At 72.7% G+C, this 55,281-nt stretch carries 51 protein-coding genes and 2 pseudogenes; 17 read left to right on the forward strand and 36 right to left on the reverse strand.

Annotated features, from left to right (window positions below; translation table 11 throughout):
- From DY240_RS09945 to DY240_RS09955, 3 genes are all read left to right on the forward strand, one after another.
- Positions 1 to 1,660, forward strand: a 1,660-nt coding sequence (locus DY240_RS09945; protein ID WP_119659765.1) for a DUF4185 domain-containing protein, incomplete at its 5' end; no start/stop codon positions are given.
- Positions 1,661 to 1,732: 72 nt separating this feature from the next.
- Positions 1,733 to 2,734: a LacI family DNA-binding transcriptional regulator gene (locus DY240_RS09950; protein ID WP_119659766.1), complete on the forward strand. Its 1,002-nt coding sequence runs from the start codon at positions 1,733 to 1,735 to the stop codon at positions 2,732 to 2,734.
- A gap of 141 nt (positions 2,735 to 2,875) precedes the next feature.
- Positions 2,876 to 3,964, forward strand: a complete 1,089-nt coding sequence (locus DY240_RS09955) for a DUF4185 domain-containing protein (protein ID WP_119659767.1) — start codon at positions 2,876 to 2,878, stop codon at positions 3,962 to 3,964.
- 9 nt (positions 3,965 to 3,973) lie between these two features.
- Here DY240_RS09955 and DY240_RS09960 read toward each other — a convergent pair whose 3' ends face one another.
- From DY240_RS09960 to DY240_RS10010, 11 genes are all read right to left on the reverse strand, one after another.
- On the reverse strand, positions 3,974 to 5,785 hold the full coding sequence (locus DY240_RS09960; RefSeq protein ID WP_147375266.1) for a hypothetical protein: 1,812 nt from the start codon (positions 5,783 to 5,785) through the stop codon (positions 3,974 to 3,976).
- A 34-nt stretch (positions 5,786 to 5,819) separates the two neighbouring features.
- Entirely contained in the window at positions 5,820 to 6,530 is a 711-nt protein-coding gene (locus tag DY240_RS09965) for a hypothetical protein (RefSeq protein ID WP_119659769.1), read from the reverse strand.
- Positions 6,531 to 6,582: 52 nt separating this feature from the next.
- Positions 6,583 to 7,800 (reverse strand): NADP-dependent isocitrate dehydrogenase, encoded by a 1,218-nt coding sequence (locus DY240_RS09970; protein WP_119659770.1) that lies wholly within the window; start codon positions 7,798 to 7,800, stop codon positions 6,583 to 6,585.
- A gap of 55 nt (positions 7,801 to 7,855) precedes the next feature.
- The gene (locus tag DY240_RS09975) at positions 7,856 to 8,842 is read right to left on the reverse strand and encodes a malate dehydrogenase (RefSeq protein WP_119659771.1); all 987 of its coding nucleotides are present in this window, start codon (positions 8,840 to 8,842) and stop codon (positions 7,856 to 7,858) included.
- Positions 8,843 to 8,882: 40 nt separating this feature from the next.
- The gene (locus DY240_RS09980) at positions 8,883 to 9,236 is read right to left on the reverse strand and encodes a DUF3017 domain-containing protein (protein ID WP_199701216.1); all 354 of its coding nucleotides are present in this window, start codon (positions 9,234 to 9,236) and stop codon (positions 8,883 to 8,885) included.
- Positions 9,233 to 10,360, reverse strand: a complete 1,128-nt coding sequence (locus tag DY240_RS09985; protein ID WP_119659773.1) for a citrate/2-methylcitrate synthase — start codon at positions 10,358 to 10,360, stop codon at positions 9,233 to 9,235. The genes DY240_RS09980 and DY240_RS09985 overlap by 4 nt, the downstream gene beginning before the upstream one ends.
- 74 nt (positions 10,361 to 10,434) lie before the next feature.
- Positions 10,435 to 11,304 carry a bifunctional methylenetetrahydrofolate dehydrogenase/methenyltetrahydrofolate cyclohydrolase gene (locus DY240_RS09990; protein WP_119659774.1) on the reverse strand — a complete coding sequence of 290 codons (870 nt, stop codon included), beginning with the start codon at positions 11,302 to 11,304 and terminating at the stop codon, positions 10,435 to 10,437.
- Positions 11,305 to 11,347: 43 nt separating this feature from the next.
- Positions 11,348 to 11,521, reverse strand: a complete 174-nt coding sequence (locus DY240_RS31830) for a DUF5302 domain-containing protein (RefSeq protein WP_158602804.1) — start codon at positions 11,519 to 11,521, stop codon at positions 11,348 to 11,350.
- A gap of 599 nt (positions 11,522 to 12,120) precedes the next feature.
- Positions 12,121 to 13,683: a bifunctional phosphoribosylaminoimidazolecarboxamide formyltransferase/IMP cyclohydrolase gene (gene purH / locus DY240_RS10000; protein ID WP_119659776.1), complete on the reverse strand. Its 1,563-nt coding sequence runs from the start codon at positions 13,681 to 13,683 to the stop codon at positions 12,121 to 12,123.
- Positions 13,680 to 14,285 carry a phosphoribosylglycinamide formyltransferase gene (gene purN, locus DY240_RS10005; RefSeq protein ID WP_119659777.1) on the reverse strand — a complete coding sequence of 202 codons (606 nt, stop codon included), beginning with the start codon at positions 14,283 to 14,285 and terminating at the stop codon, positions 13,680 to 13,682. Before purN ends, purH begins: the two co-directional genes overlap by 4 nt.
- 125 nt (positions 14,286 to 14,410) lie before the next feature.
- Positions 14,411 to 15,763, reverse strand: a complete 1,353-nt coding sequence (locus DY240_RS10010) for a cell division protein PerM (protein ID WP_119659778.1) — start codon at positions 15,761 to 15,763, stop codon at positions 14,411 to 14,413.
- Positions 15,764 to 15,954: 191 nt separating this feature from the next.
- On the opposite strand from DY240_RS10010, the gene DY240_RS10015 reads away from it, so the two are divergent.
- The 5 genes from DY240_RS10015 to kynU are packed head-to-tail and all read left to right on the forward strand — an operon-like array spanning position 15,955 to position 21,104.
- The gene (locus DY240_RS10015) at positions 15,955 to 16,440 is read left to right on the forward strand and encodes a sigma factor-like helix-turn-helix DNA-binding protein (protein WP_119659779.1); all 486 of its coding nucleotides are present in this window, start codon (positions 15,955 to 15,957) and stop codon (positions 16,438 to 16,440) included.
- Positions 16,433 to 17,866 (forward strand): hypothetical protein, encoded by a 1,434-nt coding sequence (locus DY240_RS10020; protein WP_147375267.1) that lies wholly within the window; start codon positions 16,433 to 16,435, stop codon positions 17,864 to 17,866. The genes DY240_RS10015 and DY240_RS10020 overlap by 8 nt, the downstream gene beginning before the upstream one ends.
- A gap of 5 nt (positions 17,867 to 17,871) precedes the next feature.
- Complete coding sequence (locus tag DY240_RS10025; protein ID WP_119659809.1) at positions 17,872 to 18,393, forward strand: RNA polymerase sigma factor; 522 nt, start codon at positions 17,872 to 17,874, stop codon at positions 18,391 to 18,393.
- Positions 18,390 to 19,850, forward strand: coding sequence for a hypothetical protein (locus tag DY240_RS10030; protein WP_119659781.1), 1,461 nt, complete (start codon positions 18,390 to 18,392; stop codon positions 19,848 to 19,850). Before DY240_RS10025 ends, DY240_RS10030 begins: the two co-directional genes overlap by 4 nt.
- Before the next feature lie 21 nt (positions 19,851 to 19,871).
- A complete protein-coding gene (gene kynU / locus DY240_RS10035) occupies positions 19,872 to 21,104 on the forward strand; it encodes a kynureninase (protein WP_119659782.1) in 1,233 nt (410 codons plus the stop codon).
- Positions 21,105 to 21,110: 6 nt separating this feature from the next.
- Here the strand turns inward: kynU and DY240_RS10040 are convergent, their stop codons facing one another.
- On the reverse strand, positions 21,111 to 21,698 hold the full coding sequence (locus DY240_RS10040; RefSeq protein ID WP_119659783.1) for a dihydrofolate reductase family protein: 588 nt from the start codon (positions 21,696 to 21,698) through the stop codon (positions 21,111 to 21,113).
- A 51-nt stretch (positions 21,699 to 21,749) separates the two neighbouring features.
- Between DY240_RS10040 and DY240_RS10045 the strand changes: the two genes are divergently transcribed.
- Positions 21,750 to 22,388, forward strand: a complete 639-nt coding sequence (locus DY240_RS10045) for a TetR/AcrR family transcriptional regulator (RefSeq protein WP_119659784.1) — start codon at positions 21,750 to 21,752, stop codon at positions 22,386 to 22,388.
- Between the two features lie 91 nt (positions 22,389 to 22,479).
- Here the strand turns inward: DY240_RS10045 and sucD are convergent, their stop codons facing one another.
- The 4 genes from sucD to DY240_RS10065 all read right to left on the reverse strand — a co-directional run bounded on the left by sucD (position 22,480) and on the right by DY240_RS10065 (position 28,511).
- Positions 22,480 to 23,379, reverse strand: a complete 900-nt coding sequence (gene sucD, locus DY240_RS10050; protein ID WP_119659785.1) for a succinate--CoA ligase subunit alpha — start codon at positions 23,377 to 23,379, stop codon at positions 22,480 to 22,482.
- Positions 23,380 to 23,393: 14 nt separating this feature from the next.
- The gene (gene sucC / locus DY240_RS10055; RefSeq protein ID WP_119659786.1) at positions 23,394 to 24,593 is read right to left on the reverse strand and encodes an ADP-forming succinate--CoA ligase subunit beta; all 1,200 of its coding nucleotides are present in this window, start codon (positions 24,591 to 24,593) and stop codon (positions 23,394 to 23,396) included.
- Positions 24,594 to 24,633: 40 nt separating this feature from the next.
- Entirely contained in the window at positions 24,634 to 27,963 is a 3,330-nt protein-coding gene (locus DY240_RS10060) for a phosphodiester glycosidase family protein (protein WP_147375268.1), read from the reverse strand.
- 134 nt (positions 27,964 to 28,097) lie between these two features.
- Positions 28,098 to 28,511, reverse strand: coding sequence for a cobalamin B12-binding domain-containing protein (locus tag DY240_RS10065; RefSeq protein ID WP_119659788.1), 414 nt, complete (start codon positions 28,509 to 28,511; stop codon positions 28,098 to 28,100).
- Between the two features lie 452 nt (positions 28,512 to 28,963).
- Here DY240_RS10065 and DY240_RS10070 point away from each other — a divergent pair, with 452 nt between their 5' ends.
- Positions 28,964 to 29,587: a M23 family metallopeptidase gene (locus DY240_RS10070; RefSeq protein ID WP_199701219.1), complete on the forward strand. Its 624-nt coding sequence runs from the start codon at positions 28,964 to 28,966 to the stop codon at positions 29,585 to 29,587.
- A 276-nt stretch (positions 29,588 to 29,863) separates the two neighbouring features.
- Here the strand turns inward: DY240_RS10070 and DY240_RS10075 are convergent, their stop codons facing one another.
- Positions 29,864 to 31,621, reverse strand: a complete 1,758-nt coding sequence (locus DY240_RS10075; protein ID WP_119659790.1) for an ABC-F family ATP-binding cassette domain-containing protein — start codon at positions 31,619 to 31,621, stop codon at positions 29,864 to 29,866.
- Positions 31,622 to 31,694: 73 nt separating this feature from the next.
- Positions 31,695 to 31,895 carry a hypothetical protein gene (locus tag DY240_RS10080; protein WP_119659791.1) on the reverse strand — a complete coding sequence of 67 codons (201 nt, stop codon included), beginning with the start codon at positions 31,893 to 31,895 and terminating at the stop codon, positions 31,695 to 31,697.
- A 48-nt stretch (positions 31,896 to 31,943) separates the two neighbouring features.
- Here DY240_RS10080 and DY240_RS10085 point away from each other — a divergent pair, with 48 nt between their 5' ends.
- Positions 31,944 to 32,393, forward strand: a complete 450-nt coding sequence (locus tag DY240_RS10085; protein ID WP_119659810.1) for a MarR family winged helix-turn-helix transcriptional regulator — start codon at positions 31,944 to 31,946, stop codon at positions 32,391 to 32,393.
- Here the strand turns inward: DY240_RS10085 and DY240_RS10090 are convergent.
- Positions 32,368 to 32,964, reverse strand: a complete 597-nt coding sequence (locus DY240_RS10090) for a helix-turn-helix domain-containing protein (protein WP_119659792.1) — start codon at positions 32,962 to 32,964, stop codon at positions 32,368 to 32,370. The two genes, DY240_RS10085 and DY240_RS10090, sit on opposite strands and share 26 nt — an antisense overlap.
- Positions 32,965 to 33,012: 48 nt before the next feature.
- On the opposite strand from DY240_RS10090, the gene DY240_RS10095 reads away from it, so the two are divergent.
- Positions 33,013 to 33,846: a class I SAM-dependent methyltransferase gene (locus DY240_RS10095; RefSeq protein ID WP_158602805.1), complete on the forward strand. Its 834-nt coding sequence runs from the start codon at positions 33,013 to 33,015 to the stop codon at positions 33,844 to 33,846.
- 91 nt (positions 33,847 to 33,937) lie between these two features.
- Here the strand turns inward: DY240_RS10095 and DY240_RS10100 are convergent, their stop codons facing one another.
- From DY240_RS10100 to uvrA, 10 genes and pseudogenes are all read right to left on the reverse strand, one after another.
- Complete coding sequence (locus DY240_RS10100) at positions 33,938 to 34,570, reverse strand: nucleotidyltransferase domain-containing protein (protein ID WP_199701221.1); 633 nt, start codon at positions 34,568 to 34,570, stop codon at positions 33,938 to 33,940.
- Positions 34,567 to 35,454: a 4-(cytidine 5'-diphospho)-2-C-methyl-D-erythritol kinase gene (locus DY240_RS10105; RefSeq protein WP_119659812.1), complete on the reverse strand. Its 888-nt coding sequence runs from the start codon at positions 35,452 to 35,454 to the stop codon at positions 34,567 to 34,569. Before DY240_RS10105 ends, DY240_RS10100 begins: the two co-directional genes overlap by 4 nt.
- 30 nt (positions 35,455 to 35,484) lie before the next feature.
- A complete protein-coding gene (rsmA, locus tag DY240_RS10110) occupies positions 35,485 to 36,384 on the reverse strand; it encodes a 16S rRNA (adenine(1518)-N(6)/adenine(1519)-N(6))-dimethyltransferase RsmA (protein ID WP_119659794.1) in 900 nt (299 codons plus the stop codon).
- 45 nt (positions 36,385 to 36,429) lie between these two features.
- Positions 36,430 to 36,666 (reverse strand): annotated as a pseudogene (locus DY240_RS34040) (transglycosylase family protein); the annotation flags it as partial.
- Between the two features lie 84 nt (positions 36,667 to 36,750).
- A pseudogene (locus tag DY240_RS10115) lies at positions 36,751 to 37,620 on the reverse strand (ubiquitin-like domain-containing protein); the annotation flags it as partial.
- A 280-nt stretch (positions 37,621 to 37,900) separates the two neighbouring features.
- Positions 37,901 to 38,794, reverse strand: coding sequence for a TatD family hydrolase (locus DY240_RS10120; RefSeq protein ID WP_119659796.1), 894 nt, complete (start codon positions 38,792 to 38,794; stop codon positions 37,901 to 37,903).
- On the reverse strand, positions 38,791 to 40,374 hold the full coding sequence (metG, locus tag DY240_RS10125; protein ID WP_119659797.1) for a methionine--tRNA ligase: 1,584 nt from the start codon (positions 40,372 to 40,374) through the stop codon (positions 38,791 to 38,793). Before metG ends, DY240_RS10120 begins: the two co-directional genes overlap by 4 nt.
- Before the next feature lie 75 nt (positions 40,375 to 40,449).
- Positions 40,450 to 41,397: a hypothetical protein gene (locus DY240_RS31835; protein WP_158602807.1), complete on the reverse strand. Its 948-nt coding sequence runs from the start codon at positions 41,395 to 41,397 to the stop codon at positions 40,450 to 40,452.
- A 135-nt stretch (positions 41,398 to 41,532) separates the two neighbouring features.
- Entirely contained in the window at positions 41,533 to 42,399 is an 867-nt protein-coding gene (locus tag DY240_RS10135; RefSeq protein WP_119659798.1) for an LLM class flavin-dependent oxidoreductase, read from the reverse strand.
- A 70-nt stretch (positions 42,400 to 42,469) separates the two neighbouring features.
- Positions 42,470 to 45,022, reverse strand: coding sequence for an excinuclease ABC subunit UvrA (gene uvrA / locus DY240_RS10140; RefSeq protein ID WP_119659799.1), 2,553 nt, complete (start codon positions 45,020 to 45,022; stop codon positions 42,470 to 42,472).
- Positions 45,023 to 45,129: 107 nt separating this feature from the next.
- Here uvrA and DY240_RS10145 point away from each other — a divergent pair, with 107 nt between their 5' ends.
- Positions 45,130 to 45,834 (forward strand): MerR family transcriptional regulator, encoded by a 705-nt coding sequence (locus DY240_RS10145; RefSeq protein ID WP_119659813.1) that lies wholly within the window; start codon positions 45,130 to 45,132, stop codon positions 45,832 to 45,834.
- A 36-nt stretch (positions 45,835 to 45,870) separates the two neighbouring features.
- Here the strand turns inward: DY240_RS10145 and ligD are convergent, their stop codons facing one another.
- Complete coding sequence (gene ligD, locus DY240_RS10150; RefSeq protein WP_119659800.1) at positions 45,871 to 47,142, reverse strand: non-homologous end-joining DNA ligase; 1,272 nt, start codon at positions 47,140 to 47,142, stop codon at positions 45,871 to 45,873.
- Between the two features lie 36 nt (positions 47,143 to 47,178).
- Entirely contained in the window at positions 47,179 to 47,448 is a 270-nt protein-coding gene (locus tag DY240_RS10155) for a hypothetical protein (RefSeq protein ID WP_119659801.1), read from the reverse strand.
- Between the two features lie 72 nt (positions 47,449 to 47,520).
- On the opposite strand from DY240_RS10155, the gene DY240_RS10160 reads away from it, so the two are divergent.
- Positions 47,521 to 47,973, forward strand: a complete 453-nt coding sequence (locus DY240_RS10160; RefSeq protein ID WP_119659802.1) for a glycosyltransferase family 2 protein — start codon at positions 47,521 to 47,523, stop codon at positions 47,971 to 47,973.
- A 4-nt stretch (positions 47,974 to 47,977) separates the two neighbouring features.
- On the opposite strand, the gene DY240_RS10165 is transcribed toward DY240_RS10160, so the two are convergent.
- A complete protein-coding gene (locus DY240_RS10165) occupies positions 47,978 to 48,931 on the reverse strand; it encodes a sigma-70 family RNA polymerase sigma factor (RefSeq protein ID WP_119659803.1) in 954 nt (317 codons plus the stop codon).
- 2 nt (positions 48,932 to 48,933) lie between these two features.
- Complete coding sequence (locus DY240_RS10170) at positions 48,934 to 49,275, reverse strand: DUF3140 domain-containing protein (RefSeq protein WP_199701225.1); 342 nt, start codon at positions 49,273 to 49,275, stop codon at positions 48,934 to 48,936.
- Between the two features lie 125 nt (positions 49,276 to 49,400).
- On the opposite strand from DY240_RS10170, the gene DY240_RS10175 reads away from it, so the two are divergent.
- Positions 49,401 to 49,814, forward strand: coding sequence for a PRC-barrel domain-containing protein (locus tag DY240_RS10175; RefSeq protein ID WP_119659804.1), 414 nt, complete (start codon positions 49,401 to 49,403; stop codon positions 49,812 to 49,814).
- Between the two features lie 16 nt (positions 49,815 to 49,830).
- Here DY240_RS10175 and DY240_RS10180 read toward each other — a convergent pair whose 3' ends face one another.
- The 3 genes from DY240_RS10180 to DY240_RS10190 all read right to left on the reverse strand — a co-directional run bounded on the left by DY240_RS10180 (position 49,831) and on the right by DY240_RS10190 (position 54,081).
- Entirely contained in the window at positions 49,831 to 51,468 is a 1,638-nt protein-coding gene (locus DY240_RS10180; RefSeq protein ID WP_119659805.1) for a Na+/H+ antiporter, read from the reverse strand.
- Between the two features lie 150 nt (positions 51,469 to 51,618).
- Positions 51,619 to 52,617, reverse strand: a complete 999-nt coding sequence (cydB, locus tag DY240_RS10185; protein WP_119659806.1) for a cytochrome d ubiquinol oxidase subunit II — start codon at positions 52,615 to 52,617, stop codon at positions 51,619 to 51,621.
- A gap of 12 nt (positions 52,618 to 52,629) precedes the next feature.
- Entirely contained in the window at positions 52,630 to 54,081 is a 1,452-nt protein-coding gene (locus tag DY240_RS10190; protein WP_119659807.1) for a cytochrome ubiquinol oxidase subunit I, read from the reverse strand.
- Between the two features lie 87 nt (positions 54,082 to 54,168).
- On the opposite strand from DY240_RS10190, the gene DY240_RS10195 reads away from it, so the two are divergent.
- Entirely contained in the window at positions 54,169 to 54,558 is a 390-nt protein-coding gene (locus DY240_RS10195) for a BlaI/MecI/CopY family transcriptional regulator (protein WP_119659808.1), read from the forward strand.
- Positions 54,555 to 55,281 (forward strand): M56 family metallopeptidase (locus DY240_RS10200; protein WP_147375269.1); only part of this gene is annotated, 727 nt, incomplete at its 3' end. The genes DY240_RS10195 and DY240_RS10200, both read left to right, overlap by 4 nt.

Below are 55,281 nucleotides of genomic sequence, written 5' to 3' on the forward strand. Positions count from 1 at the left end.
GGCCGCGGTCCCGCGGCCGGCGCCGCCGGGGCGGGGCTGGCCGGGGCGGGCGCTGCCGCCGCTCACCAGCACGTTCTTCGCCACCGCGGCGATCCCCTACCACCGCGAGGTGGCCACCGCCAGCGACGGCGACCTGTGGCCGGCGGCGTGGGCCGACGACGGCGCGCTCTACGCCGCCAACGGCGACGGCCGCGGCTTCTCCGACCAGCCGTGGTCCGACATCGTCGTCAACCGCGTCGACGGGACCCCCGCCACCGGCATCACCGGCGTCCGGCTGGCCGCGGGCGACCAGGTCGCGCCGATCTGGGGCGACCCCGCGCGGTTCAACCGCAAGCCCACCGGCATGGTGGCCGTCGACGGCGACGGCGACGGCCGCGACGAGCTGTACCTCGCCGTCCAGGACCTCCGCCACGGCGAAGGAGCGTTCGACGAAGCGCCGGCGGCGACCATCGTGCGCTCCACCGACTACGGCCGCACCTGGCAGTGGGGCGCCGCGCCGATGTTCACCGGCCACGTGTTCACGACGGTGTTCTTCCTCGACTTCGGTCAGAGCAACAGCGGCGCCGCGGTGCTGGGGCCGGAGAACGCCGGGTACGTCTACGCGTACGCGCTGGACCGCAACTGGCGCGACTCGTTCAGCGGCGTCGTCGCCGACCCGCTGGACCTCTGGCTGGCCCGGGTGCCGGTCAGCGCGGTCACCGACCGCTCGGCCTGGAGGTTCTTCGCCGGCCTCGACGGCGACCGGCCGGTGTGGAGCGACGACCTCGACGCCCGGGTCGCGGTGCTGCACGACGAGCGACGCGTGTATCCCGGCGTCGTCACGCCGGACGGCAACTCGGTCCTGTCGCAGGGCTGCGTCGTGTACAACCCGGCGCTGGCGCGCTATCTGTACCTGTCCTGGACCGAGCACACCTTCGAGTTCTACGAGGCCCCGGCGCCGTGGGGGCCGTGGAGGCTGTTCCTGCACAAGGACTTCGGCCCCTACCCGTGGTGGGGCGAGGACCCCGGCTCGCCCGGCCCGAAGAGCGGCGGATACGCCACCGTCGCGCCGTCGAAGTTCATGAGCGCCGACGGCCGGGAGCTGTGGGTGCAGGCCAACTGGTTCGTCGGCGTCGGCCACCCGCCCAACACGTACCAGTTCTCGCTGCGCCGGCTCCGCCTCGAGCCGTACACGCCGACCGAGCCGGCCAACCCGCGTGACCCCGGGCGCAACCTCGCCCGCGCCGAGCCGGGCGCCGTCGTCACCGACACGACATCGCACTACGGGCACGACCACTACCTGGCCGACGGCCGCACCGACCTGAGCGAGGACAGCTGGAACGGCGCGGCCAAGGACGTCGACCGGTGGGGCTACACCTGGCCGCACGCCGTCCACCTCAACCGGCTCGTCTACACCACCGGGCAGATGTTCCCGGACGGCGGCTGGTTCGACGCCGCCGGCGGCGGCCCGCGCGTCCAGGTGCGCCGCGAGCACACGTGGCACGATGTCACCGGCCTCGCCGTCGACCCGCCCTATCCGCACGACGACACCGCCGGCCCGTTCCGGACGTTCACGTTCTCGTTCGACGACACCTGGGGCGACGGCGTCCGGCTGATCGGGCGGCCAGGCGGCTCGGCGCGGTTCACGTCCGTGGCCGAGCTGGAGGTGTACTACGGATAAAACGGGTCGGAAATCGATTCCACCCTGGACTAGGATCTGAGGACGCTGGTCGTTCGGCGAGGGAGGCTCGGGGTGGTCACGATCTACGACGTCGCACGCCATGCCGGCGTCTCGGCGGCGACGGTCTCGCGGGTGCTCAACGGGCACACGCAGGTCGATCCCGCGCTCGCGGAGCGGGTCACGTCCTCCGTCGCCGAGCTGGGCTACCGCCGCAACGCCGTGGCCCGCAACCTGCGGCGCAGCCGCACCACGCTGTGGGCGGTCATCATCTCCGACGTCGAGAACCCGTTCTTCACCGCCATGGTCCGTGGTGTCGAGGACATCGCGCTGACCGCCGGCTACTCCGTCGTGCTCTGCAACAGCGACGAGAACCCGGAGAAGGAGTCGAACTACATCGCCGCGGCGCTCACCGAGCAGATGGCCGGCGTCATCATCTCGCCGTCGTCCAACCGCGTCGACGACGTCAAGCTGCTGCTCGACGCCGGCTGCCCCGTCGTCGTCATCGACCGCGAGCTGCAGGGGCCCCGCACCGACACCGTCCTCGTCGACAACGAGCACGGCGCCGAGCTGGCCACCACGCACCTGGTCGAGCAGGGCTACCGCCGCATCGCCTGCATCGGCGGGCCGCGCTGGCTCAGCACCGCCACGTCGCGCTACGAGGGCTACCGCCGGGCGCTGTCGACGGCCGGCCTGCCGCTCGATCCCGCGCTGGTGCGCTACGCCGACTTCCGCGAGCGCGGCGGGTTCGAGGCCATGGCGTCGCTGCTCGACGACGGCGCGGAACCCGACGCGCTGTTCGCGGCGAACAACCTCATGACGGTCGGCGCGCTGGAGTGCCTGGTCCAGCGCGAGCGCACCATCCCGTCCGACATCGCCGTCGTGGGCTTCGACTCCATCCCGTGGGCCGACCTCATCCGGCCCACGCTCACGACCGTGGCGCAGCCCGCCTACGAGGTGGGCCGGCAGGCGGGCCAGCTGCTGACCCGGCGGCTCGCCAAGCCCGACGCCGACGTCACCCGCATCGTCCTGCCCACCGAGCTGCAGGTGCGCGCCAGCTCGATCCGGCAGGCCTGACCTCTCGGGCCCGGCCCCCATCACCTCAGCCCACCCCACCCCACCCCTTTCACGAAGTGGCGTCGGCCTTGACCGTCGAGGTCGGCGTTCCGTAGGGTAGAAATCGATTTCTCCGCTGCCGCCGACGTCGAAGGAGATCTCGTGCGACCGCTTCTGCCCACCCTGACCGGCGCGGGCCTGCTGCTCGCCAGCGCCCTCGTCGCCTCCGCGGGCGAGCCTTCGCCGGCACCGTCAGACGGAGTGACCGTCACCCGCGGCGAGCCGGTGGCGCTGCTGACGGGCGCGGGCTCGATCAACGCGACCGACGTGCGCTACCAGGTGCACGGCACCGACCTCGGGATCATGTGGGACAACGGCGCCGGCGAGGTGCTGATGGCCTTCGGCGACACCTACGGCGAGGGCTGGGGCGGCAACGGCGCCGGGCCGCGCGAGGCCGACTGGCGGTGCAACGTGCTGGCGAAGTCCTCCGACCGCGACCTCGCCGACGGCATGACGTTCGACACCATGGTGCAGGACCGCCCCGGCCACGCCGGCCAGCTCCTGGACTGCCTGCAGCAGAACGGCGTCGAGGAGACGGTCATCCCGACCGCCGGCATCGCGGTCGGCGGCCGCAGCTTCATCCACTACATGTCGGTGAACCACTGGGGTCCGCCCGGGCAGTGGTTCACCAACCACTCCGGCATCGCGTGGTCCGACGACGACGGCGAGACGTGGACGAAGGACCCGGACGCCGTCTGGCCGAACACGCCGGAATGGGACTCGAAGTTCCAGATGACCGCGTTCGTCCGGCACCGCGGCCACGTCTACCTGTTCGGCACCCCCAACGGCCGCTGGGGCGACGCGCACCTGGCCCGCGTCCCGGCCGGCAAGGTACTCGACAAGGACGCCTACCGGTACTGGGACGGCTCCGACTGGTCGCCGTCCGAGGCCGCCGCCGTGCCCGTCGCCGACGGCCCGATTGGCGAGCTGTCCGTGCAGTACAACGAGTACACCGGCCGCTGGCTGATGACCTACCTGGACGAGTCGCGGGCGCAGATCGTGCTGCGCGACGCGCCCGGCCCGACCGGCCCGTGGGGCGACGAGCAGGTCATCGTCGACGGCGCGGAGTATCCGGCGCTGTACGGCGGGTTCCTGCACCCGTGGTCCTGCGGACCGGACCTCTACTTCGCGCTGACCCAGTGGGGCCCGTACAACGTGACGCTGATGCGCTCGACGCTCACACGGGAATGACCGCGGCGCTCACCGGCTGCGCGCCTTGAACGCGGCCTTCCGTGCCGCCTTCGCCGTCTGCTTGTCGGTGGCCAGCCGCGACAACGCCTCGAGGACGTCGCCGGCGCGTGGATGGCCGCTGCGGACCAGATCGTCGTACAGCCGGATCGCGTCGACGTCCGGCATGGCCGGCAGCACCGCCCGCAGCGGCTCGACGTCGTCGCCCAGCTCCTCGACCGTCGGCGCGAGCTGGTCGGCCAGCAGCCAGGCGCGATCGGCCCCGGACAGCGGCCGCGGGCCGTCCTGTCCCCGCTGCTCGTACCAGGCCGCGGCGTAGCGCCACCACGGGGTGTCGACGAGTCTGGCGACGGCCGGACCGGCGGCCTCGCCGAGGCGCGTCAGCAGGTCGAACAGCGCCGGCCGGAGCCACGGCTCCACCGTGCCGATCGCCTCGGCGAGGTCGCCGGCCAGCGTCGCGTGGTCGGCAGTGCCGAGCCACGCCGCGATCTCCTCGGCCGCGTCGGCGTCGGACAGCGACGACAGCCCGGCGAGCCGGGTGACGGTGTCGGCGCCGGAGAGGTCGCCCACGCTCGGCGCGTCCCAGCCGAACGACGTGTACAAGGTGTTGAGCTTCCACACCCCGAGCGGCGTGAGACGGATCGCGTCGCCGTCGATCGTCACCGCGCCCAGTCGCTCCAGCCGGCTCAGGCCGTTGTCGAGGGCCTTCCTCACCTCGGTCTTCGGGTCGAAGCTCGGCAGGGCGAACATCCGGTGACCGGCGATCTCTTCGGCATGGCTCTCGACCACGCGGTCCCGCGAGATCTCGCCGTCGACGTAGGCGGAGAACAACACCGGGGGCAGGTCGGCGTGCACGTCGGCCTGGTATGCCGTGATGGCGTAGTCGCCCTCGACCACGGCGGTGAGGACGGCGTCGAACAGCCGGCCCCACGCCGACAGCACGGCATCGGCGTCGCCGCTGCGCCAGTCGTCCATGGCCTCGCCCGGATAGGCCCGGCTGGCGGTGAGGCGGACGACGCCCGACCCGACCGCGGTGAGCCACAGCTCGTCCAGACCGGCGAGGTCCGCGCTGCTGCGAATGCCGAAGAACGCCTCGCGCCGCGCGAGCTCCTCGGGATCGACGAGCCCGAGCGCGACGGCGGCCTCCTTGCCGTCCTTGACCCGAAGCGCACCGGTCGTGGTGACCTCGCGTCTGTTGCCGAGCCAGTGCACCAGCGCGAGAACGTCCGCGACCAGCGGCGCCGACCGCGCGGCTGCGGCCAGCTCGTCGACGGGCGCCAACCGCACGGCCGGCAACGGTACCGGCGGCTCGGCCGGCGGACCCGCGGACGGCATGGCGCCGAGGATGCGGTCGCGCTCCTCGAACGGCAGCGCGTTGAACTGCGCCATCAGCTCGTCCAGCGCGGCCTGATCCGGTATGCCTTCCGCGCCCATGGCGGACAGCAGCCGCTTGCCGACGCCCCACCGCTCGGAGTCGTTCACGGCCGCGGCGAAGGCCGGCAGCGCGGCCTCGGCCTCCGCCCGGAGCCGGCGAATCGCGTAGGGCCGCTTCTGGTCGGCCAAGAACTCGATGAACAGCGGGACCGTGCGGATCAGCGCGTCGTTCCACTCCTGATCGGCGACGACCTTGCGCGGGACGATGTCGGTCAGGATCTCCGTCAGCTCGCCCGCCCGCCACGATGCCGGGTCGGCGGAGTCGAAGTAGTTCGCCTTGAACTCGAGGATCGTCTCGACGACATCGGGCTCGACGTCCACGCTCGGATGGTTGGCGCGTGCCCAGGAGACGAACTCGGAGGCGGTCTGTTCGTATGCTCGCGCGGCCACCGGCACACCGTACGCCCTCAGCCGCCGGCCGCGCTCACACGGGAGTGACCGCGGCGATGCTGACGTCGAAGCCGGCGCCGTCGTCGTCGCCGCCGATCTCGCGCAGACGGACGCAGATGCCGGTCTCGACGTCGAGGGCGACGGCGAACTCGTCGGCGAACGCGCGGTCCTCGGGCTCGGGTCCGCCCTCGGCGTGCAGCAGCTCGGCCGCGACCTCGCCGAACAACAGCGCGCAGCAGGTGCAGCGCGGGTCGTAGCCGGCCGTGGGCCGGACGACCGCCTCGACGGTGTCGCGGCCCTCGAGGACCGTCGCGCGCACCGACAGCACGTCGACGCCGCCGGACAGCTCCACCGGGTCGAGCATGGCGACCCACAGGTAGTTCTCGTACATCGGGTCGTCGTAGGCGACGGTGACGTCGGACGGCCGCTGGGCGACCAGCCCGTCGGGCCGCAGCACCGGCCGCGGGGCGGCGGGGTCGAGCGGGACGGTGACGACCGGCGGCTCGACCGGGGACCCGTCCGAGCTCGCGACGACTACCAGTCCGCGCTCGGCGGGGGTCTCGTCGACCAGGTGCTCGGTGCCGTCGGGCTCGACCACCCGCATGCGGCCGGGCCGGTCGATCCACGCCCGCACGGCGTGGTCGGCCGTGATCGCATCGCCCACCAGCGTGCGGGTCAGCTCCACCGAGCGCCACCGCCATGGCGACGAGCGCGCCAGCGCCCGGAAGGTCTCGTCGTCCACCATGCGGCCGAGCCTAGGCGCAGCCCGGCCGCACGGCGGACGTCGGGGCCGGAACTCAGACCAGCCGCTTGGCGAGGTTCTCGTCGAGCGCGCCGAGGAAGTCCTCGGTGGTCTTCCACTCCTGGTCGGGGCCGACCAGCAGGGCGAGGTCCTTCGTCATGACGCCGGACTCGACGGTCTTGACGATGACGTCCTCGAGCGTCTCGGCGAAGCCGGTGACCTCGGGCGTGTTGTCGAGCTTGCCGCGGTGCTTGAGGCCGCCGGTCCACGCGAAGATCGAGGCGATCGGGTTGGTGGAGGTCGGCTTGCCGGCCTGGTGCTGGCGGTAGTGCCGGGTGACCGTGCCGTGTGCGGCCTCGGCCTCGACGGTCTTGCCGTCGGGCGTCATGAGCACCGACGTCATGAGGCCCAGCGAGCCGAAGCCCTGCGCCACGGTGTCGGACTGGACGTCGCCGTCGTAGTTCTTGCAGGCCCAGACGTAGCCGCCCTCCCACTTCAGGGACGCGGCGACCATGTCGTCGATGAGGCGGTGCTCGTAGGTGAGCCCGGCCTTCTCGAACTCGGCCTTGAACTCACGCTCGTAGACGTCGGCGAAGATGTCCTTGAAGGCGCCGTCGTAGGCCTTGAGGATGGTGTTCTTCGTCGACAGGTACACCGGGTAGCCGCGCTGCAGGCCGTACGACATCGACGCCCGGGCGAAGTCCTCGATGGACTTGTTGAAGTTGTACATGCCCATGACGACGCCGCCGTCCTCGGGCAGCTGGGCGATCTCGTGCTGGATCGGCTCGGAGCCGTCGGCCGGGGTGTAGGTGATGGTGACGGTGCCCGCGCCCGGCACCTTGAAGTCCGTCGCCTTGTACTGGTCGCCGTGGGCGTGGCGGCCGACGATGATCGGCTTGGTCCAGCCCGGCACCAGTCGCGGGATGTTGCTGATGACGATCGGCTCTCGGAAGATCACGCCGCCGAGGATGTTGCGGATGGTGCCGTTGGGCGAGCGCCACATCTTCTTCAGGCCGAACTCCTCGACCCGGGCCTCGTCGGGGGTGATGGTGGCGCACTTGACGCCGACGCCGTGCTCCTTGATGGCGTGGGCGGCGTCGACGGTCACCTGGTCGTCGGTGGCGTCGCGGTTCTGGATCGACAGGTCGTAGTAGCGCAGGTCGATGTCGAGGTACGGATGGATGAGGCGGTCCTTGATGAACGCCCAGATGATCCGCGTCATCTCGTCGCCGTCGAGCTCGACGACGGGCCCGGCTACCTTGATCTTCGCCATGATGTCAGCAACTCCCGGATGAGAATGTTTGTCTCGACGTCAAGATAACAGACGCTCAGATGAGCCCCAGCGCCCCCACCGCGTCGCGCTCCTCGGTCAGCTCCCGCACCGACGCGTCGATGCGCTGCCGCGAGAAATCGCTGATCTCCAGGCCCTGGACGATCTCCCAGGCGCCACCGCGCGAGACCACCGGGAACGACGAGATCAGCCCCTCCGGAACCCCGTACGAGCCGTCGGACACGATGGCGGCCGACGTCCAGTCGCCCTCCGGCGTGCCGTTGACCCAGTCGTAGACGTGGTCGATGGCCGCGTTGGCCGCCGACGCCGCGGACGACGCGCCGCGGGCCTCGATGATCGCGGCGCCGCGCTTGGCCACCGTCGGGATGAAGTCGTCGGTCAGCCACGCCTCGTCGACCAGCTCCGACGCCGGCTTCCCGGCGACCTCGGCGTGGAAGATGTCGGGGTACTGGGTGGCGGAGTGGTTGCCCCAGATGGTCAGCTTGCTGATGTCGGAGACGCCGACGCCCAGCTTCGCCGACAGCTGCGACAGCGCGCGGTTGTGGTCGAGGCGGGTCATCGCGGTGAACCGCTCGGCCGGGACGTCCGGCGCGTGCGACTGCGCGATCAGCGCGTTGGTGTTGGCCGGGTTGCCCACGACCAGCACGCGCACGTCGTCGGCGGCCCCGGCGTTGATGGCCCCGCCCTGCGGCTTGAAGATGCCGCCGTTGGCCTCGAGCAGGTCGCCGCGCTCCATGCCCTTCGTCCGCGGCCGCGCCCCGACCAGCAGGGCGACGTTGACGCCGTCGAACGCCTGACGCGGGTCGTCGTAGATGTCGATGCCGCTGAGCAGCGGGAACGCGCAGTCGTCCAGCTCCATGGCGGTGCCCTCGGCCGCCTTCACGGCCTGCGGGATCTCCAGCAGCTTCAGCCGCACCGGGGTGTCGGCGCCCAGCAGCTGGCCGGACGCCACCCGGAACAGCAGGGCGTAGCCGATCTGACCGGCCGCACCGGTGACGGTGACGTTGACGGGCGCCTGGGCCATGGTGAATCTCTCCTCGGTGAGCTGCGACGGAAACAGGGGGTCAGGACGGGGGCGGGACGATGAGCGACGCGATCAGGGTCCCCGCCCCCAGGAACCCCAGCGTCAGCAGGTCGAGCGCGCGCGAGCGCACCTTCAGCAGGCCGGCGACGCCGCTGGGCAGCACCGCCCGCAGGACCGCCGCCAGGCACACGCCGCCGGCGATGATGAACGTGCCGCGGCGGAAGTGGTTGTCCGCGACGATGAACGTGCCGACGGCGACGACGGCGAGCACCAGCAGCAGCGGCCACTGCCGGAACACCGCGCGCACCCAGCTCGCGGGCATGAGCCGCCGCTCGGCGGCCTGTGCCCAGCGGCTCCTGGCCGCCGCGCGATGGGTACCGGCGCGTGTGGTCACCGCTTCGAGATCTCCACCCACTGCTGGTCGTGCGGCCCGGTGTAGTCGCTGTCGGGCCGGATGAGTCGATTGTCCTCGTGCTGCTCGATGACGTGCGCCGTCCAGCCGCTCATCCGCGAGATGGCGAACACCGGCGTGAACAGGTCGGTCGGGATGCCCAGCGCGTGGTAGACGCTGGCGGCGAAGAAGTCGACGTTCGGGTACAGGCCCTTCTCGTCGAGCACCACCTGCTCCATGCGGCGGGAGAACTCGTAGTAGCGGCGGTTGCCGGTGAGGTCGGCCAGCTCCTCGCTCATCTTGCGCAGGTGCGTGGCGCGCGGGTCCTCGGTCTTGTAGACGCGGTGGCCGAACCCCATGATCTTGCGGCCGGCGGCGAGCTCGTCGCGGACGAACTGGTCGACGGCGTCGGCGTCGCCGTCGATGGAGGTGAGGGTCTTCATGACCGCCTCGTTGGCGCCGCCGTGCAGCGGGCCGCGCAGCGCGCCCATGGCGCCGGTGATGGCCGAGTGCATGTCGGACAGCGTGGCGGCGATGACGCGCGCGGTGAACGTCGACGCGTTCATCGTGTGGTCGGCGTGCAGCACCAGGCACTCGTCGAAGATCTCCGCGGCCCGCGGCGCCGGCCGCTCACCGGTGATCTGCAGCAGGAAGTTGCCGGCGATGCCCAGCTCGGGGTCGGCCTCGGGAAGCTCGCGGCCGGACCGCTGCGCCTCGTACGACGCCACCAGCACCGGCATCTGCGCGACCAGCCGCGTCGCCTTGCGGCGGTCGGCCTCGATCGACGCGTCGGCGGCGTCGGGGTCGTCGATGGCCAGCGACGACACCAGCGTGCGCAGGGCCTCCATCGGGGTGCCGCTCTGCACGACGTACGGCAGCAGCGTGGTGGCCACCGAGCCGTAGCGGCGGCCGTCGGCCAGTTCGGCCGTCAGGCCGTCGAGCTCGGCCTGGGTGGGCAGCGTGCCTCGCTGCAGCAGATGGACGCACTCCTCGAAGGAGATGCGCCCGGCGATGTCGTGGATGTCGTAGCCGCGGTAGGAGAGCCGACCCGCTCGCCCGTCGATGTCGGAGATCGACGTGGACGCGGCCACGACGTCGGCGAGGCCGCGCGGAGACTTCTCGGCCATGAAATGAGTCCTCCTCAAGGGGAAGAACGAACCGGCGTGAGGCCGCCGATCCGCTCGCCAGGCGTGGGTCCGGCCTACGCGGTGACGGCGGCCTCGGCCGCCTCCACGACGTTGGCCAACAGCATTGCACGAGTCATGGGGCCGATGCCGCCGGGCATCGGTGCGAGATAGCCGGCGACCTCGCGCACCTCGGGCGCGACATCGCCGGTGTAGCGGCCCTTGCCGTCGGCCCCGACGACCCGGGTGATGCCGACGTCGAGGACGGCCGCCCCCGGCTTGATCATGTCGGCGGTGACGAGCCCCGGCACACCGGCCGCGGCGATGACGATGTCGGCGCGCCGCACCGTGCCGGCGAGGTCGCGGGTGCCGGTGTGGCAGATCGTGACGGTGGCGTTCTCGCTGCGGCGCGAGAACAGCAGGCCCATGGGGCGGCCCGCGGTGACTCCACGCCCGACGACCACCAGCTCGGCGCCGTCGGTGGGGACGTCGTAGCGGCGCAACAGTTCGAGACAGCCGCGCGGCGTGCACGGCAGCGGCGCCGGCTGCATGAGCACCAGCTTGCCGAGGTTCTGCGGATGCAGGCCGTCGGCGTCCTTGTCTGGGTCGATGGCTGACAGCACCCGCTCCTCGTCCAGGCCCTTCGGCAACGGCAGCTGGACGATGAAGCCGTGACAGGCGGGGTTCTCGTTGAGCCGGGCGACAGCGGCCTCGACCTCGGCCTGCGTGGCCGTGGCGGGCAGCTCGACCTGCAACGACTCGATGCCGACCTCGGCGCAGTCGCGATGCTTCCCGGCGACGTACGCGTGACTGCCGGGGTCGTCGCCGACCAGCACCGTGCCCAGCCCCGGGACCACACCCCGCTCGCCCAGGGCCTTCACCCGGGCGGTGAGCTCGGAACGGATGGTGGCCGCGGTGTTCTTGCCGTCGAGAATCTTCGCGCTCACGTACCTGATTCTCGCATGGCCCGAACCCGCGGCCGACCGGTGCTCAGCCGCTCTTGCGGCGGAACATCCGCTGGGTCTTCGCCGCGTCCTCGTGCGAGGGGCCGGTGCCGGCCGCCTCGTCGTGCGGGTGGTCGTGGTCGGCGGACTTCTTCCGCTCCAGGGCCTCCCGGAACTTGGCCTTGAGATCGTCGTTGCCCCCGGACTTCTTGGCTGCCATGGTCGTCACCCTACCCTCACCTCCCGGCTGGTCATCATCGTTTCCCGGCCGCCGGGGGGGTGCGGCGTTGGCCCGCGTCGTGACGTGGGCCCGTCCCCCCTGCTGCCCGATTGTCTTGGCCGCGTCCGCGCGCCTCAAGCGGACCGATGGAGGCGCTTCGCGCTGATGCGGACCGCTTGACCCGCGCGCCCGCGGCTCAGAACGGGCAGCTATCAGGGGGACGGGGGGAGTGTGGCGACGGCGCCAGGCCTCTGCGCCCGTTTCGGTGTGAGTTTGGTGTCGTGGAGCGTCCACGTGGTGAGATTTCGCCGCGATTCGCGGGCCATCACGAGGATTACCCCAGCATCACCACGGCTGTAGGGGTGTTGATGCTCAGACAATCCTCGTGATGTAGGCGATCGCCGATGATCATCGCTGTCCACAGCCCGACAAAGCGCGCGAAACGGGCACGCCGACNAGCCCGACAAAGCGCGCGAAACGGGCACGCCGACGCCGAGGCGTGCCCACATCCTCCCCGTCCCCCTGATAGCTGCCCGTTCTTGGCCGAAAATGGGCAGCAGGGGGACGGGGAGCCCCCACACACCCGGCGCCGACGAACGTCAGTGGAAGAAGTGCCGCGTGCCGGTGAAGTACATCGTCATGCCGGCCTCGCGAGCAGCGGCCACGACCTCCTCGTCGCGCACCGAGCCGCCCGGCTGGACGACGGCGCGGACGCCGGCCTCGGCGAGCACCTGGAGGCCGTCGGGGAACGGGAAGAACGCGTCGGAGGCGCCGACGGAGCCGGCGGCGCGGTCGCCGGCGCGGGTGACCGCCAGTCGCGCGGAGTCGACGCGGTTCACCTGGCCCATGCCGACGCCGACCGCGGCACCGCCACTGGCCAGCAGGATCGCGTTGCTCTTCACCGACCGCACCGCCCGCCAGGCGAACGCGAGGTCGGCCAGCGTCGCGTCGTCGACCGGCGAGCCGGCGGCCAGCGTCCACGTCGCGGGATCGTCGCCGGGGGCGTCGACGCGGTCGACCTGCTGCATGAGCAGGCCGCCGGAGATCGCCCGGGTCTCGACCGGACGGGTGTCGGTGCCGGCGACCCGCAGCAGCCGCACGTTCTTCTTCTGCGTCAGCAGGTCCAGCGCGCCGGGCTCGAAGTCGGGCGCGACGACGACCTCGGTGAAGATGGTCGCGATCAGCTCCGCCGCCTCGGCCGTCACCGGCCGGTTCGCCGCGATGACGCCGCCGTACGCCGACACCGGGTCGGTCGCGTTGGCCTTGCGGTGGGCGTCGGCGATGTCGGTGCCGACGGCGATGCCGCACGGGTTCGCGTGCTTGATGATGGCGACGGCCGGCTCGTCGAAGTCGTGCGCCGAGCGCCAGGCCGCGTCGGCGTCGACGTAGTTGTTGTACGACATCTCCTTGCCGTGCAGCTGCTCCGCTCCGGCCAGCCCGGGCGCGCCGAAGCCGCTGCGATAGAGCGCCGCGGCCTGGTGCGGGTTCTCGCCGTAGCGCAGGACGGCGCTGCGGTCCCAGGTGCCGCCGACCCACTCGGGGAAGACGGTGCCGTCGGCCGGCGGCGCGACGGCGCTGCCCAGCCAGGACGCGACATGCACGTCGTAGGTGGCGGTGTGGGTGAACGCCTGCAGCGCCAGCCGCTGCCGCTCGCCCAGGGTGAATCCGCCGGCCTCGACGGCGGCCAGCACCTCGCCGTAGCGGGCGGGGTCGACGACGACGGCGACGTTGGCGTGGTTCTTCGCCGCGCCGCGGACCATCGACGGCCCGCCGATGTCGATCTGCTCGATCACCTCGTCCGGCCCGGCGCCCGACGCGACCGTCTGGGCGAACGGGTAGAGGTTGCTGACCAGCAGCTGGAACGGTTCGATGCCGAGCTCCGCGAGCTGCGTGCGGTGGCTCTCGTGGCGGACGTCGGCGAGCAGGCCCGCGTGCACGTTGGGGTGCAGCGTCTTGACCCGGCCGTCGAGGCACTCGGGGAAGCCGGTGAGCTCCTCGACCGCCGTCACCGGCACCCCGGCGTCGGCGATGCGGGCCGCCGTCGACCCCGTCGAGACGATGGCGACGCCGGCCGCGTGCAGGCCGCGAGCCAGCTCTTCCAGCCCCGTCTTGTCGTAGACGCTGATCAGCGCGCGCCGGATCGGCGTACGGGCCTCGCTCACGGGATGGTGACCTTTCTCTCGGTGATGGTCCAGCCCTCGCGGGCCAGCCGGCCGACGTACTCCACCAGCTGGGCGCGTTCGGCGACCTTGATCCGCTCGGTGAGGGTGTCCTCGGTGTCGTCGTCGAGCACCGGGACGGCGACCTGGGCGACGATCGGGCCGGTGTCGACGCCCTCGTCGACGAAGAACAGCGTGGCGCCGGTGACCTTGACGCCGTAGGCGAGCGCGTCGCGGGGGCCGTGGATGCCCGGGAACGACGGCAGCAGCGCGTTGTGGGTGTTGAGGTAGCGGTCGCCGAACCGGCTGAGGAAGGCGGGGCCGACGAGCTTGAGGAATCCCGCCGAGACGACGAGGTCGGGCGCGTGCTCGGCGGTCCTCTCGGCCAGCGCGCGGTCCCAGTCGGCGCGGTCGGGGTGGTCCTTCACCCGCTCGACGAACGTCGGCACCCCGGCCTCGGCGGCCAGCTCGAGCGCGCGGATGCCGTCGCGGTCGGCGCCGACGGCCACCACCGTCGCGCCGTAGGAGGGGTCGGCGCAGGCGTCGAGCAGGACGGCGAGGTTGCTGCCGGTACCCGACACCAGCACCACGATCCGGCAGGTCACCCGGCGACAATACCGTCGGCCCGCCGCCCGGTCGGCCCGTGCCCCACCTCCAACCCGCGTTGATCTTGGAGTTGTTCGGCGATCCCGGTCCGATTCGCCCGATAGATGGCCGAAGAACTCCAAGATCAACTCGTGGTGGGCGGGGGCGGGGGCGGTGCGTCGGCGGCCGGGTCGGTGCCGGAGTCGACGGCGTCGGCGGCGGGGTCGTCGTCCGCCGCGTCGTCGTCGGGCTCGGGGTCGGTGGCCGGCCTGCGGCGGAAGCGCAGGATCAGGACGACCACCGTGGCGGGCACCGTCACCAGGCCGAACGTCGCCGCGGCGACCTCCCACGGCACCGGGCCGAGCACCGTCAGCCGCTCCGCGCCGGCCGAGCCGCCGGACAGCAGGGCCAGCACGGCCATCGCGACCGCCGCGATCGCTCCGGCGCCGGCCGCCACGCCGAGCGCCGGCCCCAGCGGCACCCCGTCGCCACCCTCCTCGTCGGGTTCGTCGATCTCGTCGTCGCCGGGCGCGGGAACCGGGCCGAGCCGCCGGTGCACCATCAGCCCGGCGAGCAGGCCGGCCAGCACCGGGCCGGCCACCACCAGCCACGTGAGTGAGCCGGGCAGGCGCTCGGGCAGCGCGCCGAACACCGGGACCGCGGGCACCAGGCCGAGCGTGACCCCGTCGGGCGCCACCGAGGTCGCCGTCCCGACCGCGAAGCCGGGTCCGAGCGCGAACGCGGCGGACCAGACGATCAGGTTCGGAACGATCAGCGCGCAGCCCACCACGAGCAACGTCGTGCCGAGCAGACCGGCGTCCAGGGCGGTGGCGAGGTCCCCGGTGCGGCCCGCGTGGGCGACGAGGCTGACCCCCATCAGCACCGCGCCCACGCAGACCAGCCCCGCCACCGCCGCGGCCGCGCCGGCCAGTGCCGCGCGCAGGAGAGGTGGCACCCGCCACCACCAGTCGGCCAGCAGTCCGGACTCGTGCGCCACCCCGGTCGTCACCGCGGCGCCGGACCACAGCGCCGCCCACAGCATCGCCTCGAGCGGATCGCCCGCGACGCCCGGAGTGGCCGAGAGCGCCGCGACGATCCCGGCGCCCGCGACGTACGTGACCACGGCCGGCACGACGACGGCGACCGCGCCGCGCGTCGTCGCCACCCCGGCCGAGTGCGCCGCCCACCGGGCCGACCGGTGCAGCAGCAGCACGAACAGCAGCGTGAGGCCCAGCGGGGCGAGCGTGAACGACCCCTCGCCGAGCTCGAGACCGGCCCGGTGCGCGGCGAGCCAGACCCGGGAGGCGAACCGCAGCGGGTCGCCCAGCGGGCCGACCGCGCCCTCGGCGATCCACACCGCCACCCCCGGCAGCACGCACAGCGCGAACCCGGCCAGCAGTGCCCACGCGGTCGCCACGATGGCCGCCAGCCACGGGACCCGCGACCCCCACGCCGGCTCTTCGCGCCGGAGCAGCGGTCGGGTCAGCAGGTCGGCCACGTCTCCATCGTCACCGCAGAAGGCGCGATAATCGGCGGCACCACGCCGGGCATGCCCTGATCAGCTGGCATTTCCGTGATCGGAATACGCGGAAACGCGCCCGTTCGCCGAATACGCCGTGCAACCGTGGACCGCACTCACGGGTCCTTCTGGGTGACAGCGGAAGCGATGGGCACAGGGGAGGTTTCGGCATGCGCGAACCCGCGGACTTCGACGCGTTCTACGACGCCACGAGCCGGCGAGTGCTGCACCAGCTGTACGCGCTGACCGGAGACCTCGGCCGGGCCCGCGACTGCACCCAGGAGGCGTACGCGCGAGCCTGGCGTCAGTGGGCCGCCGTCAGCGCCGCCACCAGCCCGGAAGCGTGGGTCCGCGGCACCGCCTGGCGGCTGGCATCGCGCCGGTGGCGCGGCGGGCCGGGCGGACGGGCGCGGTGGTCGACCGCTCCGCCCGGCACCGGGTCCGCGGATCTCGTCGCGGCGCTGCTGCGACTGCCGGAGCGGCAGCGGTACGCGGTCGTCGTCCGGTATCTCGCGGGTGCGGCCGTCGCGGAGATCGCGGCGGAGACGGGAACGTCGGCCGCGACCGTCGAGAACCGCCTCGCGAAGGCGTGTGCCACCCTGGCTCGCATTCTTCCCGGCGACATCGCCGTCCTCACCGGAGGCCACCGTGTCTGACAACCTCGACGACAGCCTTTCCCGGCGCTTGTCGTCGCTCGAATCGGACGTTGCGGGCATCTCGCTGCCCGGTCCGGCCGCCGCCCGGCGCCGCGCCGCGCAGCGGACCCGGCACCAGCTCACCGGCGGGGTGCTGGCCGGCGTGGCGGCGGTCGCCCTGGGCGTGTTCGCCGTCAGCCCGCCCGACTTCGTCGCGTCGCCCGACCCGGCCGGCTCACCGTCCGACTCCCCCACCCCGACCGCCGTTCCCACGACGCCGACGCAGTCGCCGTCGCCCTCGACACCCCCGGTCGAGCCCAGCCCCGACCCGTCCAGCGGCGAGAGCCCCGGCGGAGGCGAGGACGGCGGCAGCGACTCGCCGACGGTTCCCGCGGGCGCCCTGCTGACGGTCGACGACGTCGAGAACGACACCAGCGAGGCGTGGGCCGAGGTGGACGCCGGCGCCAGCGGTCTGCCCTGCGTGCCCGACATCCCCGGCGACGCCGCGGCCGTCGCGTACGAGTCCCCGTACGACTCGCACATCGAGCAGTTCGTCGACCCGGCCGACGGCGCCGCCGAGGCCCGGCTGGAGGAGCTGCGCGACGAGCTGACCGGCTGCGCGGAGTCCGGCGGCGACTTCCACCTCATCCAGGTGTGGTCGCTGTCCGGCGTCGGCGACGCCGGCTATCTGCTGGTGTGGAACGGTCCGCCCACGACGCCGGACACCCAGACGTACGTCACCGCCAGCCTGGTGCGCACCGGTGACTTCGTCTCCGCCGTCTTCCACGGCGGTCCCGGCCAGGACTACAACGCCCCGGCGCAGCCGCGGCTGGCCGTGCTGGCGATCGAGCGGCTCTGCGGCGCGCTCGGCACCGAGTGCCCGACCACGCCGGAGCAGGAACGGCTCTTCCCGGAACCGACCGGCGACCTCGACGGCTGGCTCACCACCGATGACCTCGCCGAAGCCGGGCTGGAGGCCCTCACCGACGGCGGCCAGGTCCTCGACAGCGGCGACGAAGGCGGGCCCACCGGCTACGGCTACGTCGCCTTCACCCGCGACCCGCTCGCCGACGGGGCCGAGCTCCTGGAGCAGCGTCAGTACGGCGACCCGATGGACCCGGGGGGACCGATCCTCATCCAGGAACGGGCGACGTTCGCCGACGCGGAGGGCGCACGGGCGCACTACGCGGAGCTGGTGTTCGAGGCGAACCAGTTCAGCCAGCCCGGCGACGTGATCGAGAGCACCGGAGACGTCTCCGTCCCCGGGTACGAGGCCGCCACGTGGCGCGCGGAGGGCAGCGGCGAGTTCGCGTCGGTGTTCGTCTACGGCGCCGCGGTCAGCGAGAACGTCGTCACCGTCGTCTACTACGGGGTCGATCAGGTCGACGTCCCGCCCGAGCAGATGCAGCAGCTGCTCGAGCGGGCCGCGCAGCGGATCGGGGGGTGACGACGATGGCCGCGAACACCGCCGACTTCGACGAGTTCTACAACGCCACCCACCGCCGCGTGCTGCACCAGATGTACGCGATGACCGGCAACCTCGCCGACGCGCAGGAGTGCACGCAGGAGGCGTACGCCCGCGCCTGGCAGCGCTGGAAGACGGTCAGCCAGGCCAGCAGCCCGGAGGCCTGGATCCGCACCGTCGCCTGGCGCATCGCCGCCAGCCGCTGGCGCAAGGCCAAGAACGGCGTCACCGCGCTGGTCAAGCACGGTGTGCCCGACCACTCACCGTCGCCGGACCCCGACCACGTCGCGCTGGTCACCGCGCTCAAGCAGATCCCCGAGAGCCAGCGGCAGGCGATCGTCCTGCACCACCTGGTCGGGATGAGCGTCGACGACATCGCCCGGGAGACGGGGGCGCCGACCGGCACCATCAAGGCGCGCCTGTCGCGGGGGCGGGCGGCGCTGGCGCAGCTGCTCACCGACACCGGCGACACCGCCGGGCTCCCGGCCGCGGGAGGTGAGCTGTCGTGACGGACCGGTTCGACGACGAGCTGAGCCACCGGCTCGCGGGCCTCTCGGCCGACCTCGACGGCATCGCGCTGCCGGGACCGTCGGCGGCCCGGGAGCGCGCCGCGCGGCGGACCCGGCACCAGGTGACCGGCGGCGTGCTGGCCGGTGTGGCGGTGGTCGCGGGCGGCGTCTTCATGGTCACGCCGTCCGATCTGTCGACGACGCCCGAGCCGGCGCCGCCGGCCAGCCAGTCCACCCTCGCGCCCGACCCCACGACGGCGGCGGCCGACCTCAGCGCCGCGCTGCTCACCCCCGAGGACGTCGCCGGCGACACGGGAGTCGCGTGGGCCGCGACCGGCGAGCCCGGCCCGGAGGTCGCCTGCGACCCCGGCCGCACCGTCGAGGCGATGAGTTCGGTCCTGGACCAGGCGCGGGCCGGCTTCGGCTCCGCGGCGGGCGAGGTCCGCCAGGATCTCGCCCGGTTCGCCGACGGCGGCAGCGCCGCCGGGCTGGCCGAGGAGCTGATCGGGTGCCTCGACGAGGAGGGCGCCGACGGGCTGCCCGCGGTCGTCGACAGGGTGCGACTCACCGGTGTCGGCGACGAGGGCTGGATGACCCGCTACTACATGGATCCGGAGGACCCGGAGGCCACGGCCGCCGTCGTCGCCATCGTCCGCAGCCGCGACGTCGTCAGCGTCACCGTCCAGACCGAGCCGACCGCGGGCACCGTCGGCGAGCGCGAGCTGGACCTCGCGGTGCCGGTCGCGGCGGCCCGGCGGATGTGCGACGTGCTGTTCGGCGAGTCCTGCGTGAGCGACCCGGGCACCGAGGACATCACCGGGTCCGACGTCGCCGCGGATCCCCCCACGGACACGCCGACGATCGACGCCGAGGAGGCGCCGGCCGGCGACCCGACGACGCCGGCGGACGAGCTGCTCGAGCTCGCCGACGACCCGTTCCTCACCGAGGCGGACGTCGCCGAGGTCGGGACGGCCACCGGGTTCGTGCGCCAGCCGGAGATGGACCTCGACGGGGTCACGGCGCCGTGTCTCCAGGACCCCATGAGCGCCGGCGCGATCACCACCCTCGGCCTCGGTTACAACCACGACCTCGACGCGACCCTCGTCGAGTGGGTGGCACAGCTGCCGGACGCCGGCTCGGCGGCCCAGCTGGTCGAGGCCCACACCTCCCTGCCGGACGTCTGCGGCGAGGTGGGCGAGGACCGCGAGCAGACGGTGGGCGAGCCGGTCGCCGTCGACGTCGAGGGCGCCGACGCCGCCGTCGTCTGGACCGTCTCGAGCGCGCCGACCGCGGACAACCCCGGCTCGTCGACCTCGTTCTCCGGCGTCGGGATCGCCCACGTCGCCAACCTCGTCGTCGCGGTGGAGTTCCGTGCCATGGACGACCCGTCCGGCGGCGACTGGCCCGGCGTCGTGACCCCGCTGCTGGCGACGGCGCTGGAGCGGGCCGTGGGCTGAGGCCGTCGTACGCTGCCGGTCATGGAGCGCACCGACGCCGAGGCCCTCGACCGCGCCGACCCGCTGGCGCACCTGCGCGACCGGTTCGACCTGCCGGACGGGCTGATCTACCTGGACGGCAACTCGCTCGGCCCGCTGCCGCGCGGCGTGGCGGAGCGGGTCGCGCGGCTGGTCGGCAGCGAGTGGCGCGACGACCTCATCACGTCGTGGAACGCGCACGGCTGGTACGACCTGCCGGCGACGGTCGGCGCGAAGCTGGAGCCGCTGCTGGGCGCCGAGCCGGGCACCGTCACCGTCGGCGACTCCACCAGCGTGCAGCTGTTCAAGCTCCTGGTGGCCGGCGCACGGCTGCGCCCGGACCGGCGGGTCGTCGTCACCGAGCCGGGCAACTTCCCCACCGACTCCTACGTGATCGACGGGGTCGCGCGGCTGCTCGGCCTGTCCGTGCGCTGGTGGGACGCCTCGTCGCAGCCGCTGGCCGACGTCCTGGACGACGACGTCGCGGTGGTGTCGCTGTGCCACGTCGACTACCGGCTCGGGCGCATGCACGACGGCGCCGCCGTCACCCGCGCGGTGCACGACACCGGCGCCGTCGTGCTCTGGGACCTGTGCCACTCCGCCGGCGCCGTCGCCGTCGACCTCGCGGGCTGGGACGCCGACCTCGCCGTGGGCTGCGGTTACAAGTACCTCAACGGCGGCCCCGGCGCGCCGGCGTTCGGTTACGTCGCGCCGCGCTGGCTGGGCGTCGTCGACCAGCCGATCACCGGCTGGTTCGGGCACGCGACGCCGTTCGCGCTGGAGCGCGACTACCGGCCGGCCGACGGCGTACGGCGGCTGCTCAGCGGCACCACGCCGGTCGTCGGGACGGCGGTGCTGGACGCCGCCCTGGACGCGTTCGACGGCGTGTCCATGGCCGACGTGCGGCGCAAGTCGCTGGCGCTCACCGACCTGTTCCTGGCGCTGGCGTCCGAGCGGCTCGGCGTGCACGGCGTCGAGGCCGAGGTGCCGCGTGACCACGCCGCCCGCGGCTCGCAGCTGTGCCTGCGGCTGCCCGAGGCGTACGGGTTCGTGCAGGCGCTGATCGCCCGCCGCGTCGTCGGCGACTTCCGCGAGCCCGACCTCGCCCGCTTCGGCGTCGCGCCGCTCTACACCCGCTTCACCGACGTGTACGACGCGGTCGAGCACATGGCCGCCGTCCTCGCCGCCGGCGAACACCGCCGCCCCGAGAACGTCGTCCGCGCCGCCGTCACCTGACGCGCCTCAGCGGTCGCGGTCGTAGGTGGCGATGATCACGCCGGTGGTGGTCGGGACGGACTTCACCAGCCGGAACGCCGCCAGCTGCGCGCCGTCGCGGAACAGCCGGGCGCCCTCGCCGAGCACCAGCGGATGGATCGACAGCACGAACTGGTCGACGAGGTCGTGCCGCAGCAGCGTCTGCACCAGCTCGCCGCTGCCCAGCACGCCGATGTCGCCGGGCTCGCGCTCCTTGACGGCGGCGATCTCGTCCCCGCCGATGAGGACGGAGTTCTCCCAGGTCAGCGGCTCGGTCAGGGTGGTCGAGACGACGTACTTGCGGGCGGCGTCGAGCACCGGCGTGAACGGGTTGCCGTCGGTCTGCTTCGGCCAGAACGCCTCGAACTGCTGGTACGTGACCCGGCCTAACAGCAGCGGCCCGCCCTGCTCGCCCTTCGCCATCCCCTCGCCCATCTCGCGCATGGCGACCTCGTCGCTGTAGGGCGCGGCCCATCCGCCGTGCCGGAAGCCGCCGCGGGTGTCCTCCTCCGGCCCGGCCGGCGCCTGCATGACGCCGTCGAGGCTGATGTTCTCGATGACGACGATCCTGCCCATGACGCTCCTCCTGCCAGATCTAAACTAAACGGTGTAGTAAACTCTACGCCCATGAGCCCACCCGATGACAAGACCGAGAGCAGGTCGGCCCGCAAGCACCGGGCGATCCTCGAGGCCGCCACCCGGGTGTTCCTGGCGCAGGGCTACGCCGGCACCACCATCGACCAGATCGCGGCCGAGGCCGCCGTGTCCAAGCCGACCGTCTACAAGCACTTCTCCGACAAGCAGGCGCTGTTCACCGAGATCGTGACGCGCACTGTCGACGAGGCGGCAGAACCGGTGCACGCCGAGGTCGCGAGCCTGCGCGACACCGGTGACGTCGCGGCCGACCTGCGCGACCTCGCCCGCCGGCAGCTGGCCATGGTGATGCGGCCGCGGCTGCTGCAGCTGCGCCGGCTGGTGATCGGCGAGGCCGGCCGCTTCCCCGAGCTGGGCCGGCTGTTCGCCGAGCGCGGCCCGGCCCGGACGATGGCCGACCTCGCGGCGGCGTTCCGCGGCCTGACCGAGCGCGGCCTGCTCGCCGCCGACGACGCCGAGCTCGCCGCCGCGCACTTCAACTGGCTGGTGATGTCCGTCCCGTTGAACCGGGCCATGCTCACCGGCGACGACGCTCCGCCGCCGGCCGCGGAGCTGCGTCGCTACGCCGACGAGGGCGTGCGGGTCTTCCTCGCCGCCTACGGCCGGCGCTGAGCCGGCGCAGCAGCCCTGACTCCCCCGGGACGCGAATCGGCCGGGCCGCCCAGGGGACGGCCCGGCCGAGTCTCTCCCGATCCTTCGTGGCTCAGAGCTTCTGGTAGATCTCGCGCATCAGCCGCGCGGTCTCGCTCGGGGTCTTGCCGACGGCGACCCCGGCGGCCTCGAGCGCCTCCTTCTTGGCCTGCGCCGTGCCCGACGAGCCGGACACGATGGCGCCGGCGTGGCCCATGGTCTTCCCCTCGGGCGCGGTGAAGCCCGCGACGTAGCCGACGACCGGCTTCGTGACGTGCTCCTTGATGTAGGCGGCCGCCCGCTCCTCGGCGTCGCCGCCGATCTCGCCGATCATGACGATCGCCTTGGTCTCGGGGTCGGCCTCGAACGCCTCGAGCGCGTCGATGTGCGTGGTGCCGATGACCGGGTCGCCGCCGATGCCGACGGCGGTGGAGAAGCCGATGTCGCGCAGCTCGTACATCATCTGGTAGGTCAGCGTGCCGGACTTGCTGACCAGGCCGATCGGGCCGGGGCCGGTGATGTCGGCCGGGATGATGCCGGCGTTGGACTTGCCGGGGCTGATGACGCCGGGGCAGTTCGGGCCGACGATGCGGGTCTTGTTGCCCTTGGACTGCGCGTAGGCCCAGAACTCCGCGGTGTCGTGCACCGGGATGCCCTCGGTGATGACGACCAGCAGCTCGATGCCGGCGTCGACGGCCTCGATGACGGCGTCCTTGGTGAACTTCGGCGGCACGAACGCGACCGACACGTTGGCGCCGGTCTTGTCCATCGCCTCGGCCACGGTGCCGAACACCGTGAGGACGGCCTCGGGGCTGAACTCGGTGAAGTCGAGCTCCTGGCCGGCCTTGCGGGCGTTGACCCCGCCGACGATCTTGGCGCCGGCCTTGAGCATCCGCTGCGTGTGCTTGGTGCCCTCGGCGCCGGTGATGCCCTGGACGATGATCCTGCTGTTCTCGTCGAGGAAGATTGCCATGACTCTCGTCGCCCCTACTTCGCTGCCGCGAGCTCGGCCGCGCGTCGCGCGGCACCGTCCATGGTGTCGACCTGCTCGATGAGGCCCTCGGGCGCCTTGGCGGCGAACTCCGACAGGATGCGCCGGCCCTCCTCGGCGTTGTTGCCGTCGAGACGGACGACCAGCGGCTTGGTGACCTGGTCGCCGCGGCTCTCGAGCAGCTCGAACGCGTGCACGATGCCGTTGGCGACGGCGTCGCAGGCGGTGATGCCGCCGAACACGTTGACGAAGACGCTCTTGACCTCGGCGTCGGACAGGATGATCTCGAGGCCGTTGGCCATGACCTCGGCCGACGCACCGCCGCCGATGTCCAGGAAATTCGCCGGCTTCACACTGTGCCCATCGACGGCGAACTCCTCGCCGGCGTAGGCGACCACGTCGAGCGTCGACATGACCAGGCCGGCGCCGTTGCCGATGATGCCGACCTCACCGGACAGCTTGACGTAGTTGAGGTCCTTCTCCTTGGCCCGCGCCTCCAGCGGGTCGGCGGCGGCCTTGTCCTCGAACTGCGCGTGCTCCTCGTGGCGGAACTCGGCGTTGTCGTCGAGGCTGACCTTGCCGTCGAGCGCGACGACCTTGCCGTCGGGCGTCTTCACCAGCGGGTTGACCTCGACCAGCGTGGCGTCCTCGCTGGTGAACACCGTCCACAGCTTCTGCAGGATGTCGACGACCTGGTCGCGGACGTCGGCGGGGAAGCCCGCGGCGTCGGCGATCTCGGCGGCCTTCGCGGCGTCGACACCGGCGATGGCGTCGACCGGGATGCGGGCCAGCGCCTCGGGCCGCTCGACCGCCAGCTGCTCGATCTCCATGCCGCCCTCGACGCTGGCCATGGCCAAGTACGTGCGGTTGGCGCGGTCGAGCAGGTAGGAGACGTAGTACTCCTGGTCGATGTCGCTGGCCTGGGTGACGAGCACCCGGTGGACCGTGTGGCCCTTGATGTCCATGCCGAGGATCGCCCCGGCCTTCTCGGCGGCCTCGTCGGGGTTCTCGGCCAGCTTGACGCCACCGGCCTTGCCGCGGCCGCCCGTCTTCACCTGCGCCTTGACGACCACCTGGCCGCCGATCTCGGCCGCCGCGGCACGTGCGGCGTCGGCCGTCTCGACCACGGACCCCGGCAGCACCGGGACCTCGTGCTTGGCGAAGAGCTCCTTCGCCTGGTACTCCATCAGGTCCACGCGAATCCATCCCTTGTGTCGGCCGCGATTCGAGGGCAGCCTATCCGCCGACGACGATCTCCCGGATCGCGGTCTCCCCGTTGACCGTGATCGTGACGGTGGCGGTGCCGGCCCGCAGCCCCTGGATCGTGCCGGCCACGGGGTCGACGGCGACGACGGCCCAGCGCGGCGCCTCGGCGGCCGGGCCGACGTGGACGCCGGTGCCGCCCCACTGCGCCGACACGGGCCACCGCACCGGAACCGTCCGTGCGCCGTCCTGGGCGACGCTGGCCGAGACCTCGCCGGTCGCGCCGGCGACCAGGGTCGCCGGGGCCTGCAACGCGATGGCGTCGACCCGGGCCCGCACCTCGGCCCGCAGCCACAGGTCGTCGTCGCCCTGGTCGCCGCGCGACGGCTCGAGGCCGAGCAGGGTCCAGCCGGTGAAGCCGCCGTTGTCCGGGGTCGAGGCCGGGCCCTTGCCGGAGTTGCCGTTGACGAGGAACGGCACGCCGTCGACCGAGCCGGCGTCGAAGACACCCGCGTGCGCGCCGACGAACGCCGCGGACTTCCCGCTCGCGGCCTCGAAGCCGGCGAGCCAGGTCTCCAGCATCGCCGCCTCGCGCCGGTCGGCGAGCTGGCTGTTCGCGGTCGGCAGCGGGTCGTTGGGCGGGTGGTGGGCGAACACCAGTACCCCGGTGACCTCCGGGTCGGCCGCCGCCTCGTCGAGAGCTCTGCGCAGCTCGGCGATCTGCGCGAACCCGCCGCCGCGCAGCGAGCCGAACGCGGAGTTCAGCGTGATGATCCGGGTGGCGCCGTCGTCCGTCGGCAGGTCGACGGTGTGCTGGGTGGCGCCGAACTCCTCGATGAAGTTGCCGATCGGGCCGCCCTGCACCTCGTGGTTGCCCGGCACGTAGTACCAGGGGAAGTCGACGCCGGCCAGCTCCTCGTCCAGCACCCGGCGGGCGAGGTCGAAGTCGATCGGCGCCGCCTCGTCGACCAGGTCGCCGTTGATGACCAGCGCGTCCGGGTCCTCGGCGACGATCTCGCGCAGCGTCCGGCGGGCGGCGGCGACGATGTCGCTGTCCGGGTTGCGCCCGACGAACTGCGAGTCGCTCATGACGGCGATCCGCTGGCCGGCCTCGTCGGCGGTGCCGTTCGTGACGATGACCGGGTCGGCGAAGCGTTCGGCGGCCGGCAGCTCGACCTCGGGGGCGATCTCGACCGTGATGTCGCTGAACGACGTCTCGCCGTGGTAGCTGCGGGCGCCGGAGGCCTCGACGGCGTAGATGTCGCGGAACCGCAGCGGGTACTCGGTGCCGGCCGGGACCGGGAACGTCAGCTGCTGCCAGCCGGTGAACGTCGTGTAGCCGCCGTTCAGCGTGAGCAGCGTGCCGTTGGGGTCGTAGACGCGCATCCGGATCCAGGTGCCCTGGCCGTCGCCCTTCACCCACGCCTTGATGGTCTGCGGCTGCCCCGGCAGGGTGAACTGCGTTGGCGGCGCGGCGTACGCGGCCCGGGTGTTCGGCCCGGTGAAGTCGTAGGTCAGCCGGATGCCGTCGCGCCCGTCCGGGCCTTCGGTGGGCGCGATGGCGCCGGTGGCCCGGGCGAAGCTGATCGTCCAGCGGGCGGCGTCGTCGAACGTCGCCACCGGGACCTCGGTGAGGCCCACCGTGACGGCGACGCTGGTGCTGACACCGGCGGCGGTCAGCGTCAGCAGCGCGGACCCGGTGCCGACCAGCGGGCGGACGGTGAACCCGTCGCCGTCGGGAACCAGCTCGACCACGCCGTCGCCGCCGGTGACGGTGACGTCGGCGGGCTCGATGGGCGCGCGGTAGCCGTCGATGTCGTAGCCGGTGAGCGCCAGGCTGCCGGTGTCGTCGGCGCCGCCCAGCGGGATCAGCGTGGCCGTCGGCTCCAGTCGCCGCAGCTCGCCGAGCACCGTGATGCCCAGCTCGCCCTCGGCGCCGAGCACCGCGGCCCGGATGTCGGCGTCGCCCGGCGCGATGCCGGTGACGACGGCGGTGTCCGGGGTGGTGCCGCGGAGCACGGAGGCGACCCGGCGGTCCGACGTCGTCCAGCGCGGCCGGGCCTCGACCGGGGCGAACGTCTCGTCGTGGCCGCGCGCCTCAACGGTGCGGGTGAGGCCGGGGAAGACGCGGTCGGCGTTCTCGGCGTCGCCGTCGCCGGCCAGGACACGGAAGCCGTCCAGTTCGCCGGAGCCCTCGGCGGCGAACAGCGCCAGGCCGTTGGCGACCGACCGCTCCGTGCCGTCGGACGGGCTGTTGACGACGGTGCGGTCGTCGGTGCCGGGGTCGCGGACGACGAGCGTGGACGAGCCGCCGCCGTCGATGTTCAGTGCGTCGTAGGCGCCGAGGTCGTCCATCAGCTCGGCGAACTCGGTGAGCGTCATGCCGCGGGAGTGCGCCTGCTTGCCGTCGACGGACACCAGATACATGGTGCGGCCGTCCTCGGACAGGCCGATGGACGTGCGGGCGGCCGGCTCGGTGTCGGTGAAGGTCCGCTGTACGCCGTCGTCGACCAGCAGGTGGTTGCCGCCGACCGCGACCACCACGTCCTCGAGGTCCGAGCGCGGCGCGTACGACACGTCGACGGTGTCGCCCGGCTGCAGTTCGAGCAGCGCGGCGGCGCCGGCGTCGCGGCCGACCAGCACGACGGTGTCCGCCGCGATCGTGCCGGACCCGAGCGTCGCGCCCACGGCGGTGACGACGCCGTCGGTGACGGTGACCTCGGCCTTGGCGCTCGCGGCCGGGACGGTGTTCGCGCGGGTGTAGCTGCCCCACTGCGAGGTGAAGACGCCGATGCCGCCGGCCGGGAGGCTGAACGTGTTCACGCCCGCGAGCCGCAGGCTCACTCCGTCGCCGGTGACCGCGGTGCCTTCCAGGAAGACCTGCGCGAGCGCGGCGGCGCCGTTGCTGGACACCGCGAGCGCGTTCTCGTGCCCGGCGGTGGGCGCGGTGACCATGCCCTCGTCGCGGCTCACCCCGGCGCCGAGCGGGGCGTTGGAGTTGTTGATGTCGTAGAAGTCACCGTTGATCGCGGCGGTCGCGCCGCTCGCCTCGGCCAGCGACCGGACGGTGGCGGTCGTCGTCACCTCGCCGGAGTACTGGTAGTCCAGCGTGACGCCGGAGTCGAGGTCGACCTCGAGGATGCTGCCGGCGTTCCAGCCGCCGTCCTCGAGGCGGGAGAACGTCGTCAGCTCCATCCCCGGGGCGATGGCCTGCCGGTCGGTGTCGACCAGGACCGATTCGCCGGGGCGGGTGAGGTCGTCCGGTTCGACGGCGGCAGCCGCCGGAACGACGAGCAGGCCGCCGAGGAGGAGTGCGGAAATGGAGAGGGCGGCGGAGCGCGCGCGATCACGTCGATTCAGCACGGAGTTCACCCCATCGATGCCGGACGACCCGTCATCGAGCGCCGGGCCGCAACTCGGTGAATTTCCGGCAAACCTTACCGAGTCAGGGCATACCTGTGCTATCGGCGGAAAGGATTTTCAGCGGAATCGGTGACTCAGGACGCCTGGGCGCGGTCGCGCAGGGTGTCGACCCACGCGACGATCTCCTGCGTCGAGGCGCCGGGCGTGAACACCCGGGCGACGCCGAGCTCCGTCAGCAGCGGGATGTCCGCGTCGGGGATGATGCCGCCGCCGAACACCACGATGTCGCGCGCGTCGCGCTCGGCCAGCAGCTCGAGCACACGCTTGAACAGCGTCATGTGGGCGCCGGAGAGAATGGACAGCCCGATGGCGTCGGCGTCCTCCTGGATGGCCGCCTCGACGATCTGTTCCGGCGTCTGGTGCAGCCCGGTGTAGACGACCTCGACCCCGGCGTCACGCAGGGCGCGCGCGACCACCTTGGCGCCTCGGTCGTGCCCGTCGAGTCCGGGCTTCGCGACCACCACGCGCAGGGGACGTCCCTCCGCCATGACTACCTCCAGGGAACAACGCTGATCCGACGGATGTTGACGACAGTACCTGCAGACGAGGCCCGCCCTCCGTTCGGCGGAGTGGACTCCGTAGAGTGACTGAGGGCTGCTCAGTGTGACGCAGATCACATGTCACAGAGCGTCACGAACGTTGCGCACGCAAGGTTGATCAAGGTTTCACCGTCGATCGAGGTCACGACCCGATTACGGGCTACCCAGCGTTGCTTCCGGTGTCACAGTCCGTGACCACGTGGCGAAACGCTGGGGAGGAGGGGTTTGGCAGGACCCCTAGGGGGCGGTTAATGTCCTCCGAGTCCTTGTCCCCGGCGAAAGGTTCTGGCGTGTCGCAACGCTCCGGCAGCGGGCGTCACCGTAGCCGCCGCAGACACGTCAGTGTCCCGTCGGTGGTCGGCTCCGTAGCGGTAGCAGCAGCGGCCTCCGGGGCTCTGGCCATGCCACATGCGGTCGGCTCGACCGACTCGGACGGACTCAACGCCATCGCGCAGCGCCCCCAGCAGTCGGGGCAGCCCACCGAGGCCGGCGCACTCGACACCCTGGTCGCCGCGGAGCAGTCGCTCGCGGCCGAGACCGGCGAGGTCGCCCAGGAGGCGCACACCCGCATCGTCGAGCAGCAGCGCATCGAGGCCGCCGAGGCGGCCGCCCGCGCCGAGCGCGAGGCCAAGCGCTGGCTCCTGCCGGTCGACAACTACCGCATCACCGCCGGCTTCGGCGCCGGCGGCTCCATGTGGTCCAACCGCCACACCGGCCTCGACTTCGCCGCCCCCACCGGCACCGAAGTACGGTCACTCTCGTCCGGCGAGATCATCTTCGCCGGTTACGACGGTCCCTACGGCAACAAGATCGTCATCCGCCACTGGGACGGCACCGAAACCTGGTATTGCCACCTCTCTCGCTTCGTCCTCCGTTCCGGCGAGGTCGCGCCCGGCGAGGTCATCGGCCGGGTGGGTTCCACCGGCAACTCCACCGGCCCGCACCTCCATCTCGAGGTCCACCCCGACGGCGGCGACCCGGTCAACCCGCGCTCCTGGCTCGAGGACCACGGCGTCGACGTCTGACGCTCTCTCTACTACCCGGCCCGCGCGGCAGTATGCGCGTTCCGCCGGAATCGGGCCGATGCCCGACGCGGTCGGCGCGCACACACCAGAGCAAGGGCTGGCCGGTACGTCCCGGGCGTGTTGACACCCACGTCAACAGTCGGCGCTCATGTCACCCCCTGCGATCATGACCGGCCCCGGCGCAGCGCTGGTGCGCGAGCCCGCGAGCCGGGCGGGGCGGTACGGCGCGAAGAGCCCGACGACCGGCATCGCCGCTCGACATGATCGCGGGCGACCTCAGCCGAGTTCGTCGGCCAGCTCCAGCCAGCGCTCCTCCAGCGCCTCGCGCTCCCCGTGCACCGACCGCAGCTCGGTGTCGAGGGTCAGCACCTTCTCGTGGTCGGTGGCGTTGTCGGCGATCTGCTCGTGCAGCGTCTTCTCGCGCCGCTCCAGCTTCTCCAGCTCTCGCTCGATGCGGGCGATCTCCTTGCGCGCCGCCCGCGTGTCGCCTGTCCGCGTACGAGCCGCAGCGGGCGCGGCCTCCGCGGCCGCGGCCGTCGCCTCGCGCCGCAGCTCCAGGTACTGGTCGACCCCGCGCGGCAGTTGCACGATCCGCCCGTCGCCCATGAGCGCCCAGACGGCGTCGGTGACGCGCTCGAGGAACCAGCGGTCGTGGCTGACGACGACCAGCGACCCCGGCCAGCCGTCCAGGACGTCCTCCAGGACGTTCAGCGTCTCGACGTCGAGATCGTTGGTCGGCTCGTCGAGCAGCAGCACGTTGGGCTCGCCCATCAGCAGCCGCAGCAACTGCAGCCGGCGCCGCTCGCCACCGGACAGGTCGCCGACGAGCGTCCACTGGCGCTGCCCGGCGAAGCCGAACCGCTCCAGCAGCTGCCCGGCCGTGACGGTGTCGCCGCCGCCCAGCTGGATGTCGCGGCGCACCTCTTCGACGGTCGGCAGAACCCGCTTTCCCGGATCGAGGCCGGCGACCTCTTGGTGGAGGTGCGCGACGGCGACCGTGCGGCCGATCTTCACCAGGCCGGCGTCGGGCGCGAGCGAGCCGTCGAGCAGCCGCAGCAGCGTCGTCTTGCCGGCGCCGTTGACGCCGACGATGCCGGCGCGGTCGCCGGGCCCGAGCCGCCACGTGACGTGGTCGAGCAGCGTCCGGCCGCCGAGCGTGACGGTGACGTCCTCGGCGTCGAACACGCTCTTGCCCAGCCGCGTCGTCGCCATCTTCGCCAGCTCGTACCGGTCGCGAGCTGGGGGTTCGTTCTCGATCAGGGCGTTGGCGGCGGCGATGCGGAAGCGCGGCTTGGACGTCCGCGCGGGCGGCCCGCGGCGCAGCCAGGCCAGCTCTTTGCGCAGCAGGTTCTGCCGGCGCGCTTCGTCGGCGGCGGCCAAACGGACCCGCTCGGCGCGGGCCAGGACGTACTCGGCGTAGCCGCCCTCGTAGGAGTGGACGGCGCCGTCGACGACCTCCCACGTGGTGGTCGCGACGGTGTCGAGCAGCCACCGGTCGTGCGTCACCATGACGAGAGACCGGTTTCCCGCGGCGAGGTGTGTCGACAGCCAGTCGATCGCCTCGACGTCCAGATGGTTGGTCGGCTCGTCGAGCAGGACGAGGTCGTCGTCGCCGATCAGCAGGCGCGCCAGCGCGACCCGGCGGCGCTCGCCACCGGACAGCGGGCCGATCGGGGCCTCCATCGACAACCCCGGCAGCAGGTGCGCCAGCACGTCGCGGATGCGCGCGTCGCCGGCCCACTCGTGCGTCGCGCGGTCGCCGATGACCGCCTCGCCGACCGTCTGGCCGGGATCGAGCTCGTCGCCCTGGCCGAGCCGCCCGACGCGCAGCCCGCCGGTGCGGCTGACCCGCCCGGAGTCGACCTGCTCGAGCCCGGCGAGCACGCGCAGCAGCGTCGACTTGCCGCTGCCGTTGCGCCCCACGATGCCGACGCGGTCACCGTCGGCGACACCGAGCGAGACGCCGTCGAGGATGAACCGGGTGCCGTAGGCCAGCGAGGCCGACTCGAGGTTGATGAGGTTGCGGGGCGCCATTGGGACCGAGCTTACTTTCCCTCGTGGGACTCACCGCAGCCTGGGACCTCGCCGGTCGGCATCGGCCGAGTCCTCACACCGGGCAGTAGTGCCGGTTCTTGCCGCCCACCTGCTCGAGCCGGTGCTCGGACATCGGGTGATGGCACAGCGGGCACTCGACCACCCGGGCCGGCCGCGGCGGCGGCGCGTCGTCCTGACGGCCCAGGTCGGCCGGGCCGAGCAACGGCATCAGCACCTCGGTGAGCCGGCCGTACCACGGCAGCTTCCTCTTCATGCCTTAATAGTTAGCACACTAATCAATAGTGTGCGATAGAGTGTGACCATGACGACAGACCTCGGCGACGACCCGCTGGCCCTCGACCGGCAGGTCTGTTTCGCGCTGGCCGTCGCCGCCCGCAGCGTCATCGGCCTGTACCGGCCGCTGCTCGAGCCGATGGGCCTCACGCACCCGCAGTACCTCGTCATGCTCGCGCTGTGGGAGCGCGAGCCGCGCTCGGTCAAGGACCTCAGCACCACGCTGCAGCTGGAGTCGGCGACGCTGTCCCCGCTGCTCAAGCGGCTGGAGGCGGCCCGCTACGTCACGCGGCGGCGCAGCGCCGACGACGAGCGGCTGCTGGTGGTCGAGCTGACCGACGCCGGCCGCGCGCTGCGCGACGAGGCCGAGAAGATCCCCTACGCCATCGTCGAGCGGCTGGCCATGCCGGTCTCCGAGCTCGAGGATCTGCACGCCTCGCTCACCCGGGTCATCACCGCGGCGACGTCTCAGGGGTGAGGTCGACGGCGTCCAGGTGCGCCCGCTGCCCCTCGCGGTCGAGGATGGTGAGGATCTCCGCCGGCCCTTCGTGGGCGACGATGGCGTGCGGCGCCATGGTCGAGAACTGCGCCGCCTGACCGGCCGCGACCAGGATCACCCGCTCACCGAGGTACAGCCGGATCGTCCCGGACAGCACGGTGAACCAGTCGTGGCCCGGGTGTACGCGCAGCCGCGCCGGCCGCGTCAGCCGGGTGATCCGCATCTTGGCGACGGTGAGTCCGTGCGGCCCGTCGTCGCGCGACAGCTGCCAGATCGTCGCGCCGTGGTGGCGGTCGTGCCGCGGCCGGATGACGACGTCGGCGTCCTCGACCGGCTCGACCAGCTGGTCGAGGGTGGTGTCGAGGGCGCGGGCGATGGGCACCAGCTGGTCGATCGAGATGCGCCGCGCGCCGGTCTCGATGCGGCTCAGCGTGGACGGGCTCAGGTGGCAGCGGGCGGCCAGGGCGTCCAGCGACCAGCCCTTGGCCTGCCGAAGTCCGCGGATCCGGGCACGGATCACGGCGTCGACGTCGATCTCGTCTTGCGTCATCGGCAAGACTCTATGCGATCAGCGCACCGGTCGCCTACCGTCGCCGGTATGGGCCATCACGACCACGATCATGACCACCACCACGACGACTCGTCGCTCGCCGACCTGCTCGACCTCGACGCCGTCGTGCTGCACGAGTACTGGACCGGCGCACTGGACTGGGTACGGCGTGCGGCCGGCGGTGACGGGCAGCGCATCGTCGACCTCGGCGCCGGGACCGGCACCGGCACGTTGCTGCTGGCGCACCGGTTCGACCACGCCGAGGTGATCGCCGTCGACGCGTCCGCCGAGATGCTGCACCGCGTCCGCGCGAAGGCCCAGGATCAGGGGCTGGCCGACCGCATCACCACGGTCCACGCCGACCTCGACGAACGCTGGCCGGTCCCCGGCCCGGTGGACCTCACCTGGGCGTCGCTGTCGCTGCATCACCTGGCCGACCCCGACCGCGTGCTGCGCGACGTCCACGCCGCCACCCGCCCGGGCGGGCTGATCGCCGTCGCGGAGTTCCCCGTCCAGCTGCGCTTCCTGCCCGACGGCGCCGGCGCCGCGCTGGAGTCGCGGCTGCTGGAGCGGATCGGCCGCTATCAGGCCGAGCGGCTGCCGGAGCTCGGATCGGACTGGGCGGCCCGGCTCACGGCGGCCGGCTTCGCGCTGCTCGACGAGCGGACGTTCGACATCGACCTCGCTCCCGCACCGTCGGAGGCCGCCGACTACGCCGCGCTCTGGTTCGGCCGCATGCGCGACCGGCTGGACGATCTGGACCCCGCGGACGCCGCGGCCCTGGCCGGCCTGCTGGACGGCGACGGCCCCGGCACCCTCCACCGCCGCGACGACTTTCGGGTGCGCGGCACCCGCACGGTCACCCTCGCCCGCCGCCCCTGAGCACCGATCGCCGCCCCCACCGTTGTTGATCGTGGAGTAGTTCGGGTATTCATCGGACATTTCGGGCCGTGATTGCCGAACAACTCCACGATCAACCGGCGGGGGTGTGCGGTTCGCCGCCGGTGAGCGACGCCCGCCACGGGTGGTCGGGGATCGTCAACGCGAGCGCGTGGTCCAGCCAGGCCAGCGCCGCCGCGTCCAGCATCGGGCGCACGGCGGCGAAGTCGGCCTCGTCCTTCGGTCGCGTGCTCTTGGCCTTGTAGAAGAGCTGGATCTCCGGCCGCAGGTACGGCAGCCCGTCCGCCGACCGCCCGCCGATCGACGCGGCCGGGGCCCGGATCCGCCCGTCGCGCCGCGACCGCCACTGCGCACCGTCCGCCTCGTCGACCATGAGCTGCAGCTCCCACGCCGCCGACGACGGGCGGCGGCACCACACGTCGTGCACGTGGTCCGGCAGCGGCTCGTCCGACGGCCAGCGCCGCAGCGTCCCGGGCGGATCGGCCGCCCACAGCTCCCAGCCGGTCAGGACGGCGTGCAGCTCGCCCGCGGCCGGCCGCAGCACCAGCACGTCGATGTCGCCGTGCGCCCGCCACGAGCGGCCCACGGCCAGCTCGAACGCGTACCCGCCGGCGATCCACCACGGCCGCGGCCATCCCGCGAACAGCGACCCCACGGCGGACGGGGCCAGCGGCGCCCAGCGGCCCAGCGGCGGGTGGGCGCTCACGTCCCGATGGTCGCCGGGCCGGTGACCGCGACGGCACTGGCACAGGTGCCCGACGAGGCGAGGCCGACGGCCAGCGCGCCCGCGGACACACCGTCGCGGGCCAGGAAGACGCACGTCGGCCCGGAGCCGGACACGATGCCGGCCAGCGCGCCGAGCTCGCGCCCGGCCCGCAGGGTGTCGCCCAGCGCCGGCCGGAGCGCCAGCGCCGCCTCCTGCAGGTCGTTGTGCAGCAGCCCGGCCAGGGCGTCCACATCGGCCGACGACAGGGCCGCCAGCAGCTCGCCGGGCACCGCGGGCGCCGGCACCTTGCGGTCGGAACGGAGATCGTCGAGCCGGCGGTAGACCTCGGGCGTCGAGAGGCCGCCGTCGGCGAAGGCCAGGACCCAGTGCAGCGACCCGCCGACCGGCACCGGGCGCAGCCGCTCGCCGCGTCCCGTCCCGACGGCCGTCCCGCCACTGAGCGCGAACGGCACGTCGCTGCCGAGCCCGGCGGCGAGGGCGCTGAGCCGCGACTCCGGCATCCGCAGCCCCCAGAGGCGGTCGCAGGCCAGCAGGGCGCCCGCGGCATCGGCGCTGCCGCCGGCCAGACCGGCGGCGACCGGGATCGCCTTGTGCACGCGCAGGAGCGCACCGCTGCGCAGCCGGGCGCGGCGGGCCAGCGCCCGGGCGGCGCGGACGGCGAGGTTGGACTCGTCCGCGGGCGTGTGCTCCGCGTACGGCCCGCTCACGCTGACGCTGACGGCGTCGGCGTGGACGGCCGAGACCTCGTCGTAGAGCGAGACGGCGTGGAAGACGGTGGCGAGCTCGTGGAAACCGTCGGAGCGGACGGGGCCGACGGACAGCATCAGATTGATCTTCGCCGGGACGCGGGCGATCACCTTCAGCACCAGCGTGACCTTACCGGATATACCTGCTCAAGAGTGGCCGGAGGCGTTCATTGCGGGACGCGCCGCCGCGATTCGGGTGAAGTCGTCGACGGTGAGCTGTTCCCCGCGCGCCCGGGGATCGACGCCGGCCGCGGTGAGCACCGCCTCCGCGGCCGCGGGTGACCCGGCCCAGCCGCTCAGCGCCGCCCGCAGCGTCTTGCGCCGCTGGGCGAACGCGGCGTCGACGACGGCGAAGACGGCGGCCCGCTCGGCCGGCTCTCGGCCGGCCTCGACGTCGGCACGACGCTCCAGCAGCACCAGCCCGGAGTCGACGTTGGGCACCGGCCAGAACACGCTGCGACCCACGGACCCGGCCGGCGACACCGTCGCGTACCAGGCCGCCTTCACCGAGGGGACGCCGTACGTGCGCGAGCCGGGCGGCGCGGCCAGCCGGTCGGCGACCTCCTTCTGCACCATCACCAGGGCTCGCGACAGGCTCGGGAACGTCTCGAGCAGGTGCAGCAGCACCGGCACGGACACGTTGTAGGGCAGGTTGGCGACCAGCGCCGTCGGCGCCGGCCCCGGCAGCCCGGACACGCGCAGCGCGTCGGCCGGCACCACCTCGAGGCGGTCCGCCAGGCCCGGCGCGTACTCGCCCACCGTCGACGGCAGCCGCGCCGCCAGCACGGGGTCGACCTCGACGGCCACCACCCGGGAGACGACGGGCAGCAGCGCCAGCGTCAGCGAGCCCAGCCCGGGTCCGACCTCGACGACGACGTCGCCGGCGCCGACACCGGACACCCGGACGATCCGGCGCACGGTGTTGGGGTCGATGACGAAGTTCTGGCCCAGCGTCTTGGTCGGCCGCAGGTCCAGCTCGGCCGCCAGACGGCGAACGTCCGCCGGCCCCAGGAGTCTGGGACCGGCGGACGTCTCGTCGTTCTGCACTGCCCGAGCCTATCGGCCCGGGCGGGGCCGAGGGCCGAACCGGCGTCAGCCGAGCGGCAGGCCGAGCGACCGGGCGCAGGCCGGCCAGTCGCCGTACCCGCCGCGGTTGTCGCGGACCTTCTCGGCGATGCGGATCTGCTCGGCCTTGCTGTTCTCGTGCGGGTAGCCGGAGCCGCCGAACGCGCGCCAGGTGCTCAGCGAGAACTGCAGGCCGCCGTAGTAGCCGTTGCCGGTGTTGATGGACCAGTTGCCACCGGACTCGCACTGCGCCAGGCGGTCCCACACGCCGCCGTCGACGTCGTCGCCGCTGTCGCCGCCGCTGGACTCGTCCTCCGCCGGTGGGGGCGGGGGCTCCTTCGTGCCGATGAGCACGACCTGGTCGACCGGGGCCGCGACGATGGTCTCCGACAGGACCTCCTGCGAGGACAGCTCGCCGTCGATGTAGGTGTTCTGCACCACCCGCTCGACCGTGCCCTCCTTGCCCTCGGTCTCGACCGACTCGGTGCCCTTCTCGAGGGAGTCGTCCTCCTGCTCGGTCACCTCGAACGGCACCGCCTCGGTGACGGTCGCGGTCTCGACGGTGACCCGCCGGACGGTGACGGCGAGGGAGTCGGCCAGCGCGGTGTCGAGCGCGGGTTCGACGAGGTCGAGGTCGCCGACCGTGATGCCGGCGTCGGTGAGCGCCTCGCTGACGGTCAGGGCGGTCGTCGTGACCGGGTTGGTCGCGCCGTCGGCGGTGACGGTGATCTCCTTCGGGGTGCGGACCTCGAAGTCGATGCCGCCGCGGCCGATGGCCTGCGAGCGGTCGACGGAGAGGTCGGCGCCCTCGGCGCGGATGTTGAGGTCGCCGAGCGCCTCGTCGACCGACAGCGCGGTGGTCCAGATCTCCCGTTCCTCGCCGTCGACGGTGACGGTGACCTGCCGCGCGTAGCGGACGGTGATCTCGGTGCCGTCCTCGATCTCGCTGTCCAGCGAGGGGATGACCTCGTCCCGGGCGCCCACTTCGATGTTCCGCTCGTCGAGGACGTCCTCGACACTGCCGCCGAAGGTGTGCACGGTCTCGGTCTTGCCGTCGACGGTGAGGGCGACGGCGTTGTCGAGCGTGATGTAGGCGACACCGCCGCCTACCAGAGCAGTGACGACGGTGGCATTGATCGCCAACGTCTTCGCGGACAGGCGCACTGTGCTCCTTGGTCGTACCCTCCGGGCACGGGACCGGGCGGCTGGGCCGGTCATCCGATCCGCCGAGCGTCCGTGCACGTGACGCGCGCACCGCTCGCCGGCCGGTGTGACTGGCCGTTCGTGTGCCACCCGAAGCTTCCCCGACCCCGGCTAACAATCTCGGGACGGTAACGCATGGCGGGCGGCCGGACAACTGTGGCGAACCCTCGAACCGGACATTTCGCCGCCCGGGGCGCAGTTGTGACACTGTGACGCTCCCACGCGGGACGCACCCGCGCGCCCGCGCGCGACGCCCTGCGTCCGCACCCATGTGACCAGCGGAAATGACGTCCTGTCACCATGACCCGAAAGCGCGGTCGGTGTTCGCCTGGAGCGTGTGACACACGGTCTCGAGGTCCTGCCCGAGCGTCTCGGCGATCAACCGGACGGTCACCGGGACCAGGTACGACGCGTTCGGGCGGCCGCGATACGGGTGCGGCGTGAGGAACGGCGCGTCGGTCTCGACGAGCAGGTTCTCAGGCGGCGTGACGGAGAGAGCGGCCCGCAGGCCGGCCGCGTTCTTGAACGTGACCGGACCGGCGAAGGACAGGAACCAGCCTCGCTCTGCGACGTGGCGGGCGAAGGTCTCGTTCCCCGAGAAACAGTGAAATACGACACAATCGGGCGTCTCGGCGTCGTCGAGGACCCGCAGGACGTCGTCGTGGGCGTCCCGGTCATGGATGGTCAGGACCAGTCCGCGCCGCCGGGCGATCTCGATGTGCGCCCGCAGCGAGTACTCCTGGGCGGCCCGTCCCTCGGGGCCGGTGCGGAAGTGGTCCAGACCGGTCTCGCCGATGCCGCGCACCCGCGGGCTCGAGCCGGCCAGCCGGTCGATCTCGGCCAGCGCGTCGTCGAGCTCGCCGGACGCGGCCAGCTTCGGCGCCTCGTTCGGGTGCAGCGCGACCGTCGCGACGACCGACGGGTACCGCTCGGCGACCTCGACGGCCCAGGCCGCGCCGGGCAGGTCGCAGCCGACCTGCACGACGCGGGTCACGTTCACCTTCGCCGCGGCGTCCAGCGCCTCCGTGACGCCGAACGCGTCGCCGTCCTCGCCGTCGGCGATGTCCATGTGGCAGTGCGTGTCGGTGACCGGCAGCGGGAGCGGCTCGGGCAGCGGGGGCCGGGACCGGTCGCGCTTGCGGCCGGACTCGTCGGTGGCCGACCGCCGTTCGCGGGGCGCGTCCGTCACTGGTCGTCGGTGGCGAGGTCCAGCCGCGGGAACAGCGCGTCGCCCTTGGTCACCTCGGCGCCGGCGACCAGCTGGCCCCAGCGGCCGGCGTCGGCGATCGGCTGAGCCGGCAGCGCGCCGAGTGCCTTCTCGGCGCCCAGCGACTCCCACAGCTTCGCCGACGCCTTCGGCATGACCGGGTTCAGTAGCACGGCCAGCGCCCGCAGCGCCTCGGCGGAGGAGTACAGGATGGTGGCCAGCCGCTCGCGCTGCGCCTCGTCCTTGGCGACCGCCCACGGCTGCTGCTCGGTGATGTAGCCGTTGGCGGCGTCGACCAGCGTCCAGACGGCGGCCAGCGCCTCGTGCGGCGCGACGCGGTCGACGGCGGCGTCGGCGTCGGCGGCCGCCTTGGCGGCGACGGCGGCCAGCGCGGTCTCGGCGTCGGTCTGCGGTCCGGGGGCCGGCAGCGCGCCGTCGAAGTAGCGGCCGATCATCGCCGCCACCCGCGAGGCCAGGTTGCCCAGCCCGTTGGCCAGCTCGGCCTGGTAGCGCGCCGCGATGTCCTCCCACGAGAACGAGCCGTCGTTGCCGAAGGCGATGGCGCGCAGGAAGTAGTAGCGGAACGCGTCGGAGCCGAACGTGTCGGTGATCTGCGCCGGCGCGATGCCGGTGAGCTTGGACTTGCTCATCTTCTCGCCGCCGACCAGCAGCCAGCCGTGCGCGAACACCTTCTTCGGCAGCGGCACCTCGGCGGCCATGAGCATGGCCGGCCAGATGACCGCGTGGAAGCGCAGGATGTCCTTGCCGACGAAGTGGATGTCGGCCGGCCAGGTGCGGGCGAACTTCTCGTCGTCGGCGCCGTAGCCGGCCGCCGTCGCGTAGTTGAGCAGCGCGTCGACCCACACGTAGATGACGTGCGACTCGTCCCACGGCACCGTGATGCCCCAGTCGAACGTCGACCGGGAGATCGAGAGGTCCTGCAGGCCCTGCTTGACGAACGCCAGCACCTCGTTGCGGGCGCTCTCGGGCTGCACGAAGTCGGGGTTCTGCTCGTAGAACTCCAGCAGCCGCTCGGTGTAGGCGGACATGCGGAAGAAGTAGTTCGTCTCCGACAGCTTCTCGACCGGCCGGCCGTGGATCGAGCAGACCAGCTGCCCCTCGTACTCGCCGGTGCCCTCGACGAGGTCGCCGGGCTGCTTGTACTCCTCGCAGGCGACGCAGTAGTAGCCCTCGTAGGTGCCCTCGAAGATCTCGCCCTTGTCGTACAGGTGCTGGATGAACTCCTTCACCCGCTCGACGTGGCGGGCCTCGGTGGTGCGGATGAAGTCGTCGTTCGACGCGTCGATGGTCTGCAGCACCGGTTTCCAGGCGCTCTCGACCAGCCGGTCGGCCCACTCCTGCGGAGTGACGCCGTTCGCCTGCGCCGTCCGCAGCACCTTCTCGCCGTGCTCGTCGGTGCCGGTGAGGAACCAGACGTCCTCCTGGCGCTGACGGTGCCAGCGGGCGATGAAGTCGGTGGCGACCGTGGTGTACGCGTGGCCGATGTGCGGTGCGTCGTTGACGTAGTAGATCGGCGTGGTGACGTAGAACGCCTTGGGCATGCGCCCGATGGTAGTCCCCGCGCTCCCATGATCATCAACGGTTGCCGACGTCATGGTGTCGCCAGCGGTCGATGATCATGGGAACGCGGCAGGCGGAACCGCACGGGCGAGGCACTCCGGTCCACCCTCGTCGCTGAGCACGCGGCCTTGCTCGGCCGCGACGCCGCACGGATCGCCGAAGAGGTCGGCGTGCCCATACCGGAGTGTGGCGTAGCCGTGGGCGGTGGCGCGATTGTCGCGACGGCGGTCGCGGAACCGGCCCTCGTCGGCGTGTCCGACCCGCCCGTCGAGCTCGACGCGCAGCGCGTACCGGTCGTAGTCCACGTCCACCCAGATGACCCGGTCGCCGGCGACCCGCCGCTGCCGATGGCCGCGCGGCAGCGCGTGCGCGCGTTCGACGGCGCGGAGGTGTCTCAGTTCCAGCGGCGACTGCGCACCCTCCGACACGTCGCTGAGCATGCTCTCCAGCATCGCCCGCCAGCGGATCTTCTTGCGCAGGCCGAGCGCGTCGGCGAGGCGGTCCGGAGTGGTCAAGCGGCGCTGGCAGGCCGACGTCACCCATGCCTCCACCTCCTGCGGGCGCCGGGTGACGTCGACGAGGTCCAGCACCGTCTCCTCCGTGCGGGTCCGTGGTGGATTGCGCGCCGGGTGACGGGTTCGGTCCAGCCGGTGCGCGTAGTGAACACGGACGCCCGCGATGCGGCTGCGCACGTGCCGGTCGGCCGGCAGGGTCACGTGCACGACGGGCCCGGGATCGTCGCAGAGTCCGTCGAGGTACGCCGCCGTCCGGTGACTGGCCACGGCACCGCGGCCGGCCCGCAGGATCGCCGCCCAGACGACAGCCTCGTACGAGAGCGGGCCGGTGAACGTCGCGTACACCCGGGCGTGCACGCGCTGCCATCGCCCCGAACGTACGAGCCAGCCGATGCGCCGCTGCGTGAGCCCGCCCGCGACCGCCTGTTCGAGGCCGATCACGCCGTGCTGCGGCGCTGCGGCCACGGCGACGTCGGAAGGCAGGTCCACGCCGCCGAGCCTCGTCGACGGCCGCGCCGGGCACCAGGCCCCGAACGCGATCTGTGGACAACGCTGCTCTTATCCCCGTGATCATCAACCGGTGGCGACATGATGGCGTCGCCATCGGTTGATGATCATGGGACCTCAGAGCTTGGGCACGACGGTCTGGAAGAACAGCTCGACCTGACGCCGGGTGTCGCCGTGCACCGGCCAGAACACGAACGCCTCGAAGCCCAGCCGCTCGCGGTAGTCCGTCAGCGCGTCGGCCCAGTGCCCGGCCGAGCCCACCAGCAGCTGGTCGTTGCGCGGCGGCCGGCCGTCGTCGATGACGCCCATGACGTTGAAGACCCGGCGGACGGCGGACGGCTCGCGCCCGGCGGCGACGGCGGCCTGGTCGATGGCGCGCTGCATCGCCGGGACCTCCTCCAGCGACAGGTACGCGTTGGTCGGCAGCCAGCCGTCGGCGTGCCGGCCGGTCAGCGCGAGCATCCGCGGCTTGAACGCGCCGACCCAGACGGGCGGGACGGGGTCGGGCGGCGCCCCGGCGACGGCGACGGCGTCGCGCAGCCGGTAGAACTCGCCGTCGTGCGTCACCGGCCGGCCGGACCACAGCCGGCGCAGCAGCGGGATCGACTCGTCCAGCGCGCCGATCGCCTGGCCCAGCGTCGGCCACTGCGCACCCCAGCCCGGCAGCCCGTCGTACGGGCCGCCGGCGCCGAGGCCGAGCACGAACCGGCCGCCGCTGGTGTGCTGCAGCGTGGCCGCGCCCTTCGCGATCACCGTCGGCGACCGGAACGGCAGCGCCGTCACGTTCGGCGCGACGCGGACGCGTGAGGTCCGGGCGAGCAGCAGCGGGATCAGCGTCCACGCGTCCTGTTCGGACGGCAGGTACGGATGGTCGGCGACGGTGACGAGGTCGGCGCCGAGCTCCTCGGCGATGGTGGTCGCCTCGAGCAGTTCCGGGAGCCGGTGCGCCGACGCCGGGAGCGCCGCGCCGTACGTGATCGTCATGCCTCCCACCGAACAACCTCAAGCGCGGTTGAGGTCAACCCTTCTCCCAACCCCGCCGCCCGAGTTGGGCTCAGGCGGGGACGAGGCGGGCGCGGAGGAACTCGCCGGTCCGCGACCCGGGCGCCGACGCGATGTCCGACGGCGTGCCGGTGGCGACGACGCGCCCGCCGGCCGCTCCCCCGCCGGGGCCGAGGTCGACCACCCAGTCCGCGGTCCGGATGACGTCGAGGTCGTGCTCGATCGCGATGACGGTGTTCCCGGCGTCGACCAGCCGCCGCAGCACGCCGAGCAGCCGCGCGACGTCGTCGACGTGCAGGCCGGTGGTGGGCTCGTCGAGGAGGTAGAGCGTGCGGCCGGTGGAGCGGCGGGCCAGCTCCTTCGCCAGCTTGATCCGCTGCGCCTCGCCGCCTGACAGGGTCGTCGTCGGTTGCCCCAGCTGCAGGTAGCCGAGGCCGACGTCGTCGAGCAGCCGCAACCGCGCCACCGCCGCGGGCACGTCGGCGAACAGCTCGACCGCCTCGGCGACCGTCAGGTTCAGCGCCTCGGCGATGTCGTGCCCGCGGTACTTCGCTCGCAGGACGTCGCGGGTAAAGCGGCGGCCGTGGCAGACCGGGCAGCGCACCTGGACGTCGGGCAGGAAATGCATCGACACGTTCAGCACGCCGGCGCCGGTGCACCGCTCGCACCGTCCGCCCGGGACGTTGAAGGAGAAGTGCCCGGCGGTGAGGCCCAGTTCACGGGCGCCGTCCGTGGCGGCGAACGCCTCGCGGATCGGGGTGAACGCGTCGGAGTACGTGGCGGCGTTGGACCGCGGCATCCGCCCGGCGGCCTGCTGGTCGATCGTCACGACCTTGTCCAGGTGGGTCCACCCGTCGATGCCGTCGTGGTCGCCGGGCGGGTCGCCGGCGCCGTGGAACCGCTGCCGGCCGGCCTTGTCGACGATGTCGAGCACCAGCGACGACTTCCCCGACCCGGACGGCCCGGTGACGGCGACCAGCCGGCCCAGCGGCAGCGCGACGGTGACGTCCTTCAGGTTGTGCGCGCGGGCGCCGCGAACGACGAGCGCCGGGCCCTCGCCGTCGGCCGCACGTGGCTCCGGACCGGGCACCCGCGACCGGCCCGACAGGTACGCCCCGGTGACCGACCCCTCCGTCGCGGCGACCTCGTCCGGCGTCCCCGCGGCGACCACCCGTCCGCCGTCGCGACCCGCGCCGGGACCGATGTCGATGACGTGGTCGGCGGCCCGGAGCACTTCGAGGTCGTGCTCGATGACCAGGACGGTGTTGCCGAGGTCGCGCAGCCGGCGCAGCACGGCGACCAGCCGGGCGACGTCGGCGGGATGCAGGCCGATGGTCGGCTCGTCCAGCACGTACAGCACGCCGGTGAGCCCCGACCCCAGCAGCGCCGCCAGCCGCAGCCGCTGCGCCTCGCCGGCGGACAGGCTGGGCGTCGACCGCTCGAGCGTCAGGTACTCGACGCCGACGTCGACCAGCCGGCGTACCCGTTCGTGCAGGTCGGCGACGACCGGCTCGGCGAACCGCCACTCGTCGCCGTCGATGCGGCCGTGCAAGGCGTCGATCCAGGCCGCCAGCTCGTCCAGGGGCAGCCGGGCGGCGTCGACCACTGTCAGGCCGGCGACGGTGACCCGCCGGCTCTCCGGCCGCAGCCGGGTGCCGTCGCAGTCGGGGCAGGTCTGCTGGTGCAGCAGGCGCTCGGTCTTCTCGCGGTAGCCGGCGTCCTCGATGCGGTCGGCGTACCGCCGCAGCACGGCGGTCGCGACGCCCTCGAACCGGCCGGCGGTGACGGTGCGCGGCGGCTCGGCCGCCGCGAGGCCGGCGCCGAGGTGACGGCGGAACTCCGGGCTCTCGACGCCGTACAGCAGCAGGTCGCGCTGCATGTCGCCGAGCTCGCGGACCGGCACGTACGCGTCGAACTCGAACCCGTAGTGCCGGCCGGCGGCCTGCAGCACCGAGATGCTGCGGTCGGTCAGCACCGGGTGCCAGCCCAGCACGGCGCCACCGGCGACGCTGAGGCCGTCGTCGATCAGCTTGGACACGTCGGGCCGCAGGACGACGCCGAGGCCGGTGCAGGCGGGGCAGGCGCCGGACGGCTTGTTGAAGGAGAAGTCGCCCATGACGAGGTCGGGGACCTCGGTGCCGCAGTGCGGGCAGCCCACGGTCTCGGCGTCGCGCGGCTCGGCGGGCTCGTCGTCCCACGAGTCGTCGTCGCCGGCGTGGTAGCTGGGCGGCAGCGGGGAACCGCAGGCCGGGCACGGACGGTGGCCGATGCGGGCCCACAGGAGCCGCAGGTAGGTGAACACCTCGGTGGCCGTGCCGACGGTGGACCGGGGGCTGCGGTTGGTCAGGTACTGGTCGATGCTGATGGACGGCGACAGGCCGGTGATGGAGTCGACCGGGGCCTTGCTCACGAAGGCGGTGACCAAGCCCAGCGACTCGAGGTACTGCCGCTGCCCCTCCCGGTGCAGCAGGTCGAAGGCGAGGGTGGACTTGCCGGACCCGGACCGGCCGGTCAGCACGACCAGCCGGTTGCGCGGGATGCCGACGCTGAGGTTCTTCAGGTTGTGCAGCCGGGCGTTCGTCACCCTGATCTCGCCGAAATCCATACCTTCAATTCTCTCATTCAAGCCCGCGTTGAGGGTTGGCCTCGGCTTGGTGCCGATCCGAAAGCGATAAGCTTCAACTCCCGGCGTGAAGGAGGGTGGTGACGGCGATGGCGGCGCTGCGGCCGGTGGATCTCGCGCGAGCGGTCGGCGTCTCGGCGCAGCAGATCCGCAACTACGAGGACGCCGGCGTGCTGCCCCTCGTGCCGCGGTCCGACTCGGGCTACCGGCAGTTCTCCGAGCGGCACCTGCGGGCGCTGCGGACGTTCCGGGCGCTGGTGCCGGGCTACGGTGTCGTGGCAGCGCGCTCGATCATGCGGACGGTGCACGACGGCGACGTCGCCGGGGCGCTCGCGCTGGTCGACGCCGTCCACGCCGAGCTGCACGACCACCGCCGGCAGCTGCACGAGACCGCGGAGGCACTGGAAGCCGTCGCGTCGGGGCCGGCGCCGACGGCGTCGCCGCGGGGGCTGCGGGTCGGCGACGTGGCCCGGCGGCTCGGGGTGCGGCCGTCGGCGCTGCGGACGTGGGAGGCGGCGGGCCTGCTCGCCCCGGCGCGCGAGCCGGGCACGTCCTACCGCACCTACACCGCCGACGACGTCCGCGACGCGCAGCTGGTCAACCTGCTCCGGCAGAGCCGGTACGGGCTGGAGCAGGTCCGCCTGGTGCTCGGCGAGCTGCGCCGCACCGGCAGCACCGAGGCACTGCGCGCCGTCCTCGCCCAGCGGCGCGAGCAGCTGACCGCGCGGACGCTGGCCATGCTCGACGGCGCAGGCCGGCTGCACGCCTACCTGACCACCGAGCCGGCCGGCTGACGCGGCGGCTGTACCGCCCTGTCGTGGCGGCCCGCGTCAGCCGTCGCGGCCGGCTTGGCGGGCCGCCGCCTCGCGGGCCTCGCGGACGGCCGCGCCGGCGTTGGCCCACGGCGTCCCCGCCCAGGGGTCGTAGTCGACCTCGAGCGGCTCCTGCTCGGGCCGGCGGTCCTCGGGCACATGCTGCAGGTTGATGCGGATGCGGTACCAGAGCGAACTGCGCCCGCGCATGCCGTCGACGAGGACGTCGGCCGGCTCCAGGTACGGCACGACGTCGGCGTGCTTGCTCTTCCAGCGCTCGAGCCCGGCCATGGCCTCGTCCTTGGTCTTGGCCCGGGCCACCTCGATGAGCGGCATCGTCTGCGTGCGGCGTCCGGTGCCCTTCGGCGGCTTCTCGGCCGGGCCGAGCCGCTCGGCCAGCTCGAGCAGCGGCTCGAGCGAGCCGGCCGAGGTCTCGATGCCGGCCCACGGGTCGCCGATCTCGGCGAACCGCCGCGGCGCGGTGGCCAGCGTGAAGTCCTCGGGCCGGCAGGTGGGCACCTCGTCCCAGGTCAGCGGCATGGACACCCGGGCGTCGGCCTTGGCGCGGACGGAGTAGGCGGAGGCGACGGTGCGGTCCTTGGCGTTCTGGTTGAAGTCGACGAAGACGCCCTCGCGCTCTTCCTTCCACCATCTGGCGGTCGCGATGCCGGGCGCCCGGTTCTCGACCTCGCGGGCCACGCTCTCGGCGGCCAGGCGCACCTGCCGGTACGACCAGAGCGGGTCGATGCGGGTGTAGATATGGAAGCCGCGCGACCCAGACGTCTTCGGCCACGCGGTGAGCCCGTGATCCTGCAGCACCTCGCGGGCGACCTGCGCGACATCGAGGATCTGCGGCCACTCGATGCCCGGGTTGGGGTCGAGGTCGATGCGCAGCTCGTCGGGACGGTCGAGGTCCTCGGCGCGGACGGGGTGCGGGTTGAGGTCGATGCAGCCGAGGTTGACCACCCAGGCCAGCGCCGCGGCATCGCGCACGACGACCTCGTCGGCGGACGTGCCGGACCGGTAGCGCAGCGTGGCGACCTCGATCCAATCGGGCCGCTTGTCGGGCGCGCGCTTCTGGAAGAACGCCTCCTGGTCGATGCCCTTGACGAACCGCTTGAGGATCATCGGCCGCCCCTCGACGCCGCGCAGGGCGCCCTCGGCCACGGCCAGGTAGTAGGTGACGAGGTCCAGCTTGGTGTGGCCGCCGTCGGGGAAGACCACCTTGTCAGGATGGGTGATCGTCACCTCACGCCCGGCGACCTCGAGCACCAGCTTGGACGTCGACATGAGCCCACCATAGAGCGGCCCGGTGACAACGGCCGGTCACGCCGCGGACGACGGCGCCGGCTGCGGCTGCGCGGCCTCCTGGGCCAGCGCGCCCTCGGCGACCGGGTGCTCCACCAGCGCGAGCACGCGGCTGGACATGAACCGGGCGGTGCGCACCGGTGTCCCCGACCGCGTCACCTCGGCCACCACGACCACGCCGCGGCCGATGGTGACGTCGACCCGGCGGCCGGCCTTCGTGGCCACCACCTCGTAGGTGCGCGTGGTGTCGCCGGCGTCGATGACGATCTCGACCCTGTCACCTCTCACGGTGTCCTCCGTCCCCGTCCAGCCCGGCGGCCGGGCCGCGCGCGCCGCGCCCGTGCGGGTACGGGGGCCGGTATGAGCGCCCCACTGGACGACCTGGTCACCACGGTAGTGATCACGCGCGACGGCGGCGACACACTCGTGCGGACGATGTCGCGGCACCGCGGGCCGGTGATCGTCGTCGACAACGCGTCCAGCGACGGCAGCGTCGGCGCCGCCGTGCGTGGCCGCGACGGCGTCCGGGTGGTCCGGCTGCCCGGGAATCGCGGCGCGACGGCGCGCAACCTCGGCGTCGCGCTGGCCCGCACCCCCTACGTCGCGTTCGCCGACGACGACTCCTGGTGGGCGCCCGGCGCGACGGCCCGGGCGGCGGCGCTGCTCGACGCGTACCCGGAGGTCGCGCTGGTGGCGGCGCGGATCCTGGTCGGCCCGGGTGAGCGGCCGGACCCGCTGTGCGACCGCATGCTCGACTCGCCGCTGCCGCCCGCGGTGGAGCGGACGGTGAGCACCGTCGAACGGTTCGGCTGACGTCTCAGCTGGCCCACTCCAGCAGTGGTTCGCGCCGCTGCGGGTCGCGCAGCTCGGCCAGCGACTGCTTCTCCAGCTGCCGCACCCGCTCCTTCGTCAGGCCGACCCGCTCCGCGACCTCCTGCAACGTGTGCTCACGGCCGTCGTTCAGGCCGTACCGGAGCGTGATGATCAGCGCCTCGCGCGGCGGCAGGGTATCGACCAGCGCCCGGATCTCCTGCGCCAGCGCGTGGTACTCGGCGACGTCGCTGGCCTGCAGGACCTCGGTGTCCTCGATGAGGTCGCCGATGCTCGCGCTGCCCTCGTCGCCGACCGGGGTGTCCAGGCTGACGGTGTCGCGTGAGATGCGGCGCAGCTCGATCACCCGCTCCTCCGTCAGCTCCGACTCGGCCGCCACCTCGGCGGCGGTCGGCGTGCGGCCCAGCGCCACCTGCAGCTTGCGCTCCACCCGGCCCAGCTTGGTGATGCTCTCCAGGACGTGCACCGGCAGCCGGATGGTGCGGGCGCGCTCGGCCTTGCCGCGCTCGATCGCCTGCCGGATCCACCACATCGCGTAGGTCGAGAACTTGAACCCCTTCGCGTAGTCGAACTTGTCGACCGCGCGGATCAGGCCGAGATTGCCCTCCTGAACCACATCGAGGAAGGACAGCCCGGTATTGCGGTAGTACCTCCGCGCCGCCGACACGACCAGCCGCAGGTTGGCCCGGATCATGTGGTCCTTCGCCCGCTGGCCGTCGCGCACCAACGCCTCGAGCTCGGCCCTGGACGCCGCGCCGCCGCCGGACTCCAGCAGCTCCGCCGCGTAGACGCCGGCCTCGATGCGCCGCGCCAGCTCGACCTCCTCGGCCGCCGACAGCAGCGGCGTCGCGCTGATCTGCTTCAGGTACTGGCCGACCAGGTCGTAGTCCTCCTCCGGCTGGCGCGGCTCGCTGCGCATGGCGGTGTCACGGCGGGTCATCGTCAGCCCGTCCGGTAGGGATCATGGCCCACCGTCATCAGGCGGTGCCGGCGCCGCTCGTCGGCGAGGATCTCGGCCTGCGTCAGACCGTCGGTCTCCGTCTCGACCACCTCGATGACCCGCGCCATCGCGCCCAGGTCGTCGTCGGTGAGGTCGACCCGCCGTTTGCCCAGGATCTCGATCACCGCCGTGCCCAGCGGCGCCGCCCGCTCGTCGCCCGGCAGCGGCCCGTCCAGCTCCGGCTGCACGCCCACCCAGTCGGTGAGCTCGCGCGACGTCATGTTCACCACCTGGTGGAAGCGGTCCCAGATCTCCTCGACCTCGACGGGCGTGTAGTTCGTCACGAGAACCTCCAGTCTCTGGTCCCTCTCGTGGCGGCTACCCAGCCGTGGACGCCGTAAACAGCGCGTGCGCCCTGCTCCCGACGGGGTACGGACCAGGTGATCCACGTGATCGAAGGGAGTTCCCGATGACTACCGACACCCCACGTGCGCTGGTCCATATCTCCGACTCCGGCCTGGCCGTGACGGCCGACGACGACGTCCGCGGGCGCGAGGTCGTCGACCGCAACGGCGACGAGGTCGGCACCGTCGACGACCTCGTCATCGACCCGGACGAGAAGAAGGTGCGCTTCCTGCAGGTCGGCTCCGGCGGTTTCCTCGGCCTCGGCGAGAAGAAGCAGCTGATCCCCGTCGACGCCATCGTGCGGATCGACGAGAAGGTGCACATCGCGCAGGAGCGCGGCCACGTGGCCGGCGCGCCCGCCTACGACCCGGATCTCGTGCCGGCCCGTGAGTACTACGAGGAGCTGTACGGCTACTACGGCTACCCGCCGTTCTGGGCGGCCGGCTACGCGTACCCGCCGTACCCGTTCTACCTGTGAGCGGCCGGCGACCCGGTCAGTCCGCCGCGGCCGCGGCCTCCTCGTAGTCCAGCCGTTCCAGCTCGCGCCGCATGACCTCGTCGTCGAGTTCGCCGGCATCGCGGGCCGCGGTCAGCGCGCGGCGCTGGGCGGCGAGCATCTCGCGGCGGACGGTGAGCATGGCCTGACGCACCGCGGGTGAGCGCTCCGCCTCCTCGACCTCGACGTCGCGGTCGTCGGCGGACTGCCGGGCTCGCATCGCGGCCGCCATCCGCTCGCGTATCGCCGTCATCGCCGCGGGGTCGACGCCGGACGGGGGCTCGGCGAGCAGGTCGCGCAGGGCCCGCTCGGCCGCCGCCCGGGCGATGTGGCGGGCCCTGCGGGTGGCCGCCGTCTCCGCGGCCCGCTCGTCGTCGGCGGAGATGCCGAGGCGGCGGACCAGCATGGGCAGCGTCGGCACCTGGATGAGCAGGCTCCCGACGGCGACGACGAACGCCAGCGCCTGGATGATGCTGCGGCCCGGGAACGGCTCGCCCGACGCCGTCATGGCCGGGACGCCGGCGGCCGCGGCCATCGTCACGACGCCGCGCATGCCGGACCACGACACGACCAGCAGCTGCGCCCGTGGCAGCGGCCGGGTCGCGTCGGGACGTCGCGGCCGGCGCGGGAGGAAGGACAGGTAGCGCCGCCGCAGCACCCGCTGACCGTAGGTGAGGAACACCCAGAACGGCCGGATCAGCAGGACGGTGAGCAGCACGACGACGGCGGACAGGACGAACCGGCCCCACTCGTCGCCGTGGATCGGGAGATCGTCGAAGACGAACTTGCACTGCAGGCCCATGTAGGCGAAGACGAACGCCTCGAGCAGGGTGTCGAGGCTGCGCCAGACCTGACGGCCCTGCAGCCGGGTGGCGAAGCCGGCGTCGGCGTCGTGGTGGCCGAGCCAGAACCCGGCGGTGACGACGGCGAGTACGCCCGACCCGTGCAGCTCCTCGGCGAACAGGTACGCGGCGAACGGCACGACCAGCCCGAGGACGGTCTCGAGGCCGCTCTCCCCCAGCCGCTGGCGCGCCCAGTGCACGCCGGCGGCCAGCGCCAGGCCGACCCCGCAGCCCACCACCGTCGCGTACAGGAACAGCAGGATCGCGTTGTCGATGAACGGGTGGCTGCCGGTCGCCGCCGCCACGGCCAGCGTGAAGATGGTCAGCGCGGTGGCGTCGTTGACCAGGCTCTCGCCGGTCAGGATCGTCATCAGCCGCTTCGGCAGCCCCAGCTTCCGCCCGATCGCGACGGCGCTGACGGCGTCGGGCGGCGCCACGACCGCGCCCAGCACCAGCGCCGCCACCACGCCGAGCCCGGGCACCACCCAGTTCGCCACCGCACCCGTGACCAGTGTCGACACGATGACCATGCCGACGCCGAGGGACAGGATCGGGCGCAGGTTGCGGGCCAGGCTGTAGACGGAGAAGTCCAGCGCCGCGGAGTAGAGCAGCGGAGGCAGCACCACGCTGAGGATCAGCTCCGGATCCAACTCGAACCGCGGCAGCCCCGGCACGAACGACACCGCCGAGGCCAGCACCACCACCACGATCGACGGCTGCAGCCCGCGCCGGTTGGCGACCGCGGTCACCGCGATCGCGCCCACCACCACGAGCAGCAGCTGGATCGTCCCCACCCCCGTCCGCACCCTAGCGGGCCGGCATCACGTCACCCCTCACCCCACCGAAGTTGATCTTGGAGTAATGCGCGTATCTATCGGGCATTTCACCCAGCAATAGCCGCCTTGCTCCAAGATCAACTTCGGTGGGGTGGGATCGGGCGCGGCCTACGGGATGTGCTGGACCCCGATGCGCTTGCGGAACATCCAGTAGACCCAGCTCTGATAGGCGAGGACCGCCGGGACGAACGGCACCGCCACCCAGGTCATCACGGTGAGCGTGTAGCCCGACGACGACGCGTTGGCGACGGTGAGGCCGTTCGCGGCGTCGAGCGTCGACGGCAGCACGTCGGGGTAGAGCGCGGCGAACAGCGTCGCGGCGGTGGCGGCCACCGTGGCGAACGTCGCGGCGAACGCCCAGCCCTCGCGGCCGCGCGCGTTCGCCGTCGCACCGGCCGCGATCGCCGCCACCGCGACCAGCGCCGCGGCCGCCGCCAGCCGGGACGGGGTGTCGTCGCGCAGCAGTGTCCACGCCAGGAACGCGGCCAGCACGACGGCGACCGGCGCCGCGAGCCGGCCGGCCAGGCGCCGCGCCCGCTCGCGGATATCGCCGACGGTCTTCAGCGCGACGTAGTGGGCGCCGTGCAGCAACGACAGCAGCAGCGTGACCACGCCGCCCACCAGGGTGTACGGCGTCACGACGTCGCCGAGGGTGCCCACGAAGTCGTGCCCGGCATCCAGCGGCAGGCCCTGCACGAACGCCGCCAGCAGGACACCCCACACGAACGCGGGCACCGCCGAGCCGCCGAAGATCACCAGGTCCCAGCGGCGCCGCCAGGTCTCGGTGTCGCCCTTGGCGCGGTACTCGAAGGCCAGCCCGCGGCCGATCAGCGTCAGCAGGATCAGCACCAGCGGCAGGTAGTACGCCGACCACGCCGTCGCGTACCACTCGGGGAACGCGGCGAACGTCGCACCGACCGCGGTGATGACCCAGACCTCGTTGCCGTCCCAGACCGGGCCGATGGTGTTGATGAGGACGCGGCGCTCGGTGTCGTCGCGGGCGAACCGGCGGGTCAGCATGCCGACGCCGAAGTCGAAGCCCTCGAGCGCGAGGTAACCGGTCCACAGGACCCCGATGAGCAGGAACCAGAGCGTGCTCAGCTCCATGACGACTCTCCCTCAGTACGCGAAGCTCAGCGGCTTGTCGGCGTCGTCGTCCTCGGCCTCGGCGCCGCGGCCGTCGGCGGGCGGCGAGACGTCGGGCAGGCCGGGCCGGGCGTGCTTGAGCAGCAGGTGGACCCAGAGCCAGGTCAGGCCCGCGTAGAGGACGGTGAACGCGGCGAGCGAGACGAACACCGTCGTGGCCGTGGAGCTGGGGCTGATCCCGGACGCCGTCGGCATCAGGCCGAACACCAGCCACGGCTGCCGGCCCATCTCGGTGAAGATCCAGCCGAAGGCGTTGCCGGCCAGCGGCAGTACCGGCAGGACGGCGGCCGCGCGCAGCGCCCAGGGCGACGTCGGGACCCGTCCGCGCCTGGTGGCCCACAGCTGCCACAGCGCGATCAGCCCGGCCAGGCCGCCCATCGTGATCATCATGCGGAACGTCCAGTACGTGACCGGGATGTTCGGGCTGTAGTCGCCGGGGCCGTAGAGCTCCTCGTACTCCTCCTGCAGGTTGTCGATGCCCTGCACCTCGCCGTCGAACGACCCGGTGCCCAGGAACGACAGCAGTTGCGGGATCTCGATCGAGTACAGCGCCTCGCTGCCGTCGAGCGTGCCGACGGTGAACAGCGAGAACGGCGCCGGCTGCTGCGTCTCGTAGAGCGCCTCGGCGGCGGCCATCTTCATGGGCTGCACCTCGGTCATGATCTTGCCCTGGGTGTCGCCGGTGATCGCGACGCCGATGCCGCCGACGAGAACGGTGACGGCGCCGATCCGCAGCGCGGTGCGGAACGCGCCCCGGTCGCTCGGCCCGCCGGGGGCCGCGTCCTCCGGGTTGCGGGCGCCGCGGACCAGGTGCCACATCGCCACCGCCGCGACCACGCCGCCGCCGACCATGAAGGCCGCGAAGATCGTGTGCGGGAACGTGACGAGCAGCACCTTGTTCGTCAGCACCGCCCAGATGTCGGTGAGCTCGGCCCGTCCGGCCTCCTCGTTGATCTCGTAGCCGACGGGGTTCTGCATGAACGAGTTCGCGGCCAGGATGAAGTACGCCGACAGCAGCGTCCCGACGGCGGTGATCCAGATCGTCGCCAGGTGGATCTTCGGCGGGATGCGGCCCCAGCCGAAGATCCAGACGCCGATGAACACCGACTCGAGGTAGAACGCGAGCAGCGCCTCCATGGCCAGCGGCGCGCCGAACACGTCGCCGACGAACCGGCTGAAGTCGCTCCAGTTCATGCCGAACTGGAACTCCTGGACCAGCCCGGTGACGACGCCGACGGCCAGGTTGATCAGCAGCAGCTTGCCGAAGAACTTGGTCAGCCGCAGCCAGCGCTCGCTCTTCGTCCGCATCCAGACGCTCTGCATGATCGCGACGAGGAACGCCATCGAGATGGTGAACGGGACGAAGAAGAAGTGCACCACCGTCGTGATGCCGAACTGCCAGCGCGCGAGGTCCAGCACGTCCATCGTCTCGCATCCTTCGATTAGTACTACGCGTCGTCGTAGATTCTACGACGTTCCGTAGTACTACGTGCGGTCGGTAGACTGTGAGATATGTCGGGACGAGCGAAGCTGGGTGACCTCGAACGCGCTGTCATGGAGCAGCTGTGGGCGTTCGGGTCGCCGGCCACCGTGCGCCAGGTCCACGAGGCGTTGGCCGGCTCGCGCGACATCGCGTACACCACGGTCATGACGGTGCTCGACCGGCTGGCCCGCAAGGGGTCGGCCGAGCAGCTGCGCGACGGCCGCGCCTACCGCTACCGGCCGGCCATGACGCGCGAGGAGCTCACCGCCGAGCTCATGCACGAGGCGCTCGACACCGTGGACGGCTCGGACCGGACGGCGGCGCTGCTGCGGTTCGTCGGGTCGGCATCCGAGGACGACGCACGGGCGCTGCGCGAGGCGCTCGAGGCGGTGGAGCGGTCCGCCGGGAGCGCCTCATGACCGAGACCACCCCTGTCGTCCTGCTGGCGCTCGCGCTGCTGCTGACCGGTCCGGTGCCGGCGCTGCTGGCGCGCGCCTCGTGGCCGGCGCGGACGCCGCGGGCGGCGCTGGTGCTGTGGCAGGCGGTCGCGCTGGCGGCGGTGCTGTCGGCGCTGGGCGCCGGCGCGTCGGCGGGCACGCTGGTCATGACGCACCCGTCGCCGTCGTGGTGGCTGGTGGTCCTGCACGGGGTGTCGCTGGTGCTGACGCTGGTGGTCACGGCGCGGCTGCTGTGGTCGGCGCACACGCTCGGCATGGCACTGCGGGCCCGGCGGCGCCGGCAGCGGCACGTCGTCGACCTCGTGGGACGCTCCGACCGGCGGGCGCCGGGTGCGCTCGTGGTCGACGTCGCGCGGCCGCTGGCCTACTGCATTCCCGGTGTCCGGTCGCGGGTCGTGGTGTCCGCACCGACGCTGGACGAGCTGGGCGCCGACGAGACCGCCGCCGTCCTGGCACACGAGCGGGCGCACGTCCGGGCCCGGCACGACCTCGTACTGGAAGGCTTCGGCGTGCTGCACAGCGCGTTCCCGCGGCTGGTACGCAGCTCGGTGGCGCTCGAGTCGGCCGCCGGCCTGGTCGAGATGCTCGCCGACGACGCCGCCCGCCGGCGCAGCGGCCCGGTGCCGCTGGCCCGGGCGCTGGCCCGCATGGCGCACGCCCCGGTCCCGGCCGGCGCCCTGGGGT

It is taken from the genome of Jiangella rhizosphaerae, assembly GCF_003579925.1.
Taxonomy (GTDB): Bacteria; Actinomycetota; Actinomycetes; order Jiangellales; family Jiangellaceae; genus Jiangella; species Jiangella rhizosphaerae.

What these genes read in the sequence shown, in the direction of transcription:
- sucD (WP_119659785.1), bottom strand. Translation starts at nt 23,379, where the DNA reads ATGGCAATCTTCCTCGACGAGAACAGCAGGATCATCGTCCAGGGCATC.
- cydB (WP_119659806.1), bottom strand. Translation starts at nt 52,617, where the DNA reads ATGGAGCTGAGCACGCTCTGGTTCCTGCTCATCGGGGTCCTGTGGACC.
- DY240_RS10015 (WP_119659779.1), top strand. Translation starts at nt 15,955, where the DNA reads ATGCGCGAACCCGCGGACTTCGACGCGTTCTACGACGCCACGAGCCGG.
- DY240_RS10085 (WP_119659810.1), top strand. Translation starts at nt 31,944, where the DNA reads ATGACGACAGACCTCGGCGACGACCCGCTGGCCCTCGACCGGCAGGTC.
- uvrA (WP_119659799.1), bottom strand. Translation starts at nt 45,022, where the DNA reads ATGGATTTCGGCGAGATCAGGGTGACGAACGCCCGGCTGCACAACCTG.
- DY240_RS10145 (WP_119659813.1), top strand. Translation starts at nt 45,130, where the DNA reads ATGGCGGCGCTGCGGCCGGTGGATCTCGCGCGAGCGGTCGGCGTCTCG.
- DY240_RS10195 (WP_119659808.1), top strand. Translation starts at nt 54,169, where the DNA reads ATGTCGGGACGAGCGAAGCTGGGTGACCTCGAACGCGCTGTCATGGAG.
- DY240_RS09970 (WP_119659770.1), bottom strand. Translation starts at nt 7,800, where the DNA reads ATGGCGAAGATCAAGGTAGCCGGGCCCGTCGTCGAGCTCGACGGCGAC.
- DY240_RS10095 (WP_158602805.1), top strand. Translation starts at nt 33,013, where the DNA reads ATGGGCCATCACGACCACGATCATGACCACCACCACGACGACTCGTCG.
- DY240_RS10160 (WP_119659802.1), top strand. Translation starts at nt 47,521, where the DNA reads ATGAGCGCCCCACTGGACGACCTGGTCACCACGGTAGTGATCACGCGC.
- DY240_RS10025 (WP_119659809.1), top strand. Translation starts at nt 17,872, where the DNA reads ATGGCCGCGAACACCGCCGACTTCGACGAGTTCTACAACGCCACCCAC.
- DY240_RS09985 (WP_119659773.1), bottom strand. Translation starts at nt 10,360, where the DNA reads ATGGCCGAGAAGTCTCCGCGCGGCCTCGCCGACGTCGTGGCCGCGTCC.
- DY240_RS09975 (WP_119659771.1), bottom strand. Translation starts at nt 8,842, where the DNA reads ATGGCCCAGGCGCCCGTCAACGTCACCGTCACCGGTGCGGCCGGTCAG.
- DY240_RS10045 (WP_119659784.1), top strand. Translation starts at nt 21,750, where the DNA reads ATGAGCCCACCCGATGACAAGACCGAGAGCAGGTCGGCCCGCAAGCAC.
- DY240_RS09965 (WP_119659769.1), bottom strand. Translation starts at nt 6,530, where the DNA reads ATGGTGGACGACGAGACCTTCCGGGCGCTGGCGCGCTCGTCGCCATGG.
- DY240_RS10090 (WP_119659792.1), bottom strand. Translation starts at nt 32,964, where the DNA reads ATGACGCAAGACGAGATCGACGTCGACGCCGTGATCCGTGCCCGGATC.
- DY240_RS10190 (WP_119659807.1), bottom strand. Translation starts at nt 54,081, where the DNA reads ATGGACGTGCTGGACCTCGCGCGCTGGCAGTTCGGCATCACGACGGTG.
- DY240_RS10070 (WP_199701219.1), top strand. Translation starts at nt 28,964, where the DNA reads ATGCCACATGCGGTCGGCTCGACCGACTCGGACGGACTCAACGCCATC.
- DY240_RS10080 (WP_119659791.1), bottom strand. Translation starts at nt 31,895, where the DNA reads ATGAAGAGGAAGCTGCCGTGGTACGGCCGGCTCACCGAGGTGCTGATG.
- DY240_RS10065 (WP_119659788.1), bottom strand. Translation starts at nt 28,511, where the DNA reads ATGGCGGAGGGACGTCCCCTGCGCGTGGTGGTCGCGAAGCCCGGACTC.
- DY240_RS10040 (WP_119659783.1), bottom strand. Translation starts at nt 21,698, where the DNA reads ATGGGCAGGATCGTCGTCATCGAGAACATCAGCCTCGACGGCGTCATG.
- metG (WP_119659797.1), bottom strand. Translation starts at nt 40,374, where the DNA reads ATGCCCAAGGCGTTCTACGTCACCACGCCGATCTACTACGTCAACGAC.
- ligD (WP_119659800.1), bottom strand. Translation starts at nt 47,142, where the DNA reads ATGTCGACGTCCAAGCTGGTGCTCGAGGTCGCCGGGCGTGAGGTGACG.
- DY240_RS31830 (WP_158602804.1), bottom strand. Translation starts at nt 11,521, where the DNA reads ATGGCAGCCAAGAAGTCCGGGGGCAACGACGATCTCAAGGCCAAGTTC.
- DY240_RS10135 (WP_119659798.1), bottom strand. Translation starts at nt 42,399, where the DNA reads ATGACGATCACGTACGGCGCGGCGCTCCCGGCGTCGGCGCACCGGCTC.
- DY240_RS10165 (WP_119659803.1), bottom strand. Translation starts at nt 48,931, where the DNA reads ATGACCCGCCGTGACACCGCCATGCGCAGCGAGCCGCGCCAGCCGGAG.
- DY240_RS10075 (WP_119659790.1), bottom strand. Translation starts at nt 31,621, where the DNA reads ATGGCGCCCCGCAACCTCATCAACCTCGAGTCGGCCTCGCTGGCCTAC.
- kynU (WP_119659782.1), top strand. Translation starts at nt 19,872, where the DNA reads ATGGAGCGCACCGACGCCGAGGCCCTCGACCGCGCCGACCCGCTGGCG.
- DY240_RS10175 (WP_119659804.1), top strand. Translation starts at nt 49,401, where the DNA reads ATGACTACCGACACCCCACGTGCGCTGGTCCATATCTCCGACTCCGGC.